Here is a 57,671-nt window from a genome sequence, read left to right on the forward strand (position 1 = left end):
GCAATAGCATCTGCATTAATTTGTTTAGCATAGTTGGCTACAGCAATTGCTTGAAAAACTCTTTCGGCAGAAACAGATAATGGATACGAATTATTTTTTAATACATTTCCAAATATCAAATATTTAATACAGTCATTATAATAATCTTGTACTACATTTTGAACAATATATTCTTTAACGCCTAATTGTTTAGCTCTAGTTTCGATGTTTTTAATTTCTTCATCGGTAAAACCACCAGTATTTACAGTAATGGCATAAACATCGTAACCTTTATCTGCCGACAAATATTTAGCACAATACGAAGTATCTAATCCACCACTATATGCTAATACTACTTTTTTATTGCTCATTTCGTTTTCTTTTTATTGATTTGTTTCTTTGGTTTAAGTCCGGTTTGTTTTGCAGCTACTTTTTTAGTTACGCTTTTTTTAATTTCGTAGTTTTTCTTTTTTACATCTTTAGGATTGTACAACATTGCAGTACACAAACAATTGCTTTTGTTGGTTTTAGTCAAAATATCATAATTGACACAACTTTTACAACCATTCCAAAAAGTATCGTCTTGTGTTAATTCAGAAAAAGTAACTGGTTTATATCCTAACTTACTATTCATTTTCATAACAGGCAAACTGGTTGTAATACCAAATATTTTAGCTTGTGGATATTTCTTAGTTGTATAATCAAAAGAAAACTGCTTGATTTTAAAAGCCAAACCTAATTTTCTGTAATCTTCTTTAACAATTAATCCAGAGTTGACGACATAGTCTTTGCCTTGCCAAGTTTCTATATAACAAAAACCAGCTAAGTCACCATCTTTCTTCCGAATAGCAATAATGGCTTTCTGCTCATCTATATTCTTTAACAAGTATGCTGCTTCTCGTTTGGCAATACCAGTACCACGCTTTTTAGCAGAGTCTTCATACAAAGCACACAACTCCTCTACATACTTGTGATGGTCGTTGTTGGCTATCAATATTTCGAAATCGTTAATAGTTTCCAAAGTTAATCTCTCTAATAACAAAAATAAGATTTTAGTTGAAATACTATATTATGCTATTCTTAAACTCAAATTATATCGTAAAAAAATAAGTTAATATTTTAATGTTGCTATATAATGATTTTGACTATCTAATTAATAAGATAGATTTTAACCATTAATAGAAATTTTACTTTTTCTCGTAGAACTCACAGATTTTCGCAGAAAGAATAAGAAGATTATATTATAAAAAATACACTTTAATATATAATAAAATATTTTGAAATAAATTCAGAATAGACCTAAATCAACCTATAAAGTTTTATTAACTTTTAAGCTTTTTAATTTATTGCTACCTTTGTTGCAAACATCGTATTATGTTAAATGTAATAGCTAGTCCTTTTTATTGGAACGCCAACCCAGAAATCTTTATGTTCACTGAAAATTTTGGACTTAGATGGTACAGTTTATTATATGGTTCTGCCTTTTTAATTGGTTATGCCATTTTAGCTTGGGAAATGAAAAAAAATAATAAACCTATAGATTATGCAGAAGAATTGCTAATGTATATGTTTATTGCTGTAATTATTGGTGCAAGATTAGGTCATGTGTTTTTCTATGATTGGGATTATTACAGTCAACATTTATCTGAAATACCAATGATTTGGAAAGGTGGTTTGGCTAGTCATGGTGCAGCTATTACGATACCAATTGCTTTGTGGTTGTTTAAAAGAAAGCATAGCGATGTTTCTTATTTGTGGATTTTAGATAGAGTAGCTATTCCGTTATCACTAGGTTCTGCATTTGTAAGAATAGGTAACTTCTTTAATCATGAGATTGTAGGTAAGCCAACTGGTGGAGATTTTGGCGTAGTGTTTATGCGTAATTTTGAAGAAAGTGTACATGTACCAAGATATCCAAGTCAGTTATTTGAAGCAATATTATATATTACTATTTTTATTGTAGTACTAACTATGTATAAAAGAAGTAAATATCAACCAAGAGAAGGTAGTATTATTAGTACTATGGTGATTATGATGTTTGTTGGACGATTTTTCTTAGAGTTCTTTAAAAGTGGTTCAACTTTATTTACTATTGGTAATTTAGAAATTATAAGAGGTCATGTATTAAGTATTCCATTTATTATTATTGGAATTGCTATTTGGTATATTTCCAAAAAAAAAGCGACTAATACTATCAACAATTAAAAAGAATAACCATGCAATTTGAAGCACTTATTAATATTATGCCATTAAAAGAGTTGTTAGATCCGCAAGGAAAAACGGTAGAACAAAGTTTACACAACATGAACTTTAAGATGGGAAAAGTTAGAATTGGCAAACGCATTTCATTAACTGTAGAAGCTAGTGATGTAGCAGATGCACAAAGCAAAGTTGATGAAGCATGTAAAAAGTTATTGCACAATCCTGTAATGGAATACTACGAGTTTGAGATTAATGCCTTAGCTTAAGTTTTTATTTTGCTTTTCATTGCCATGTTTAAAATGACCTGTTATTTTTGCTAGGAATAGTTGCAATGAATAATCATTATTTTCGTTGATTTTTGCATTTAATTTAAGATAATCTTTGCCTACAACAATTTTTATCATCTTATTATTAAAAAAGATTTGAGCTTTATTGTCTTTTAAAAGTTTATAAGTAAAAGGTTGTTCTTCTTTTAAGATATCTCTTTTATCTTCCATTTATTTACAATTTGTCTACACCAACATATACAATTAATGGAATTGGTATGGTTTTGTATAAAGCTTCTTTGTATGGTAGTTGCTTAAGCAAGTCTTCTTTTAAGTTTTCTGGTTGATAGTTTAAATTCAAATCGGTTACTTTTTCTATACCAATTTGTTTGATATAGTATCCTATACTTCGTAATTTTTCATCTAAGCAATCATAGATTTTACCATCTAGCATTTTTTGTGCAATTAAGCTATAGTCTAAAGCAACAAACTGACTGTTTTTACTCTTTTGTAATTTTTTATACTTAGCAAAATAATTTTGCCAACTGGTATCATTAGCAAAGTAATTTATTTGTTTTGTTAATACATCTTTATATACTAACGGATTGCCAACATTCATATTGTATAAATCTACTTTTATATGTTGTTCTGCTATATGATAAAAACTATCTAAATATTTTACTTCGTTACACAATGTATTTTTTGGAATACTATCTAAATTAAACGACATTATTTTTAGGTTGATAAAAGTATCGTTTTTGCCTTTATTGAAATAGTAAAAATAATCGGTATTGTCTATCGTTTGGAAAATATCAAAATTATAAGTGCCTTGTTTAATTTCTTGTGCATTTACTTTTGATACCAATAACAATATAAGTATATAAAATATTTTTTTCATAAATAAAAATTATGTTTTTTGTTTCTTCTTTTTAGCTGCTGGAAATAATATATTATTTAAAATCAATCGATAACCTGGTGAGTTTGGATGTAAATTTAAGTCAGTTGGTGGATCACCTACTCTATGTTGATAATCTTCTGGATCATGACCACCATAAAAAGTCCAAGTTCCATTACCAAAAGTTCCATGTATATATTTGGCTTCTTGTTTGCTTCTATTCTCTCCCATTATCAGTACATCTTTTTTGATAATATTATCATTAAAAGCAGTGGTTTGCCCCATAAAACCTTTAATTACTCTTTCGTGATTTTGTGTGAGCATAGCAGGCACTTGATCCCATTTTGCAGAAAAATCAAACAAACTAAAATAGTCTGAACTTTGGTCTCTTCCACTTGGATTTATATCTATGTTTGAATATTCATATTCCCAAGGATTATTACTCAATTTAAAGTTTTCAAACGCAAAACAGTTATCGTAATTTAATTTAGCTTGTGCATTTGGATCTGCACCATCTCCATCAAACATTTGAGCACAGATATCAACGCCAGCAGCAGATAAAGCAATGTCGTAAGAATCTGTAGCACTACACATAGCAAACATAAATCCTCCACCCATTACAAAGTCTCTAATTTTTTGAGCTACGGCTAATTTTTCTTGTGATACTTTCATAAATCCCAAGTTCTTAGCTCTTGTTTCGTACTCGTTCACCTGATTGATATACCAATCTGCATTTTTATAAGCACTCCAAAATTTTCCGTACTGACCTGTAAAGTCTTCATGATGTAAGTGTAGCCAATCGTACATTGGTAATTTGCCTTCTATAATTTCTTCATCGTAAATAACCTCGTAAGGAATTTCTGCATAAGTTAAAGCAAGTGTAACAGCATCGTCCCAAGGACTTTTTGTTTTTGGTGAGTAGACTGCTACTTTAGGTGGTTTTTCTAGTCGCACTGCATCCATATTGACTTCTGGTTCTGCTATTTCTGCCAAAATTGAAGACATCGTAGCATCTGGAATAACTTGATATTTGACATCTCTAATTAAACATTCTTTTTCAAACAAAGCATTATACGACATAGCAAAGCTACCACCTTTGTAATTGAGTAACCAATCTAAGCTTACGCCTTTTTCTAATACCCAATAAGCAATACCATATGCTTTTAAGTGATTGGTTTGCGTCTCATCCATTGGAATGAGTATAAACGAAGCATAACTTTTTAGTGTTATGGACAGAATTAATATGACAAAACCGAGTTTTTTCATTTGATGCTACTAAAATACTACAAAAAGAGTTCCAAAAATGGTTAAGAAGTGTTTTTTTTGTTTACCGTTTATAATATTTAAGTACATATAACTATTTATTTCATCGTCTAGCACATATAATATATTACTTTGATAAAAACTAAAAAAATATAATCTTTGCAACAAAAATATTAAGCATGAAAAGCATCTATGAACAACAAACTACCGATGATTTACTCAACAGAATTAATCAATTAAATAATACAAGTCAAGCTAGTTGGGGAAAAATGAATGCAGCACAAATGCTAGCACATTGTAATGCTACTTATAAAGTACTTAACGACAATTATCCAAAACCTAATGCCATTAAAAAATTATTTCTAAAATTATTTGTAAAAAATATTGTGGTAAGTGATAAACCATATAAGAAAAATTCGCCAACATCTCCAGACTTTATAATTAGCGATGAAAGAGAATTTGAAAAAGAAAAAACTAACTTAATTCAAAATATCATTACTACACAAAAATTAGGTACTAGTTATTTTGAAGGAAAAGCATCTCCAGGTTTTGGTGTACTTACTGCTAAAGAATGGAGTAATTTATTTTATAAACACTTAGACCATCACTTAGCACAGTTTGGCGTATAAGCACTTGATTTTTTAAATATTATCTTATATCTTTAAATAAACAAGCCATTTGTTTAAGAACAAGATATTAGAAAAAATAAAACAATTAGATCCAGCAAATGATCACTGGCAAATAGTTCGTTTGTCTGCAATGTATGAGTTTCCTTGGGATTTTAATCGTGCCTTAGAATTAGCATTATACAAAACTTATGCAGTTCCTAGCATTAGCAAAATTTTGTTTGGCACAAAGCAACTCAACAAGCATTCACAAAAAAGATATGACGACACAGACTTACTTATTAGTGAAATTATAGAAAATGGTTTACAGTCTGAAAGAGGAAAACAAGCACTACAAAGAATGAATTGGATTCATAGTCATTACAACATTACCAACGAAGATTATTTATTTGTTTTATCTACATTTATTTTTGATTCTGGAAGATGGATTGACAAATATGCTTATAGAAAGTTAACTAAAAATGAACGCATTGCTGGCTTTAAAGTGTGGAAAGAAATTGGAGAAGCCATGAACATAAAAAATATTCCAGAAACTATTGATGCTTTTGAAGCATTTAACAAACAATATGAAAAAGAGAAATTTGTTTATAGTGAAAACAATAAAAAAGTAGCACTCGCAACAGAAAACTTAATGCTCAGTTGGTTTTTACCAAAGTTTATGTTTGAGATAGCACGACCTTTTTTACATGCAGTAATGGACAAACAATTACTACAAGCATTTGGCTTAGACGAACCTAATTTTTTAATTCAGTTTTTAGTTCGTCAGACATTAAGAACAAGAAGTAAAATTGCGAGTATATTACCTAATCAAAAAGGCGTACATCGTACACAAGAAAAACACAGACATTATAAAAACACATATCAATTAAAAGATTTAGGACCAAACAAACTTAAAAGTCAATGTCCATATCATGCAGTAATACAGGCGATAAAAACCTAGTATTTAGCTCTGGTAATTCTGTCATTAATTGCTTTTCCTAAATCAATATTTGGAACAAAATCAGTTATAATAACATCTATCGCTGCTTGGTCTAATTGTCGCATATAAGTAAATAAATTACAAGCAGCTTCGGTTAAATCTGAATTAGTTGATAAATTTAAATTCAATTCTATATTTTTATAATCAATATTTCCAAAACTCAATACACCAATTTTTTTATGTTGATTTTTTTCTATCAACTCAGCAATATTGCCAACTAAAAAAGGTTTTTTAGGTGCATAGTGTTGTAGCAATTGTCCTGGTGCTTTTGGATTAGATGCATGATTAATATTCAGTGCTATTTTTCCTACTACTTTTTCTATCGCTTCTATACTAATTCCACCAAGTCGATGGATTACAATTTCATCATTATCATCAATGCCAACAATAGTCGATTCTATACCAATAGTACTTTGTCCACCATCTAAAATATAATCAATTTTACGACCTAATTGTTCATTAACATGTTCTGGTGTAGTAGGTGAAATGTAACCAAACGGATTAGCACTTGGTGCTGCTAAAGGAAAATCTAATTGTTCTAGCAAAGCAATAGTTGTAGGATGAGCAGGAATTCTTAGTCCAACAGTATCTAAGCCAGAAGTAACAATATTTGGAATAATTTCTTTTTTAGGCAATAAATAAGTAATTGGTCCTGGAGAAAAGTGTTCTATTAATGCTTGAATTTTTTCAGGAATATTTAAACTATATTTTTTTATCGTATCTAAAGAAGTAACATGAACAATTAAAGGATCAAAACTTGGTCGTTCTTTTATCGCAAAAATACTAGCAACAGCTTGTTCATCTAAAGCATTCGCAGCCAAGCCATAAACAGTTTCGGTAGGAATGGCAACAACTTTACCTTGTTCTAAAATTTGTTTGGCTAAAGCAATATCTTTTCCAATATCAGCCATTTATTGCAAAATAATTTTCTTGCTTCTCACCTGTTGTCCTTGTCTTACTTGTATTAAATAAGTACCTTTTGCTAAATCAGTTTTATCGTATGATTTGATATAGCTTCCATTGTAATTACCTAGATATTCTTCAAATATAATTTTTCCAGTTATATCAAACATATAAACAGTAATAGGTAGTGTTGTAGCACTTTGTATATTTAAAGTAAATAAACCACTACTTGGATTTGGACTTATACTAAATGTGTTTAGCAATAATTCGTCTACTTTATTTGTTTCTTCAATTGGCGTTTTCTCTTTTATATTTTTAATATAAGTAATGTTATTTATTTTTACATTTCTTCTAGCTTGGTCTTCTTTAATTCTAGTAATTGCATGCATTTTATCATCTAAATCTAAATAGCATTGTGGTAATTCGTCGCTATGATAATCTTCATCTACCAACCAAGTATCTATATTACAATTATTTTCTTGTTTTGAAATGGAAACAGGTGCATTATTATCATCTACTACTACTACCGTATTATCATCATGAAAAAACCAGTTCTCTTGATTGTTAATAATTTTTCTCTGAATATCATAAGTTTTAGTCATTGCTTTATAACCTAAATGCATACTCGTGTTATAAGTTACACCATCTCGTATGTAAGCAATTTTTACTTTGTCGCCCCAAGCATATTTTTTTAGTGTAGCAATTAATTCATCTTTAGAATTAATCGTAGCATTATTCAACTCAACAATAATATCATTTTCTTTTAAGTCAGAATGCTTAGCAGCACCATCATCAAAAATATTTTTTATTAAAGCACCTTGCAGGTTATTAGCATCATAATTAGTAACCATAACACCTAAATAACCTTGGTCTTTACCAAACGATACTATGGTACTTAATATAAAAAGCAGAACTATTGTAAATTTCAATTTCATATTTTTTCTTTATCTAGTACAAAAATAGTGCAAAAAAAATAAATCGCACTTTTTAATGGCACAGTCTTTGTATTATTGCAACATAAAAAAGAATAATAATGAAAAGTTTAGTTTTACTAGTAATGAGTTTTATGATGATTAGCGTTCATGCAGAAAGTGCTTGGGAAAAAAGCAAAGAAAAAGATGGTATTACTATTTGGACAAGAAAAAAAGAGGGTTCTAGCTTTAAAGAATATAAAGGCACCGTAGTATTAAATACAACTATGGATAAATTGTTGAATATATTTAAAGATATAAAATACCACGATCAAATTTTTTATAAGTGTAAAGCTGGTTCAGTGAAAATAGTAAAGAAAAACAGTGCCAACGATTTTTATACTTATATGGTAATTAGCACACCTATTGTTAAAGATAGAGATGTTGTAACGCATTACGAAGTAAAAAAACTAAGCAATGGTGGTTATATTATTGAATTAGAAGGAGCTCCAAATTTAGTTCCAGATAAAGGATTAGTGCGTGTGCCAGAAATGAAAGGATATTGGAAATTTGAGCCAACTACTAGTGGAAAAATTCTAGTTACACACCAAGCGTTTAGTCATCCTGGAGGAAGTGTTCCAGCAGGTTTAGCCAATTCTGCTTCTACAGATGCTCCTTTTAGTATGCTTGAAGAGTTGAGAGATTTGGTAAAGTAAATAATCTAAAAAACTAAAATAAAAAATTTAAAGGAACATGAATTAGTTTTCTCTAATCAATATGGCTTTTGTAATTGTTATTATATATGAATTTTATTAGCAATTTGATTGAATTTTCATTATATTTGTAATACTAAGGATGCTAAAATATTGCTATATAATATTAATTCTTGCATTAGGTTTCATTTATATTCCTACCAATTTAAGTTTGCTTAAATTAAAAGTCCAATTAACAGAAAATTGTTGTAGCAAACAAGACCATGCTATCAATAAAAAACAAGATTGTTGCCAAAAAGGAAAAGGCATTTGTATAAAAAACAACAAAGATTGCAAAGGCGACTGTGAAAATTCTTCATGTCATTGCACACCAAATACACCTAACTGCATACTATCTTCAGTATCAACAATTACAAAATATAAAGCAACATTAGTTGCACCTAAATATTTTTATCAAGATACTTATTACGGTCAAGGTTTTCTTTCTATCTGGAAACCACCTAAAATAGTATAACTGTTTCAAACGACAGCCAGAGGTCTGTCCACTACAAAAAATATTTCAGAAATAACATCTAACTTTAATAAAATGAAAAAAATGAAGAATTCATTAAATATATTAATGGTGATGATAGTATTATTATCATCAAATGCATGTAATGCACAAATTAAGCACACTAAATCAACAACAGTAAAAATATATGGCAATTGCGAAATGTGCGAAAAAACCATAGAAAAAGCAGGAAATGAAAAAAAAGTAGCTCAAGTTGACTGGAACAAAGACACTAAATTGGCTACCATTACTTTCGACTCAACCAAAACAAATACCAATGCAATACTTAAAAAAATTGCTTTAGCAGGTTACGATAGTGATGAATTTCTTGCACCAGAGGATGCTTATGCTAATCTACCAGAATGTTGTCAATATGAGCGAGTAAAAAAAGTAAAAAACAGTATGACTGCAACAACAATGAATCATGATATGCATGAGGAAGACATGATGAAAGAAGATATGAAAGAGGAAATGAAAAGTAATGCTACGAATACTGATGAAGAGAAGCAAACGAAAGAAGAAGTCAATCAACTGAACTCAGTTTTCAATAATTACTTTGAACTTAAAGATGCCTTTGTACAATCAGATGCAAGTATAGTTACCAATACAGCTAAAAAATTAAACGCAACGATTAAAGCAGTCAATATGAATAAATTATCTATGGATGAACATATGGCATGGATGAAAGTAGTAGATAAAATTACAACGACAACAGAACAGATAAGTAAATCAAATGACATTGAAAAACAGAGAACTTATTTCAATGATTTATCTGAAAATATCTACGCTTTAATTAAAGTTGCTGAAACAACAACACCTGTTTATTACCAACATTGTCCAATGTATAATGATGGTGCCAATTGGTTAAGTAAGGAAAATGCTATTAAAAATCCTTATTATGGAAACAAAATGCTTTCATGTGGTAAAACCATAGAAGTAATTGAATAAAAAATCATTAGGCGAATTTCCGTAGGAAATTCGCCTAACTATAAACATCATAAAATGACACATACTTATAAAATTACGGGCATGAGTTGCAATGGATGTCGCAGTCATGTAGAAGAGATATTGTCTAAAGTAAAAGGCGTTACAAAGGTTATAGTCAATTTAGAAAAAGCAGAAGCAACCATAACCATGGAACAACACATTCCAATACAAACATTCCAACAAGCTTTAAAAGACGATGGTGGAAAATATAACATTCACAACATTGGCGACGATTTACATCAGAATCACCAAAAAGCAAAACAAAAACCTACCAATGGAACAGGCGTTTTTTATTGTCCAATGCATTGCGAAGGTGATAAAACTTACGACCATCCAGGCGATTGTCCAGTTTGTGGAATGGACTTAGTAGAAGAACAAAATTTAGCAACAGCAAATACCATACAATGGACTTGTCCAATGCATCCAGAAGTAATTAAAGACCATGCTGGTTCATGTCCTATTTGTGGAATGGATTTAGTACCACTACAACCCAATCTTTCAGCAGAAGAAAAAACATATAAAAATTTACTACATAAGTTTTGGATAGCCACAGCTTTTACTATTCCAATCTTTATCATTGCCATGAGCGATATGTTGACCAACAATCCATTGTACAATATCATGGAACAAAAATATTGGAATTGGCTACAATTGGCACTATCTATTCCTGTGGTTTTTTATGCAGCATGGATGTTCTTTCAAAGAGCGTATCGAAGCATCATTACTTGGAAACTCAATATGTTTACACTCATCGGAATTGGTGCTGGCGTAGCTTGGATATTTAGTGTCATTGGCTTGCTTTTTCCAGAGGTATTTCCAAGTCAATTCAAAACAACATTTGGCAATGTACACTTGTATTTCGAAGCAACTACTGTTATTTTAACTTTGGTACTCTTAGGACAATTACTAGAAGCTCGTGCACACAGTAAAACAAATTCAGCAGTGAAAGAATTACTTAAGTTAGCACCAAACAAAGCCATTAAAGTAGTCAACGGTGAAGATATAGAAGTTAATCTAGATGATATTGCTGTCAACGATATTTTAAAAGTAAAACCTGGCGATAGAATTCCAGTAGACGGAATAATTGTTCAAGGAACTTGTAGTATTGATGAATCGATGATTACGGGTGAACCAATTCCTGTACACAAAAAGGTAAACGATAAAGTTAGTAGTGGTACAATTAACGGCAATCAATCTTTTTTAATGAAAGCTGAAAAAGTAGGTAGCGATACCTTATTGGCTCAAATTATTAAAATGGTGAATGATGCAAGTAGAAGTCGTGCTCCAATTCAAAAATTAGCCGATAAAGTATCTAGTTATTTTGTACCAATAGTCATTGTTATTGCAGTGATTACTTTTCTTGCTTGGGCATTTTTCGGACCATCACCAGCTTATGTATATGCTTTAGTTAATGCAATTGCAGTTTTAATCATTGCTTGTCCTTGTGCTTTAGGTTTAGCAACGCCAATGTCGGTAATGGTTGGTGTAGGCAAAGGTGCTCAAAACGGAGTGCTTATAAAAAATGCCGAAGCTTTGGAAAGAATGAATACAGTAAATACTTTAATTATAGATAAAACAGGAACGATAACCGAAGGGAAACCTACGGTAGAAAAAGTAGAGTCGTTTAGCAATAACTACACCACCAACGATATATTGCAATACATCATATCATTAAATACAGATAGCGAACATCCTTTGGCTGCTGCTACAGTTGCCTACGGAAAAGAACAAAATATAACACCATTCAAAACCGAAAATTTTAATGCCGTTACAGGTAAAGGCGTAGAAGCAAGTATCAATAAAGAAAGTATAGCACTCGGAAATGCTAAGATGATGGAATACGCTCAAGCAAACATCACTGCTGATATGGAAGCAACGATCAAAGCATTTCAACAACAAGGAAAAACAGTTTCTTATTTAAGTATTAAACATACAGTAGTAGGATATATTGTGTTTAGCGATAAAATCAAAGCAACAAGCATGGCTGCTATTGATGAATTGCAGAAAAAAGGAATAGCAGTGATTATGCTTACTGGCGATAATTTTAATACAGCTCAAGCAGTAGCCAACACACTGCACTTATCAGATTTTAAAGCTAATATGTTACCAGAAGACAAACTTAACGAAGTACAAGTGTTGCAACAAAAAGGCAAAGTGGTAGCAATGGCTGGCGATGGCATTAACGATGCACCTGCTTTAGCGAAAAGCGATGTAGGTATTGCTATGGGAACAGGAACAGATATTGCAATTGAAAGTGCTATGATTACTTTAGTAAAAGGCGATTTACAAGGTATTGTAAAAGCAAAGCATTTAAGCGATGCAGTAATGAATAATATAAAACAAAATTTATTTTTCGCACTAATTTATAATACACTTGGTATTCCAATTGCAGCAGGTGTGCTTTTTCCTTTTTTCGGCATTTTATTATCACCTATGATAGCTGCATTGGCAATGAGTTTTAGCTCTGTTTCTGTCATTACTAATTCACTACGATTACGAACTGTTCATTTATAAAGTATAGAAAATGAAAAATAAAAAATACCATTTAATATATATATCAACAATAGTATGTTGCTTTCTTTTTAGTCCAATGGTATTGGCACAAAAGGTAGTACATTACGATTTAACTGTTACCGATACGATAGTCAATTTTACTGGAAAAAATAAAAAAGCCATTGCTGTAAATGGTCAAATTCCAATGCCAACATTAATATTTTCAGAAGGCGATACTGCTGAAATAGTTGTACACAACCAACTCAAAGAAAGCACTTCTTTACATTGGCACGGACTCTTTGTTCCTAATAAAGACGATGGTGTGCCATACTTAACACAACTGCCAATTGCTCCTAATGATTCTTTTGTTTATCGTTTCCCAATCATTCAAAACGGAACGCATTGGTACCATAGTCATAGTGGTTTGCAAGAACAAATTGGCATGTATGGTTCACTCATTCTTAAAAAACGAACGGATGATGCTACTTTTAGAAAAGGAATAGACGACTTACCAGCTGTTCCTTTAATTTTGAGTGAATGGACAGACATCAAGCCAAAAAATGTACACAGAATGTTACACAATGCATCAGATTGGTTTGCGATAAAAAAAGGTTCTACACAAAGCTATTTTGAAGCCATTAAAGCTAAAAGTTTTAAAACCAAATTAACGAACGAGTGGAAGCGAATGTTGGCAATGGATGTAAGTGATGTTTATTACGACAAATTTTTAATCAACGGAACTTCAGAGCAACAGTTAACCAACTTTAAAGGTGGTGATAAAGTACGATTGCGAATTGCCAACGGTGGTGCTTCTTCTTATTTTTGGATAACTTATGCTGGTGGAAAAATTACAGTAGTAGCAAACGATGGCAATGATGTTGTTCCTGTAGAAGTGGACAGATTAATCATTGGTGTTTCTGAAACTTATGATATTGTAGTAACACTACCAAATGATAGTACAGCTTACGAGCTATTAGTTACACCAGAAGACAGAACAAAATCGGTGTCGTATTATATTGGTGATGGAATAAAACAATTGGTGAGTCCGTTGCCAAAATTAAAATACTTTGAAGGCATGCAAATGATGAACGACATGATGAAGTTAAACGGAAACATGAAAGATATGGGCATGAACATGAGTTTGCAACAAATGGATATGAATACAGTTATGTATCCAGAGATTACAAATAAAATGCTAGCAAAAGATATGCCTGATATGAATAGGAGCGAATCAAATCATAGCAATCATACAATGAACATGAGTAAGGATATAGTTACGCTAAATTATGCCATGTTACAATCGCCAGATAGTACTACACTACCAAACGATGCTCTAATAAAAGAATTGAATTTTGAGTTAACAGGAAACATGAATCGCTATGTTTGGAGTTTAGACAATAAAGTACTGTCCGAGTCAGATAAAATACTCATTAAAAAAGGTGAAGTTGTAAGAATTACATTGTATAATAATTCAATGATGCGTCATCCAATGCATTTACACGGTCATGATTTTAGAGTAATCAATGGCAAAGAAAGTTATGCACCACTAAAAAATGTATTAGACATTATGCCTATGGAAACAGACACCATAGAGTTTGAAGCCAATATGGAAGGTGATTGGTTTTTTCATTGTCATATTTTATATCACATGATGGCAGGTATGAATAGAGTCTTTAGTTATCAAGAAAATTATAATAATCCATACTTACCCAATAAAAATTGGGCGTATAAAAAACTACAAAAAGAAAGCAACAAATTTCATTTTATGATTCAGAATGATTTTGCTTCTAATGGAAATGATGGAATGATGATGCTACAAAATACGCGTTGGCGTTTAGCAACAGAATGGCGTTTAGGATATAGCAAAAAACATGGTTTTGAAACAGAAACACATATTGGAAGATATATTGGCAAAAATCAATGGTTCATGCCTTTTGTTGGATTTGACTGGAGATATAGAAAAAATGGAATGGACAATAGAGAAAAGAATTTATTTGGACAAACCAATAAAAAAGACAATAGAATTACTGCAAGTTTAGGTTTTGTATATACTTTGCCTTTGTTAATAGATTTTCAAGCAGAGGTTTACCACGATGGCATTGTACGACTGTCTTTAATGCGAGAAGATATTCCACTAACCAAACGATTGCGACTTGGATTTATGTTTAATACAGATATTGAATACATGGTAGATTTAAGTTATATCATTACCAGATATATGAGAGCAAGAGTTCATTACGATAGCGACATGGGTTTTGGTGGTGGATTAACCATCAACTACTAAGCAAAGAGAATTTACTTATAGCCTGAGTTTGGTTTAAGTAAATTAACAAAAATACAACAACTAAAATAATCCTCGTCCTTGCGAGCGGATGAAAGTAGCGAAGCAATCTAAAGTTTGAGATTGCCACAATTTTGTTCGTACCTCTCAGAATTTCGCAATAGACGGTCTTATTATCAATTACATTTTACTCATAGTAACTTTTTACAACCAACCGTCCATACTGAGTGAGGAACGAACGAAGTATCTCCTAAATCAAAAATACAACAACTAAAATAATCCTCGTCCTTGCGAGCGGATGAAAGTAGCGAAGCAATCTAAAGTTTGAGATTGCCACAATTTTGTTCGTACCTCTCAGAATTTCGCAATAGACGGTCTTATTATCAATTACATTTTACTCATAGTAACTTTTTACAACCAACCGTCCATACTGAGTGAGGAACAAACAAAGTATCTCCTAAATCAAAAATACAACAACTAAAATAATCCTCGTCCTTGCGAGCGGATGAAAGTAGCGAAGCAATCTAAAGTTTGAGATTGCCACAATTTTGTTCGTACCTCTCAGAATTTCGCAATAGACGGTCTTATTATCAATTACATTTTACTCATAGTAACTTTTTACAACCAACCGTCCATACTGAGTGAGGAACAAACAAAGTATCTCCTAAATCAAAAATACAACAACTAAAATAATCCTCGTCCTTGCGAGCGGATGAAAGTAGCGAAGCAATCTAAAGTTTGAGATTGCCACAATTTTGTTCGTACCTCTCAGAATTTCGCAATAGACGGTCTTATTATCAATTACATTTTACTCATAGTAACTTTTTACAACCAACCGTCCATACTGAGTGAGGAACAAACAAAGTATCTCCTAAATCAAAAATACAACAACTAAAATAATCCTCGTCCTTGCGAGCGGATGAAAGTAGCGAAGCAATCTAAAGTTTGAGATTGCCACAATTTTGTTCGTACCTCTCAGAATTTCGCAATAGACGGTCTTATTATCAATTACATTTTACTCATAGTAACTTTTTACAACCAACCGTCCATACTGAGTGAGGAACGAACGAAGTATCTCCTAAATCAAAAATACAACAACTAAAATAATCCTCGTCCTTGCGAGCGGATGAAAGTAGCGAAGCAATCTAAAGTTTGAGATTGCCACAATTTTGTTCGTACCTCTCAGAATTTCGCAATAGACGGTCTTATTATCAATTACATTTTACTCATAGTAACTTTTTACAACCAACCGTCCATACTGAGTGAGGAACAAACAAAGTATCTCCTAAATCAAAAATACAACAACTAAAATAATGTCTTGTCCTAAAATAGGTTTACACAATTAATAAGCAAAAAGAGTGTAAAAAAATGAAAAAAAGACAAATTATTTTAGGACAAAAATCACCAAGAGATTTTACTATAGAGGAACGGAAGTATATTATAGAAGAATATCTTAGAACAGGCTGTAAGAAGAGAGATATATGGGAAAAATATACAGGACATAAAGAGGAACATGGTTCGTTACTCAAATGGATGCGTCAATTAGGATATGATATGGTACCTAAATGGCGTAAATTACCAAACAAAGAAATATTTATGATAAAGAGCAATGAACCACTAGAAAACATTGAATTAAAACAACGAATTGAGCAATTAGAAAAAGCATTATTAAACTCAGAATTACGAGCCACAGCATTAGACACCATGATAGAAGTAGCTGAAAAAGAATTAAAAATTAGTATTAGAAAAAAGTCAAACACCAAACAATCCAAGAAATGAAAGCACGACATCAATATATAGGATTCGCAAAGCTATGCCGATTGTTTGGTATTACACGACAGGCATATTATCAGCACTTCAACCAAGCTGTTAACACAGCACTTCAACAGGAATTAATAATAAAAGAGGTATTAAAAATCCGTCAATATCATCCAAGAATAGGTACTAGAAAATTGTATATAATGTTAGAAGCATTTATGTTATCACACCAAATAAAAATGGGTAGAGATGCTTTGTTTAACTTGCTATCACAATATAATTTGTTGATACGAAAAAGACGCAGCAATATTAAAACAACTCAGTCGCACCATTGGCTAAAGAAGTATCCAAACTTAATAAAAGACTTAACTCCAACAAAACCTAATCAATTGTATGTCAGTGATATTACATATTGGAAGATAAATATAGGATATGTGTATATTAGCTTAATTACAGATGCTTACAGTCATAAAATAGTAGGTTATCATTTATCTGAAACACTTGATGCAGACAGTAGTTTAAAAGCATTAAAAATGGCACTTTTACCATTAGATACAAAGCTCAATAGCTCACTTATACATCACAGCGATAGAGGTGTACAATATTGCAGTCATAAATATGTAAATCTGCTACAGCAAAACAGCATAGATGTTAGCATGACAGAGAATGGTGATCCATTAGAAAATGCAATAGCAGAGAGAGTAAATGGTATCTTGAAAGAAGAATATTTAGACCATTATGATCTAAGAAATATAACAGAAGCCAAGATATTATTAGACCAAGTAATAAAACTATATAATGAAGATAGACCACATATGAGTATAGGAAATTTAGTACCGAGTTTAGTACATCAAAATCAAACAATTAAAATAGAAAAAAAATGGAAAAATTATTACCAAAGAAAACAAACTGTAAACCTATTTTAGGATTATATTTGAACTGTAAACCTATATCAGTATTTAACTAAATAACTGTAAACTTTTTTTAGGACGATACATAATCCTCGTCCTTGCGAGCGGATGAAAGTAGCGAAGCAATCTAAAGTTTGAGATTGCCACAATTTTGTTCGTACCTCTCAGAATTTCGCAATAGACGGTCTTATTATCAATTACATTTTACTCATAGTAACTTTTTACAACCAACCGTCCATACTGAGTGAGGAACAAACAAAGTATCTCCTAAATCAAAAATACAACAACTAAAATAATCCTCGTCCTTGCGAGCGGATGAAAGTAGCGAAGCAATCTAAAGTTTGAGATTGCCACAATTTTGTTCGTACCTCTCAGAATTTCGCAATAGACGGTCTTATTATCAATTACATTTTACTCATAGTAACTTTTTACAACCAACCGTCCATACTGAGTGAGGAACAAACAAAGTATCTCCTAAATCAAAAATACAACAACTAAAATAATCCTCGTCCTTGCGAGCGGATGAAAGTAGCGAAGCAATCTAAAGTTTGAGATTGCCACAATTTTGTTCGTACCTCTCAGAATTTCGCAATAGACGGTCTTATTATCAATTACATTTTACTCATAGTAACTTTTTACAACCAACCGTCCATACTGAGTGAGGAACAAACAAAGTATCTCCTAAATCAAAAATACAACAACTAAAATAATCCTCGTCCTTGCGAGCGAATGAAAGTAGCGAAGCAATCTATGTGTATCGTGCTAATAAAGCTGAAGTACTACATACTTCCTACTTATACTAATTATAGTTAAACTCAAATAATTTGTCATAAATTCTTTGTGATAATATATTGAATATCAAATATTTATTTTTTATTCTTATGACATTTTATATTAAGTTGACTATAGCATTTAAAACAGCTTTATTCTTTTACATTTTTTCGCTGACTTCTGCGTTAAACCCAAATTACGCATTAGAAATTTATTCCGAAAAAATTCTACTTTATATTTACATCAGTACTCATTTTTTTATACTCAATGTAGCTAAAACTACATTTCCGTGAAAAAAATTCCGTGCTTTGTAAATATTTTGTATAATTTTCTCTCATGACAAAGTCTAATGCGTAATTTGGGTTAGTATTGTTCGTATGCACTTTTTAATGCTTGTTTGATTTCATCGGCCAATGATTTTGGTTCAATAACTTTCATGTTATCACCGTAAGAAAGTAGTTCCATTAAAAAGTCGTGTGTTAAGCAAAGTTTAAGTTTAATTTTCATTTCTTCCTCGTTGTCCACTAAAACTTGTTGAGTTTCATGTAATGGAAGTGTTTTTATATACTTGCCTTGAAATGGGTTAAACGATAATATAATATCTTTTGGTTCTTCGTCATTTGAGTTTATAATACCAAAGCAATAACGGTAATTTTGTTCAATGTTATAATTGTCTGGATATTGATAGTGAAGATTGGTGATTTCAAGATTTGTTAAACGGTCAAGTGCAAAACTTTTTATTTTGTTGTCCTTGCTGTCTTTTGCTATAATATACCAACGGTTCTTAAATTCCTTTAAAGCATAAGGTTCTACCAACCGTTGGCCTATTTCTTCTTCCCAAAATTTCTGATAGGTGAATTTGATTTGAAGTATATTTTTAATGGCATGAAGCAAACCATATAAATTCTCTGTTCCTTGTGGTTTGCGTTTTTCCATATGAATAAAAGGTGCCAAGTCTTGTGCAAGATTTAAAGAATTGAACATATCAAATGCCTCCATCATTCTTTGGAAATTCATGTTTTCATTTTCATTTTGGCTGATGAAATAGCCCTTTTGAGATTTTGAATACTCAATGTCAATTCCAAAAACATTTCTGATTTCTTTTAAATCCCTTTGAAGTGTCCGTTTTGAGAAACCTATCTGTAAATTATCGTCTTGCATTTGCAGATAGTCAAACTGGTTTTCTATATAGCTCTGTAACTCTTCATAAGTCGAGTAAGGTTTTACTTTCAGCTTTTTGAGAATGAGCAAGTATCTTGATATGTATCCTCTTTTTGACATAATTTTATGTATTATTTTATTGGTCTCAAAAATAGTTAAAACTATGCACTTTAGTGCATTTCGCTTTAGCTTCTAAAAATGTTTACTTTTGTAGTATGGAATACCAAAGGGTCAATGGTCATAGCATATCACGGCTTACAGTACATATTGTTTGGGCTACAAAATATAGATATGCAGTATTGGAAGCAGATATAAAAGTAAGGTGTAGAAGTCTTTTGATGCAAATATGTGAAGCAGAAGATATTGTAATATTGAAAGGAGTAGTATCCAAAGATCATATTCATATGCATATAGAATATCGTCCATCACAATCAATAAGTAGCATGGTAAAATTATTGAAAGGACGCAGTTCACGAAAATTACAGATAGAGTTTCCAGAGTTAAAGAAGAGATATTGGGGTCGTCATTTTTGGGCAATAGGTTATGGTTGCTGGAGTACAGGTAATATAACAGATGAAATGGTAAATGAATATTTAGAACATCATAGGAATCCAAATACGAACTCAAATGATAATTTTATAATTGAATAGAGAAGTACTGTCCGAAATAGGACTTTCAGTCCGTAACAAAACTATGGACTTTTAGTCCATAGTGGTTTATTTTTTTTATTTTATTTTCTTTACTTGGTCTTTGTTGCCAAGCTAATATACAATATGAATTATCATTAGGAATTAGGATAAATGTTGCACCTTCTAATAATTTTTCTTCTTTAATTAATCTTTGCTTCCAATTAGGTAATTTTTCAAAACAATCTATTTTTTGTATATAGCTATTAATAATGTCAACAAAAGATTTGTTAACCAATAAATTGCATAACTCTTTTAAGTAGTTTCTTTTCCAATCTGTGCTATTTGAAAATTCTTTCAAATCATTATATGTTTTTAATAACCATCTTTTATGGCAATCAAAGTTCCAAGACCAACTACTGTTCCATACTTCATAATAATCATTTTTTCCAATCGTTAAGAATGCTCGTTTAAAATTATCAGGAAGTTCTTCATTCAAATTCTCAAAATTGTTTCTAATAACTTCATAAATATTATATAATTTATCTGCATCTAAATTATTGAGTTCTGTTTTTTCATTATCGTATCCGATACAAAACAAAGCAAAACTAATTCTACCTTTACAAAAATTAGTATCTTCTATTTGGTGAATAAGCTTTTTCAATTCTGGTTTATTAATAATTATTTTGGCTTTTCCAATTTCTTCTTTCACTTGCTCTTTAGCAAAACTAGATTGGATTTTAGTTGTAGAAAGATAATTATAAATAAATTTACAACCGTTTGATAATTCTTTAATCAAATTTATTGCTCCTATGAATGTTGCTGTACTATCAATAGTAGAATTTTCTGCTATATTTCTTACTACTCTCATCCAATTGTAAAATGAAGTATCGTCAATTGAGTTTGATAGTAAATACTGTATTTGAGCATAAAATAAAACTCTTTGTTTATATGTAGTTGTTTCATCAGTTTTTATATTTTCTTCGAATAATGATTTTTCATTATATATAAAATTCCATAGATTTAATTTTTTGGGTATAAGTTTATCATTATCATTTTTTGAAAATAAATCTAAAGTATTATACAAAAATTCAAACGCATCTTTTATTGCAAAATCCTCTGCCTGTACTGTGCTGTAATTATTAAATAGTTTTGCAATTCTTCGTTCTATTTGTTCTCTCTTTGCTGCCTTGTCCTTAATGCTTTTATTTTTACTTTTGATTTCATGTTCATTTATCACATTGTCTTTTTCATACTTATTGTCATATATTTCGATACTTTGAGCATAAAAAAGCATTGCTATATTTGTTATAAATTTTAAAATACTATTGTCAATTTTGTTGTTATCATCACGGTGAATCCAAAACAAATCTGTCCATTGTGTATCAATTTTATGTGAAAATGTTTCGGTCGTTTCTGCACTTTCTTCCCAACTCTCTTGGTTTATATGTTGCTCAAACTTTGCTTTGAAAATTTCAAAATCAGTAAGTGGTTTTCCTCTTGCGTTCATTTTGATATACAAATCATCGGAAAGTCCGAAGTTTTGCAGTTCTATGTAATGAAAACTAATATTGTTTAGCTTGCTCCAAACTTCTGTTTTATCTTGAAATGTTTGCTGAATGGAATCCAACATTGTGAGCATTGATTTTATTGTAGGGTCTTTTTTCCATGAAAGGAAAAACCAGGAACTATCAATGATAAGTTCAGAAATATTTTTCTCGTCATTATAAAGAATTCCTTTGTTGATTAAGTCAATGCAAAATTCTCTTGAGCTTGTTCTTGTTTCGTAGGTGAACTTTGTCAAAAGATTTTTTAATTCTTCATTTAACTTGTTTTCTTTGACTGCAATAAACCAATATAACAAAAACAAAGTAGTTAATCGTTGCTGTCCGTCAAGTGGTTGAAAAATTTTATCTTTTACACTTCCATAAACAAAATCTAATTCCTTTGGTGTGCCATTAACAGCTTCAAGTAGAAACTTTAAGAAGTTTTCTCTTAGTTCTTCTTCTCTCTCTCTACCCTGAGCATAATCTCGTTGTATAATTGGAATTTCAACCTTACTTAGTGGTTGCCATGCCAAATTACCACGATGCTTACAAATATTACGGTCATTGGAAATTAATTGCATAAATGTCAATTGTTTTGATGTTGGATTATTGCTCATTTTCTGATATTTCTGTTTGAGGTAAATATTTTTTCAAAGTTTTTTTAATATCATTCAAATAAGCATTTCTGTCTTTTTCTTCCCATTTGCTTAATTGCTTTGTACAATTTTCAAAATATTTTTGAAAGATTTTCTTTGTTGCAAGCGGAATAAACGCTCCATTTTTTTCAAGCTTAATTATTCTTTCTCTTTTTACAGGAAACAATCCATTGTTCAGTTTTGAGTTGTCATTCTTGGAAAGCAATGCCATATTTTCAATAGAATGAATATCAGATTCGCCAAACAGATTGCTAATTTTATCGACAAGTGAAGAAACTTTTTCCTTTTGTTTGTCATTATTGAAATTATTGATTTCATTTTTTATTTCTTCCGTAAGAATATCAGTATCTAATATTTTTAGCCATTCTTCAAAATCATCAATTTCTGTAATATCATCAGAGTTTTGTGCGTGAATATGCTCTAAACTCCAACCTCCATTTTTCTTGTTTTTGTACTTATTAAATGGAAATCGTAGAGAAGTGTCGTCACTATTTAGTGTTGTAATGATGTTGTGCAAAAGCAATACTTTTATTAGTTGTCCATTATCTTGACCATATTCTAATTCATCAACTTGCTTTTTGATTACTATCTTTTCAATTTCATGGTCTATCCACTTCCCAAATTCACTTTTTAGCTTATTTTCTTTGTTTTCAAGAATAGTCTTAATGTCAGTTCCAACAGCAATCAGATAACCAATTTTGTGATATAATTCTCTGTCATTGTACCATTCTTTGAGTGTTTGGAAATACTTTTTAATTTCCTGCCAATTGTTGGTTACTTCTTTTTCTGATTTGGTTTTAAATTTTTCATTAAAGAAGTAGAAAGTGGAATACTTATCATCACTTGGCGTGTCTGACATTAAATTGAAAATAAATTCTATTCTAGTTGCTAAGTTGTTTTCATTTTTATTGATAAAATACCAAAAAGAATCGTCTTGTAAGGCATATTCGATTCTGTCCCATTCTGAAGCAATTTCTCGTTGAATTAATCCAAGTTTTACTTTATCTGCATTCGGAAAATTTGAACTATTTAAGAACAAAGCCTTAATCAACTCTGCATTTGTCAACGGAATTTTACCGCTGTTGATTCTTGTGAAAATATCGATAGATTTAGAATCGGTCGTCTCGTACCAAATAATTTTAACTTTTTCTAAAAATGGCGTAATAAACTTTGAACTTATTGAGGTTTGCCCATCATTTGCTTTCTTTTGAAACCAAGTCTTAATAGTCGTGTAAGCATTGTAAATATGGAAATAATCAACATTTTTTTTAGAATCATATTCTGATTTGCTGTCTATTTTTGTCAAAAAATTTTCATTGTTTTTTCTTGTTTCATATTGTATTTCGAAGTTCTTTCTTTCACTTTCAACAAAGTGTTCTAAGTTTTTTAAGATAAGAAGTATTGTTGTTAATCGTTGCTGTCCGTCAATTACATCATACCAATCTCCAAATAATTTATTTTCAATTTCTGTATTTTCTACTCTCTTCATTACTACAACTGGTTGCAAGCAGTACCATTCATTATCCTTTTCATTTTGTTTATTTATAAATTCCCATATATCATTCAATAAATCGGTCACTTGTTGTTTTGTCCATCGGTAACCTCTTTGATATGATGGTATAAAGAAATTATATTTCAGTAAATCGTTGATTGTTTTTATTGGTATGCTATTATTTGACATTTTTATTATTTTTTAAATGTATTAAAAATAATGCTGTACAAGCCATTGCATCACTCAATGCTTCGTGGTGATTTAATGGAATTTTATATTCTTCGCATAACGAAGATAGTTTATTACCAAATATTCTGTAAGTATCATATCCTGTATATTTTGGCAGTTCGATGTTGTAATATTCCAATGTTTGATTGAGACAATGAAAATCAAAAGCAAAACCGTTATGAGCAACAACATTTTGACCTTTGATGAATGGCTCAATTTGATACCAAATTTTATCAAAAGTTGGTGTATTTGTTGTTTGTTTAGGATCAATTCCGTGAATATCAATGAAATTATTCCAGTAATAGTTATCTGGTGGTTGAACCAAAATTGATAACTGCTCTGTTATAATTTGATTTTCGACACGCACCAAACCAACTTGACAAATGCTCCAACGCTTGCCTTGTGCAGTTTCAAAATCTATGGCAGTAAATGATATCATTGATTGCTGTTTTTATATCCAATTTGTTTTCTTGAAAGCTGGTTACATAGTGTTTCTTCTTTACAAAATGCTATTAGTATTTTTAGATTTACTTTAGTTCCGTATACAATTTCGTTGATTTCATTTTTACGAACAATATTATCAATTTGTCCACCAGAGAAATCAAACTGTGTAGCTAATAACTCACAATCATTATCTGACAAATGTGGTATTTTAGATTTCCAAATTTGTGTTTTGGCAGCAATACTTGGCTTTTGAAATTCAATTTTAAATAAAAAACGCCTTTCAAATGCTGTATCCATATTGTTTGCTAAATTTGTTGTGGCAATTAAAATACCTTCAAAGTTTTCAATTTCTTCTAACAAAATATTTTGAATTCTATTTTCCGTATCACTTACATTTGATGAATTTGTTTCTTTGCGTTTAGCAATAATGGCATCAGCTTCGTTGAAAAATAAAATAGGTGTTATTTTTTTATTTTTTGTATATGATTTGTACTCTTTAAAAACTTGCTTGATAATTTTTTCACTTTCGCCAAACCACATTGAACGAGATGCACTAATATCTACTTTCATTATTTCTCGGCTTGTTGCTTTAGCAATTTGTAAAACACTTTCGGTTTTTCCAGTACCAGCTGTACCATAAAGTAATACTGTTATTCCTTTTGGTAATGCTTTTTCTACTAAACGCTTTTGTGTGTTTTTAAGATTTTCTTCTTTCAAAAGAGTCTTCAATAAATTTAATTGATTAGTTTCTTCATTACTATAAATTAGTTTGCGAAATGATATATTTTTAGGAAAAATTATATTTTCTTTTTCGTTATTGTCTAAATTTTTGCTAAATAATTTCATACCACATTCAGTAAGTAGATTTAATGCTTTTTCTGTAAGTTTCATTTTTACATTATCAAAGAAAGTGCTGTCTTCAAGTTCTAACCAATCTTCTTTAATTAGATTGTTTTCTTTAGACAGCAGTTTTTCTATTTGAATAAATCTTTCATTGAGTCTATCATAAATTTTTCTAAAAGCAGTTTCTACCCAAGGATCTCTATCTCCTTCGAGAAATTTCCATACAACATATAAAAACAAATATTTTTCTTCAATTGAAACTCCAAAATATTTTATTTTTTCAATAAGCAAGAGATTAGTATTCTCTTCTAAAATACTTTGAGTTTGCTCAAATAATTCTCTTGTTGAAATTTCTTTATTATCTCTTTGATTAGCTAATTCATTCACCATTTCTAATAAAGAAAAGATGTCTTCAAATTTTAGAACATCAACTAAAACATCAGGAATAGGTTCATTTTTAAGAATTTTATCTAAAATTATTTCGTTTACATAAAACTCTTCATCTACACCTTTAAGTTTTATATTTTTGTGCCTATTGTTTTTGGTGTTTTTGCGTAACAAACATCTTTCAAGTAATTCAATAAAATTATTACTATACTCCAAAAGTTTTATTGGATTGCATTCGAAATATTCATTCAAATCATCTAGGTTAACCTTACGACCTTTGTAGTTTAGCGTAAAAATAACAGCAATAAAAAGTGCTTGCGTTGTTGAAACATGAAAGTATTTAGCCAAAAATGAGAGTTCTTCTTCTAATATATCAAATAATAGATTATCTAATTTACTTTTTTCTGCCAAATTGTAGACCATGTCAATATTGTGTAAAACTTCATTTTTAAGTGTACTTTCCATATTAATGTTATTTTTAAAATTTAATACAAATTTATCTGAGGGAAACGCCAAAATATGTCGCTCTAAAAACTTCTTTGAATGGGTGAGAAAATTTGACACATTTGGTTTTGCGAAGGATCGACTCTGAGTGTTGGTTTACTTGTTGTTCGTATAATACTAAAGTGATATTAAAAATAGACCAAAATTACATATGACTCCATTCTGAATCTGCTTGCAGTAGGCAGGTCTATTTCAAAGTCTTTTAAAAACAGATTCCGAAATCTACCTGTTCGGCACCATGTCTGCCAACAGATAGAGACAGGCAATCTCAAACCATGAACTGCTATCCGCTTGCAAAGACGAGGATTATTTTAGTTGTTGAGTTTTTGATTTAGGAGATACTTCGTTTGTTCCTCACTTAGTATAGACGGTTAGTTGATGTGAAAATTAATTACAGCAACCGATAATTTAAACGGATTTACGCAGACTATTCGCTCTGTTTTTCCTCAATCACAAACTCAAATCTGTGTCGTCCATCAAATCAGAAATGCCTGTAAATATGTAGTTTGGAAAGACAGAAAACAGTTTACAGCAGACATGAAACTCATCTACACAGCACCAACAAAACAAGCAGCACAAGCAGCACTTAACGACTTTGCACTAAAATGGGAAGCCAAATACAGCTATGCCATTAAATCTTGGAAAGACAATTGGGACGAACTTACCGTGTTTTTTGAATTCCCCGTAGAAATCAGAAAAATCATCTATACCACCAATTTAATAGAAAATTTAAACGGAAAAATAAGAAAATACACCAAAAACAAAATGTCTTTCCCAACAGATGATGCTGTGCTAAAATCCGTTTATCTTGCCATAAGAGAAGCCACCAAAAAATGGTCTATGCCAATACAAAACTGGGGAATTATTCTTAACCAATTTATTATTATTTTTGACAACAGAATTAAAATTTAAAACAACTCAACCTTTTAACTTTACACACTTCTTGGGATACTGTCTAGTTATTCGTCATTAAGTCATTAGTTTTATCTCCGTCACGCTGAGTGAAGTGTAACGAAACGAAGCGGCTCCATTCCAAACTTGTTTCGGAATCTACTACTATAAATGCTTACCATCTATTTAGCAGATACCTTTACTTCAATACAATGTGTAGCTAACTACAAACCACCATGTAGCAACTACAACACTATGTGTAGATAACTACAGACCACCATGTAGCAACTACAACACCATATGTAGATAACTACAGACCACCTCGTAGCAACTACAACACTATATGTAGATAACTACAGACCAACATGTAGCGGCTACAATACTATGTGTAGCTAACTACAAACCAACATGTAGCGGCTACAACACTATGTGTAGATAACTACAAACCACCATGTAGCAACTACAACACCATATGTAGACAGCTACAAACCACCTCGTAGCAACTACAACACCATGTGTAGATAACTACAAACCACCATGCAGCAACTACAACACCATATGTAGATAACTACAGACCACCTCGTAGCAACTACAACACTATATGTAGATAACTACAGACCAACATGTAGCGGCTACAACACTATATGTAGATAACTACAAACCACCATGTAGCCACTACAACACTGTGTGTAGATAACTACAGACCACCATGTAGCAACTACAACACCATATATAGATAACTACAGACCACCTCGTAGCAACTACAATACTGTGTGTAGATAACTACAACCCACCAAATAGCTATAAAAAAAAACATAGCTAGTCCTTTAATTTTTTTAATAAAATATTTAAATAGTAAAAATAATTGGCTAACTTGCTATTGCAAAAACTTAGGGATATATGGAAATAGGAGAGTAAGTATGTGTAAATACTATAGATATACATAATATAAAAATAAGAAGAATTAGAGATGGAAGGTAAAGAAGTGAAAATTTGGACTGGAATTGATATTGAAGATAATTGGCTAAATACAGACACATCAAAATTTGATGACTTAGCCCCAAGTTGGTATAAAAAGAGAAAGGAGTTTATTGATGGTGATAGCGATTATGAAGAGTTTCTAAATCGGCTTAAACGACAACATGCTATTGAAACAGGGATAGTAGAAAAACTTTATGATTTATCTGAAGGGATTACTCAAACATTGATAAAAGAAGGATTTGTTGAATCATATATTAGTCATAATGATACAAACATAGCTCCTAAAAAGTTAATGCAGTATCTCTACGATCACTTTGAAGCTATGGATTTTGTTTTTGATTTGGTTAAATCTAATAGACAATTAACGGTTAGTTTCATAAAGGAATTACATCAATTGATAACTCAGAACCAAGATTATACGGAAGCTATTGATACACTAGGTAGGATAGTTCAAATTCCATTACTTAAGGGAAAATTTAAAGAGAATGAGAATAATCCCAAACGAAAAGATGGACAGATTTTCATTTACTGTCCAACTATTCATGTTGAAAGTGAAATGGATAAGCTAATTAAAATCTATAACGAACAAACCGAAAAAGAATTAAATCCAATTATTTTAGCAGCATGGGTGCATCATGCTTTTACTCAAATTCATCCATTTCAAGATGGCAATGGACGAATTGCTCGGCTATTAGCAAGTTTAATATTGATAAAGAATGGGTTGCTTCCTTTTACTGTTAAGAGGGAAGATAAATCAGCATATATTTCTGCTTTAGAACATGCTGATAAAAATGTTCCTCAAGAATTAGTTACATTTTTTTCAATTGAACAGAAAAAAAGTATAGAAAACGCTCTAAATTTTAAAACAGAAAAAACTGCAAATAGTCTAGCTGATTTAGCTAATTTACTAAATTCTAAAGTTGAAAAGGCTACTTCTGAACAAAGAAAAATAAGAGAGTACGAGTTAACAGAAAACAGAAATAAAGTATTTGAATATATATATGATATCTTGGGCGAAATTAAAGAAGAATTAAAAGAACTAATTCCAAGAGAAGTAGCTAGAACAGGTGTTACAAGTGTAAATCCTAATCAAGAAAGGCACTTTTGGCATACACATCAAATAACTGAATATGCAAATAATCATGATTATTATTTCAATCGAAATATGCCTCGAGGCTGGTTTGGAATTCATTTTAGTTTGCCTACCGAAAGTAGCTATAATCTTATTATAACAGTTCATCACTATGGATACGAAGACGATGTAATTGCTGTTGGAGCATTTATGGAATTTTCAGAAAATATTGATGAACATGAAGATAAAAAATTAATATCAATTAATATTTCACCATTTACAGTTTCATTGGAACGGATAGGAGAACGAACCAAAGATAATTTAAACTCATATATTCAGGATATACTAAAAGTTGGATTAACCGTCATCATAAATGAAATTAATTAACAAATAAAATATTATACAGAGACAATAATCATTACACAAAAAGATAAAAAAAACTAACATTTGTTAATTTAATCAATTATTTATGGTTGCAATTAGCATTCAAAATTAAAATTATTACCTAAGTTTTGTTTACAAAGAATCAACGACCTAGTAAGAATAAGTAAAGAAACATAAAAGAATCTTACTGTTTGAGTAAAGCCAGTTTTAAGATTTTTGGCTTTTTATGCTGTTCGATTATTAAGAACTTAAAAGAGTACTCAACATCTTAGCATAAGTTTTAAATACATTCTTGTAAAATCTCCAATAAAAAGCTTAATTTTGTGCAAATTATACTATGTTATTAGCAGTCAACAACGGTTTAATAGATTACTTGCCAATAGCCATGATGTTTTTTGTTGCTCTTGGTTTTGTGTTAACTACAATGGTGGCTACACATTTACTAGGACCTAAAAGAAAATCTAAAATAAAATTAGAAAGTTTTGAGTGTGGCATAGAATCGCAAGGCAATGCACGATTACCATTTTCTATCAAGTATTTTCTAGTAGCCATTCTTTTTGTTTTGTTTGATGTTGAAGTGATTTTTATGTATCCTTGGGCGGTAAACTTTAAAGCACTAGGTTTGTTAGGATTAGTAGAAATGTTTCTTTTTATAGCAATTTTTTTAGTGGGCTTCTTTTATATTATCAAAAAAGGAGCATTAAAATGGGAATAATTTATGAGTACTACAGCTGTTGATATAGATATTGTTCACCAACCAGAAGGAATTGAAGGGCAAGGTTTCTTTGCAACTTCACTAGATAAAGTAGTTGGTTTAGCACGAAAAAATTCTTTGTGGCCATTGCCTTTTGCAACTTCTTGTTGTGGTATTGAGTTCATGGCTACTATGGCTGCAACCTACGATTTATCTCGCTTTGGTTCTGAAAGATTATCGTTTTCTCCAAGACAAGCAGATTTATTGATGGTAATGGGAACCATTTCTAAAAAAATGGGACCAATCTTGCGTCAGGTGTACGAGCAGATGGCAGAACCTAAATGGGTGTTGTGCATGGGTGCTTGTGCTAGTACTGGTGGTATTTTCGATACTTATAGCGTTTTACAAGGTATAGATAGAATTATTCCTGTAGATGTGTATATTTCAGGATGTCCGCCAAGACCAGAACAAGTTTTAGATGGTATTTTGCAAATACAAGCACTAGCAGAATCAGAATCTACGAGAAGAAGAGATAGTAAAGAATACAAAGATATGTTGGCTAAATACGGAATTGAATAATTTATGGAAACACTATTAGCTACACTTCAAGAAGATTTAAAACAACAATTTGGCGATGCTATTTTGGCAATAGAGCAAGATTATGATTTTCCTGTAATTATTGTAGCGAAAAACCAGTTGAAAGCAGTATTGTCGTATTTAAAAGATGATGAAAAGCATCAATATCAATTTTTAACTACACTTTGTGGTATTCATTTTCCTGATAATGAGCAAGATAAAGAGTTTTGCATCATGTATCAATTACACAACTTAGTAGCTAATAAAAGAGTAAGAATTAAATCGTTTATGCCAGAGCACGATGTAGCTATTCCTACAGTAACCGATTTATGGCTCACTGCTAATTGGATGGAAAGACAAGAATACGATTTCTTTGGCTTTGATTTTGTAGGACATCCAAACTTAAAACGCATTTTAAACATGGATGAAATGAATTATTTTCCGATGCGAAAACAATATCCATTAGAAGATTTGCAAAGAGATGATAAGAACGACAAAATGTTTGGTAGGTAATATATTTTTATGACAACAGAACAACAAAGCATAACAGAAGAAAAACACTTTACTACACTTAACTTAGGACCAACACATCCTGCTACACATGGTATTTTTCAGAATGTGTTAACTATGGATGGTGAATATATTGTTGATGCTGTTCCAACCATTGGATATATCCATCGTGCTTTTGAAAAATTAGGAGAACGAAGACCTTTTAACCAAATTACAACTATTACCGATAGACTAAACTACTGTTCATCACCAATCAATAATATGGCTTGGCACATGACTGTAGAAAAGCTAATCAAAGCAGATATTCCCAAAAGAGCACAATATATGCGTGTGATTATCATGGAATTATCTAGAATAGCAGACCATATTATTTGCGATACAGTAATTGCTGTAGATACTGGAGCAATGACAGGTTTCTTGCATTTATTTCAACATAGAGAAAAAATTTACGATATTTTTGAACGCATTTGTGGTGCAAGATTAACGACGAATATTGGAAGAATTGGTGGTTTAGAAAGAGACTTTACAGATGAAGTATGGAATTTAATCCACACTTTCTTAAAAGAATTTCCTATTGGATTGAAAGAGTTTGAAAAATTGGTTAATCGCAATAGAATTTTTATGGATAGAACCATTGGTGTTGGTGCAATAGATGCAGATTTAGCACTAAGTTATGGTTTTACTGGTCCAAATTTAAGAGCAGCTGGTGTAGATTATGATGTTCGTGTAATGAATCCATATTCTTCTTACGAAGATTTTGATTTTGATATTCCTGTAGGTACACAAGGCGATACTTACGACAGATATATGGTGCGTATTGAAGAAATGTGGCAAAGTTTAAGAATTATAGAACAAGCCATTAACAAAATGCCAAAAGAAGGCAGTTTTCATGCAGATTTACCACACTTTTACTTGCCACCAAAAGTTGATGTATATAGCAAAATGGAAGCACTTATTTACCATTTTAAAATTGTAATGGGTGAAACTGAAGTACCAAAAGGAGAGGTGTATCATGCAGTAGAAGGTGGAAATGGTGAATTGGGTTTCTATATTATTTCTGACGGAGGAAGAACTCCATTTCGTTTTCATATACGCCGACCATGTTTTATCTACTATCAAGCCTATCCAGAAATGATAAAAGGTGGTTTATTGTCAGATGCTATTTTAACTATGAGTAGCATGAATGTTATAGCAGGAGAGTTGGACGCTTAGTTTTTGTATCAAGTCTTTCTTTATTTATTAGATTTTTGCAGCAATGTTATTAGAGGCAAGATATTTAGATGCTGAACAACTTCATCACAAAAAAGAACCTCTATTGCTTTAAATATGATGTAAAATAATAAGCTTGTTAATATTTGTTATTTCATTTAATAAAGCTACGCATACTCCTTATATTTACTTGTAAACCTATATATACTATGAAAATAATTACACTTATACTATTCTTTTTATTATTTAATTTTAGTTTTAGTCAAATGATTTTTAAAGTAAATAATTTTTCTAAGACATACTATGGTAAGGTATTTATTGAAGATACAACAGCTGTTTTTAGCAAAGGTTGGGTTGCTATATATAATGTAAATACAAATAAAAAACTAATTAAAGTAAATTCAGAAGAACTAACTTATGAATTACACAATGGTAAAATGCTTGCGAATATAATAGAACTACCATATGGAGAACAAAGTCAAATTATATATGAAGATTTTAATTTTGATGGAATAAAAGATTTTGCAATCATGGACGGACAAAATAGTTGTTATCATGGTCCTTCGTTTCAAATTTATTTAGCAACAAATAATGGATTTAAATACAATGAAGGTTTTACAAAACTAGCTCAAGAATACTGTGGTATGTTTAATGTTGATGCTAAAAATAAAACGATTAGTACTATGACAAAAAGTGGCTGCTGTTGGCATCAATTTTCAGAATTTAAAGTAGAAAATAATAATCCATACGCTATAAAAATAGTTGAAGAAGGTTTAGGTATGTCTGGAATAACTTGGGATTACATTGAAGAAAACTTAGTAAATGGTAAAATGGTAACATCAGAATATCAAATGCTTGATGTAGAAATTAATGAAGACAATTTATTACTTTCATTTGAATTTAGCAATCAAAAAAAGATGCAAATTTTTTATATAGAAAATTATTTGTACTATGTTTTTACAGATGTTGATGAAGCAATAGAATTACTCTACTATGAGAATTTTAAGTATTCTAAATCAGAGAACAGTTTAACTTTTATAAACTACAACACTCAGTATACTATTTACGATGAGAAAATAGTTATAAAAACATCCAACAAAAACTATGTAATGAAAGCAGCAAAAAACACAATTAAAGGCACACTCTTAAAATTAAAAAAAATAGATTTTGAAAACTTAAGTAAGTAATCAACATCATCTCACTTGTCCACTACCTTTTACCAACCATTTTTCTGTAGTTAGTTTTTCCAAGGCAAATGGTCCTCTGGCGTGTAACTTTTGTGTAGAAATACCAATTTCTGCACCTAATCCAAAAACACCACCATCTGTAAATCGTGTAGAAGCATTGGTATAAACAGCAGCTGCATCTACATCATTTAAAAATCGTTCGCAATAAGCTAAGTTTTCGCTTACAATGGCTTCGCTATGTTTAGAAGAATATTTTCTAATATGTGCTAATGCTTCATCAATATTGTTTACTGTTTTTATAGAACATTGCTGACTCAAATATTCCATGCCAAAGTTTTCTTCGGTTGCTTTCTGTAGATTTTTATATCCAGCAGCATTTAAAATTTCAAAAGATAAATCATCTGCGTATATGATTACGCCAAATTCATTTAATCCTTCAATAAGTTTAGGTAAAAAATCTTTAGCTATGGTTTTGTCTACAACAATAGTATCTAGTGCATTACAAACCGAAGGTCGTTGTGTTTTAGCATTAACTACAATTTTTGCAGCATTGTCTAAGTTGGCACTTGCTTCAACATAAGTATGACACACACCAGCACCAGTTTCTATTGTAGGCACTTTAGCATTGTCTCGAACAAAATCAATGAGTTGTTGCGAACCTCTTGGAATAATAATATCTACAAACTGCGTAGCTTCTAATAACACTTTAACATGTTTTCTGTCGATAGGCAAAAGTTGTACTATATTTTTATTGAGTTGATTTTTTACTAGACACTGATGAATAATTTCCACTAGAATTTCATTGGTTTTTTCTGCATCACTTCCACCACGCAACACCACGGCATTACCAGAATACAAACACAACGCAGCTACATCAATCGTAACATTTGGTCGTGCTTCATAAATTACACCAACAACACCTAATGGAACTGTTGTTTTTTGAATATGTAAACCATTGTCCAATGTTTTATCATATAATATTTTTCCACTTGGGTCTTCTAGCTTTAAAATATCGTGTAAGCTATCAGCCAAAGCTTTAATTCTATCTTGATTGAGTAATAATCTATCTTTTTTCGGATTATCATCAGCCATTCTATCTAAATCTTGTTGATTGTATTGTATGATTAGATTCGTATTATCTACAAGTGCTTGAGCTAAGTCTTGCAACAACTTTTCTTTTTGAGTAGCTGTTAAATTCTTTGCATCAATGGCAGCCAATTTCGCATCTTCTAATAGTTGATTGATGTTTTCCATAGAATAAAAGTACAATTTTATTTTAGTAGATGAATTACTAGCAATCAACAGTTAGATTTATTAACCGTTTTTTAATTTGATTTGCAAAATAAAAAATAAGATATTATAAGTAATTATTTTTTTAAAATACAATTAATAGTATGACCTCTGTGCGAATCATATTCCTCAGTTATTAACCATTGTTTTTTGCATTTAGGACATTCATATAATCTGTTTGATTTTTTATATCCTAGAAATTCTTCTTTATATAATTCTTCTATCATTACTAAATCATCAGGATTGCACGATAAGTTTTTATATGGTTCTATATAACCATTATAATTACAAGGAATAATAAAACCGTACTTTTTAGCTTCATCAACTTTAAAACTTACAAAAAATGTTTTATCACTTCCATCTTTAAATTTGATATTGTCGCCACTACCTAAAGGCAAGTAAACAATTGTATTTTTATAAACACACTTTTTTACATAAGTATTCTCGTTTTTATATATAGTAATATATAAACCTTTTGGATAAGTATCTTCAAATTGTATAACTATTTCATAATCTGCTTCGTTAATCATATTAAATAACTTCTAAAGCTAATTCTGGTGGTCTTGCAATGATTGCTTTATCGCCATTAATTACAATTGGTCGTTCTATTAATATAGGATGTGCTACCATAGCTTGTATTAATTGCTCGTCGCTTGGTGTAGTATTATCAAACAGTTCTTTAAAAATACTTTCTTTGGTTCGCATCATATCTATTGGTTGAAGTTGTAACTTTTTAAGCAGTGTTTTAATTTCTTTTTCTGTTAATGGATTTTTCAAGTACTCAATCACTTCAAACGGAATACTTTTTTCTTCTAAAATTTGTAGTGCGGTTCTACTTTTACCACATCTGTTGTTGTGCAATATTTGTATCATAATTATAATTTTAAATGCCTGTATAGTTTTGTGGTGTTATCTGTTTTAATTCTGATTTAATCGCATCACTAACTTCTAAATCATCTATAAATTGATGTATTATTTGTTGATTGATTTTTTCATTGGTTCTAGTTAATGCTTTCAGTGCTTCATAAGGTTGTGGAAATGCTTCTCTACGCAAAACTGTTTGAATAGCTTCTGCTACCACCATCCAATTGTCTTCTAAATCTTGCTTGATTTTTTGTTCGTTAACCAATAGTTTATTTAAACCTTTTAATATAGATTTTATAGCTATAACTGTATGAGCCATTGGAACGCCAATATTTCTCAAAACAGTAGAATCAGTTAAATCTCTTTGTAAACGAGAAATAGGTAATTTTTCTGCTAAATGACTAAAAATACTATTCGCAATACCTAAGTTGCCTTCTGCATTTTCAAAATCAATTGGGTTAACTTTATGTGGCATTGCACTACTTCCAATTTCTCCTGCTACAATTTTCTGTTTAAAATAATCCATCGAAATGTAAGTCCAAATATCTCTACAAAAATCAATTAATATAGTATTAAAACGCATATATTTTTGAAACAATTCTGCTAAATCGTCGTAATGAGCAATTTGTGTAGTCGTTTGTAATCTATACATTCCAAAACTTTGATTAATAAAGTCATCTGCAAATTTTTTCCAATCAATATTCGGATATGCTACAACATGTGCATTAAAATTTCCTGTAGCACCACCAAACTTTGCAAAATATTGTTGCTGTTCAAGTTGTTCAAACTGTTTCAACAATCTATCATGAAAAACTAAAAACTCTTTACCTAATCTTGTAGGCGAAGCTGGCTGACCATGAGTTCTTGCTAGTAAAGGAATATCTTTATATTTATCTGATATATCTTTTATTTCATGTAATAAACCTAACATCAATTCTACAAAATAGTATTGATAAAAATCTTTTAGCGATAAAGGAATTGCTGTATTATTAATATCTTGAGAAGTTAAACCAAAGTGTATAAATTCACTTTTTCCTTTTAAATCATCGTCAGTAATGTTTTCTTTAATAAAGTATTCTACAGCTTTTACATCATGATTTGTTGTTTTCTCAATTGTTTTTACGCGTTCAGCATTTTCAATACTAAAATTATTATATACATTTCTTAATGATGTTATTTGTGCATCTGTAAGCTGTCCAATTTGTGGAATTGTTTTAGATAGTGCAATAAAATATTCTACTTCTACTATCACTCGATACTTAATTAAAGCATATTCAGAAAAATATTGTTGTAGTGCTACAACTTTATCAGCATATCTTCCGTCAATAGGAGAAATGGCTTGTAATGAAGTCATAAAATAATAGATTTGTTGCAAAGGTACGCATTTTTTAAGCTAATTTTTACGCTTAGATTTGGTACATCAAGTTAAAAATCTTTCTTTTGTGTAAAATTTTAAAATAATATTCCGAATATGTCTAAGAATCTACTAATCGTTGAGTCGCCTGCAAAAGCAAAAACTATTGAAAAAATTCTAGGTAGCGATTTTACTGTAAAGTCTTGTTATGGTCATATAAGAGATTTACCTAAGAAAGAATTTGGTATTGATGTTTCTAATAACTACCAACCAGAATATGTTGTAGCAGACGATAAAAAAGAGGTAGTAAAAGAATTAAAAAAACTATCTAAAAATGCAGAAGTTTGGTTAGCAACGGATGAGGATCGTGAAGGAGAAGCTATTTCTTGGCATTTGTGCGAAGTATTAGATTTAAATCCTGAAACTACTAAACGAATTGTATTTAATGAAATTACACCACCAGCTATTAAAAATGCAGTAGCACATCCAAGAACATTATATCACAATTTATTTTATGCTCAACAAGCAAGAAGAGTTTTAGATAGAATGGTAGGTTTTGAATTATCTCCTTTATTGTGGAAGAAAACAGGAAAAAGAACTTTATCTGCTGGTAGAGTACAATCGGTTGCTGTAAGATTAGTAGTAGAAAGAGAAAGAGAAATCAATCAATTTGAAACACAGTCGTACTATAAAGTAGTAGCTTATTTTATAAGTGATAAAAAAGTATTTAAAGCAGAATTATCTAAAAATCTATCTAGCGAAAAAGAAGCCAACGATTTCTTAGAAGCTTGTAAAACTGCTAGTTTTAAAATTTCAGACATACAAGTAAAACCAGCAACTAAAAGTCCATCTGCACCATTTACAACATCTACACTACAACAAGAAGCCAGCAGAAAACTAGGATTTTCTGTAAGTAAAACCATGATGGTTGCACAACGATTGTACGAAAGTGGACAAATTACTTATATGAGAACAGACTCTACGAGTTTGTCTGCCATGGCTTTAGATAGTATTGAATCTTATATTAAAAATTCATATGGAAATAGCTATTCTGACAAAAGACAGTATGCTACAAAAAATGCTTCTGCACAAGAAGCTCACGAAGCCATTCGTCCAACTTATATAGAAAATGTAAATGCTAGTGGTTCTAGAGACGAAGAAAAATTATATCAACTTATTTGGAAAAGAACCATTGCATCGCAAATGAGTAAAGCTCAACTAGAAAGAACTGTTGCTACTATAGATTTAAGTAATCGACAAGAAAATTTTGTAGCAAAAGGCGAAATGCTAAAATTCGATGGTTTCTTAAAAGTATATATAGAATCTACCGATGATGAAGACGAAGAGCAAGAAGATGAAGGCATGTTGCCACAACTAAGTGTTGGACAAACATTAGCGTATAAAAATATTGAAGCTAGACAAAGATTTACTCAAGCACCAGCACGATTTACAGAAGCGAGTTTAATTAAAAAACTAGAAGAATTAGGCATCGGTCGTCCATCAACATATGCACCAACCATTACTACTATTTTAAAACGAGAGTATATTGTAAAAGGCATTAAAGAAGGTGATCCAAGAAATTACAATCAGTTAAATTTAGACAACAAAGGCAATTTAAAAACCGAAACACTAGTAGAAAATACAGGTTCGCAGAAAGGTAAATTAGTTCCAACAGATATGGGTTTACTAGTAACCGATTATTTGTTAGACAATTTTCCTAAGGTAATGGATTATAGTTTTACTGCTGATATTGAAAAAGATTTCGACTTAATTGCTGATGGCGATAAAAATTGGGTAGCAGTAATGGATGTGTTCTACAAACCTTTCCATAAAGAAATTGAAGTTTCGGCAGATAAAAAAGAATTCTTAAATGCAGAAAGAGAGTTAGGTACTGATCCAAAATCTGGAAGAAGAGTATCTGCTAGAATTGGTAGATACGGACCAATGGTACAAATTGGCAATACTGATGATGAAGAAAAACCAAGATATGCTAAAATTCCTGCTCACCTTACCATAGAAACTATTACTATGGAAGATGCTTTAATTTTATTTCAATTACCACGAACTTTAGGTGAGTTTGAAGGCATGCAAGTAAAAGCCAATACTGGTAGATTTGGTCCATATGTTCAGTTTGGCTCTACATTTGTTTCTTTAAAGAAAGAAGATGATCCATACACCGTTACACTAGATAGAGCAATTGAATTGTATCATGAGAAATTAGAATCTATTGCTAAGAGAACCATTCACGACTTTGGCGATATTCAAGTACTAAACGGAAGATGGGGTGCTTTTATTAAAAAAGGAAAAGAAAACTATAAAATTCCTAAAGGCACAGATGCTTATAAAATGACAATGGAAGAAGTAATGAATATCATTGAAAACTCTGCTGTTGCACCAAAAGCTAAAGCAAAAAAAGCAACTACCAAGAAAGCAAGTACTAAAAAAGCTACTACAAAGAAAAAGAAATAGTAAATTAGTTATTTGTCATTAGGTTGTTTTGATATAAGTATAGTGACCTCCAATAAATTTAACGAGAACAAATAAAAAAGCGTTAAAAAAATCTTGTTGTTTGAGCGTAGCGAGTTTCAAGATTTTTAGATTTTTTATGTAGTTTGAGTGTTAAGAATTTATTGCAGTCTTGATTTTTTGCTACTTTTGTATCAAGACAAAAGTAGAATGAATTAAATAATTTTTCTTCCTCGCAGAGTCTCTAGGTATAGGTATTAAAAGCATAGCAGGACTCTGCGTAGCGTGGTAATTCTTTTGTGGTGTAAGAAGTTTTCTTCTGACATTTCTTCCTCGCAGAGTCTCTAAGCGTAGGTATTAAAAGCATATCAGGACTCTGCGTAGTATGATAATTCTTTTGTGGTGTAAGAAGTTTTCTTCTGACATTTCTTCCTCGCAGAGTCTCTAGGTATAGGTATTAAAAGCATAGCAGGACTCTGCGTAGCGTGGTAATTCTTTTGTGGTGTAAGAAGTTTTCTTCTGACATTTCTTCCTCGCAGAGTCTCTAAGCGTAGGTATTAAAAGCATATCAGGACTCTGCGTAGTATGATAATTCTTTTGTGGTGTAAGAAGTTTTCTTCTGACATTTCTTCCTCGCAGAGTCTCTAGGTATAGGTATTAAAAGCATAGCAGGACTCTGCGTAGCGTGGTAATTCTTTTGTGGTGTAAGAAGTTTTCTTCTGACATTTCTTCCTCGCAGAGTCTCTAGGTATAGGTATTAAAAGCATAGCAGGACTCTGCGTAGTATGATAATTCTTTTGTGGTGTAAGAAGTTTTCTTCTGACATTTTTCCTCGCAGAGTCTCTAAGTGTAGGTATTAAAAGCATATCAGGACTCTGCGTAGTATGATAATTCTTTTGTGGTGTAAGAAGTTTTCTTCTGACATTTTTCCTCGCAGAGTCTCTAAGTATAGGTATTAAAAGCATAGCAGGACTCTGCGTAGCGTGGTAATTACTAAGAACTATTCTATTGAAATACTTATTATTGAAGTGATCTAAGCTTTTAGTAAATAAAAAAAGCAATTCAAAAAATGTAATTTAAGGTTAACAATCAACAAATTACAAAAATATGAATTGCTCATTGATTAAGTTAACAAAAAATGAATTAGAAAATTGTATTTTCCCTTTATTCCAAAAAATAAAAGAGGATTTTCATCTCAGTTTGATATGACTGATATCTTTAAATGAGTTCATTGGAAAAATAATAATTTAATTAAAAATATAGTATTCATTCAATATACTAGAAGCTTGTTTCAGTATTCAGCTTATTATTTGTTTCATAATACAAGTCAAAAGAGGATAGATGCAAAAGTGTTATTCTAAACCAAATAACAACACACTTCTACTACAGAAATTGGCAATTTCCATATTAAATATTATATTTAATCAAGAATTTGTATTCATGAAGCAAACCATTTTAGCAATCTTTCTTTGCTTAGTAGTGTTGATTAGTAAATCTCAACATTTATTGCCTTTAAATGCTACCAATGCAAAACAAATAAGTAATAATTATCAGCAATATTACGAAGATGACAACTATGCTTACATCGTTCAAGAATTAAACAATACAGCAGACTTACACCTAAAAAATGTGATGGCTTATTTGTCAAATAATTTATATTTAATCAGATATAATAAACAAGAATGGAATAGTAAAAAACAACAAATTAATCAACCAATATATTGTATAAATCCACAAGCAAAACTCATTACAGCTATAGATGATAATGCACTAACAGAAAAAGTAATCATTCAGTTAGATTCATATTTTACAGATGATGAAATTCAAAGTTTCCTACAAAAAAATCAAATCAATGCTACAAAAATTGACTACAATAAAAATTTTGTAGAAGCAACTTTACCAATTCAAAAAATAAATCAACTTACACTTTTACCGTCGGTACTATTTATTTCTAAAAAGTATGATAAAAAAAATACGCTTTATTCTGACTCTTACTATATGAATCGACTAAACAAAGCACAACTAGATGCACCAAATGGTTATGATGCACAAGCACAAGATATTAGCGTAGGCATTTGGGATGAAGGTTGTATTGGTCCACATCAAGATTTGCCAAATTATAGAGTATTTAATATAGATAAAGAATATTATTACTCACCTTATTTTTCTCATCCAACTTATGTAGCAGGTGCAGTCGGAATGCAACCTAATTTATCAAGTAAACAGTACAGTGCAGCAGCTAAAGCTAAATTATACAGCTACGATTACTATAATGATATTATTCAAGAAATTATAAGTGGAATTCAAAATTATGACTTATCAGTAACCAATCACTCGTACAATTTTGCTACTACAACTTGCGATTATTCTGGCTTGTACATTCCAGAGGCACAGTATATCGACGAGCTTGCAAATCAATATCCAAAGGTAACACATGTAGTGGCTGTTGGTAATTCTGCGTCTACTTGTTCTGATTTTGATAGTTATCATTCGGTTGATATTGGCTATCAATCTGCAAAAAATACAATTGTAGTTGGCTGGTTGTTTGCAGATGAAACTTGGGTTGGTAATAGTGGTCGTGGACCAACTACCGATGGTCGACTTAAACCAGAGTTAGTTACTAAAGGTTTTGGCTATACAGCAACTAATCCAAGTGGTGGATTTACGGCTACCTATGGTTCTTCATTTGCAGCACCACAAGTTGCAGGAATGGCAGCTGCTTTACAAGGAAAATATAAAGAAATTTATAATGATATTCCAAATGCTGCATTGGTGAAATCAATTCTATGTAATACAGCAGAAGACTTAGGAAATCCTGCTCCAGATTATAGCTATGGTTTTGGACGACCAGACATGGGAAGAGCTTTAGAAACATTAACTAAAAATTGGTACATTGAAGATATCATTTCTTCTAATCAATCTAAAATATATAATTTAAATATTACTGAAGAACAACAATTAAAATTAACACTGTGTTGGACAGACCTTGCTGCTTTTCCTTTAGCAGATAAAATTTTAGTCAACGATTTAGATGTAGTGCTAGTAACACCAAGTTTAGATACTATTCTTCCTTGGACTTTAGATCCAAATAATTATACAGCAAATGCAGTCAGAAAAAAAGACCAACTCAATAATATAGAACAAATTACACATAATAATTTAGCTGCTGGCAACTATCAAATTATAATAAAAGCCAATTCATTACAAAGTGCTACACAACAGTTTGCTGTTAGCTATTATAAAGATGATGCACAATTAGATATTGTTCATCCAGATGGTGGCGAAGTGCTAAATGCAAGTGCTACTTATCCTATAAAATGGAATAATAAACAAAGTACTACAGGAAATATTGCTTATTCTATTGATGGTGGTACTTCGTGGAATACCATTGCTACAGATGTAGATATGAGTGTAGGTTCGTATTCATGGACTACACCTAGCGTTACCAATAATATTGATAGTTGTTTGATAATGATAGAGTACAACGGAATCCAAGATACTTCCAATGCTTATTTTACTATAGCAAAAGCAGTAGCTAGTTCAAATATTATTATTAATACTTGCAATCAAAATGCTAATATTTCATGGACAGCTACAACTAACACAGATAAATATTATTTATATTTATTGGAAGACGGTCAATTTAGATTTTTAGATTCTACTAATACTAATAATTATAATTTATTTCCAATTATAGAAGGTAAAGGTTATGGCATTGCTATATCTACAAAATATAATGACATAGAAAGCAATAAATCAGATACTAAAACATTTTCTTGGACAAGCAATTCATGTACCAATACAAATGATATTGGCGTAGTAGATATTTTACAACCAAAAATAGGAAGACAGTTCACGCAAACACAATTAACTAGCAATGAACAATTAGCTTTCGTAGTAAAAAATTTAGGCGTAAATACAGTCAATGGATTTTTTATTAATTATAAAATTAATAATGGGTTATTAAAAACACTAGCAGTCAATCATGCCGTAATTGCTAATGCATTAGATACTGTTTATTTTTCTATTAATGAAGATTTAAGTGCAATTGGAAACTATACTGTTGTAGCGTATACCGTTTTACCTTTAGATACTTTTAGATTTAATGATACATTACACTATACAATTAAACATCTAGCGAACTTACCAATTACATTACCTTGGACAGAAAACTACGAGTTCAATTCAACTGTAATTACTGCTAATACATTTGGTATTGATAATATGCAATACAGCGATTTTTATACAGCTAAAGCAGGACGACTAAGAACAGATTTAAATAATGTTTATGCAAAAGATGGTGTGCATTGTCTAAATTTTGATAATTATTTAGATACAGACACTGCAACTGTAGACTATATAATTACTTTAAACTTGTCTAATTATATAGATTCTATTTTGTATTTAGATTTCGATTATACACATCATAATGAACAAGTAGGTAACGACTTTATTTTTGCTCGTGGTAGCGATGCAGATACTTGGATAAATATCTACGATTTATTTACAAACAAACCTAATGTAGGAGAATATAAATCAGAAAAGTATATTAATTTATATGAATTATTAAAAGTGCAAAACAATCAAGATTTTTCTTCATCATTCCAAATAAAAATTCAATTACAACTTACTAATAGAACTTCTAATGTATACAATAACGGAGGTTATGCATTTGACAATCTAAAAATTTATAATGCAGGAAATGATGCAACAGTAAACTATATACAACAACACAAAGCATATTGTAGTAGCGATTTAAACTTTCAACCAATAACAATAAATGTAAAAAACAATACAACTACTACTTATAATAATGTAATAGTTAAATATAGTATTAATGGAACAAATACAATTACAGAAACCATTTTACAATTACTGCCATTTGAAAATAAACTCTATAGCTTTACTACGCTTCCAAATATTACAACTCAAGGAAGCTATGCAATAAAAGCTTGGGTAGAAAATACAGGCGATGTATTCAAACAAAACGACTCATCATCAATACTAGATATTGTAGTACTACCATCGGTAAATCAATTTCCTTACTACAATTCGTTCGAGCAAGAAGCAACAATGTTAGCTACTGGCGAAAATTCATCTTGGCAATGGACACAACCATATAAGTATTATACTAGAAAAGCTGCCGAAGGAAATAATGCATGGACAAATACTCAGTATAAAACATATAATTATAATGAAAAAAGTTATTTGTATGCAGGTTGTTATAATTTTAGTGCATTCACACAAAATCCAAATCTATCTATAAATCATATTCAAGATATAGAATTCTTAAGCGATTCTGTTTTTGCAGAATATTCTTCAGATGGAGTTACTTGGCAACGATTAGGATGTAAAGATTGTGGTTATAATTGGTACAATAATTTAATTAACAACTACTGGCAATCAACAACAATTCCTTGGCAAGTTGCTACTACAAAAATTCCAATTGATGATTTTGTAGATAAAAGCAATGTGCGTATTCGTTTTAAACTAAATTCAGATGCTGCTGGCGTTGGCGAAGGTTTAGCAATAGATGATTTACATATATATGAACAAAATACAAGTATTGCTACAGCCGACTCTGTTTATCTTCACGCAAATTCTACAGGAAGTGGTTGGGTATATTTTTATAACAACGGATTAATTGTTGCTAAGCTAAATGACAATGGCACTGCATACGGAAACATCACACTAGCATATAATGTAAAGACTACTAATATAGATGCTTACGAAGGAAAAGTTTTAGTGCCAAGAAATTGGTATATACATTCAGATATAGCAATTCAAAATAATATACTAATATATTTTTATTTATTGAATGATGAATGTTTAGCTTATATGCTAGAAGATGATTCTGCTTTTTGTATGAATGATATTGCTATGTTACACTACAACGGATTTAATGAAAATCTTTCATTAAAAGATAATTTTATTCGCGGCAATTTTCAAACACTATCACCAAGTCAAGTGCAGTTTCAACCATATCAAAGAGGTTACCAAATTGCGTGTACTATAAATAGTTGGGGCGAGTATTATTTAATAGGAGAGAAGCTCAACGAAGATAAAATACCAACAATAGTTTTTAGTGATTTAAATGCTATTCAAGTTAATGATGATGCTTTGGTTAATTGGCAAACAGCACAAGAATTAAATGCAGTCAACTTTATTGTACAATATTCTTTTGATGGAATTAACTTTATAAATTTAGATACTGTTCCAGCAACAGGAAATTCGACTTCACAAATCAATTATAATTATATAGATATTGTAAATGCAATTAACGGAACGGTATTATATTATAGAATTATTGCTACAGATGTTAACGATAAACAGTTCTTTTCACTAGTAGATTCTATTCATTTTGCAGTTCCGACTTCAATTAAAGAGCAAACAACTACTATAAAAGCATACTTTGCCAATCAACAATTAGTAATAGATAATCAGTTGCTACTAGGAAACTACCAAGTACAATTAATAGATATTGTAGGCAAGTCGTATATTAATGAGCAAGTCAATTTTAATCATGCAAGTATTAATATTCCAATAAATCAGTACAAAAGCATGGCAGTTGGTACTTATATATTATTAGTCAACAACAACAAACAACGATATTTCGTCAAACTATTTAAATATTAGTAGTAAATATATTTTTAATAAGCAATAAGAACAAGAAAAGTAAAGACCAAAGCAAAAATGGATTTAAATGCTTCTTGTCCTGAATTTATTTCAGGATCTGGTTCATATTGCCTGTTTATCAACAGGTAAATATCAAGACAAAATGAACAAAAAGTAACTAGTTCTTGTTTTAAAATATCAGAATAAATTTCTAATGCATAATTCAAATGTGTAATTTTACACTACAATGAGAAAAGTAGAATTAGTCACTACGCTAGAAGGCTCACACAGTTTATTTATCGCCGATTTAGACGAACAGTATCATTCAAAATATGGAGCTATTCAAGAATCACAACATGTTTTTATAAACGCTGGATTAAAATATCAAGCAGAACAATTCAACGAGATAAATATATTAGAAGTTGGTTTTGGTACAGGATTAAATGCTTTGCTTACCCTACAATATGCTATAGAAAATCAGCTTAAAATAAATTATTATACCATAGAGCCATTTCCATTAGCAGAAGAAATCACTACACAACTCAACTATCCAAATTATTTAGAAGAATTTAAAACAGCAAAAAACTATTTTCAAGAGTTACACACAGTTTCTTGGAATGAAAATCATAGCATACATCAAAACTTTAATTTTACAAAATATCAAACTACACTTCAAGCCATTCAGCTAGCACAACAATTCCACTTATGTTATTACGATGCCTTTGCACCATCAGCACAACCAGAGTTGTGGACAACGGCCATTTTTCAAAAAATATATGATAACTTATTACCTAACGCAGTATTGGTAACTTATTGTGCAAAAGGTCAAGTAAAAAGAAATTTTAAAAGTATTGGCTTTCAATTAGAAGCACTTTCTGGACCAAAAGGGAAGCGAGAAATGGTTAGAGCAAAAAAAAATGAAAAAAAGTAAAAAAAATATTACCTAAAATTTGGTAGATTAAAAAATCTTTATATACCTTTGTTGTAAACAAATATTGTTGGGAACAACTAAACAAATATTAACCCTACCAAAGCAATACTCTTCTAAGTATAATAGAAACTTATTAATGTATGCTAACCTAATTACTACTGCTAGTATGGTAGATAAATTAGCCAATTGCATTTTAAAAAATTTCGATTTAACACATATTCAGTTTAATATTTTAAAAATATTATTTGGAGCTGCAAATAACAATGAACAAGTAACACCAGGAGATATTTCTAAGCGATTAATGTTTGCGAGTTCTGATTTAACTAGATTATTAGATAGATTAGAAAAAAAGGATTTGATTACTAGAGAAGTAGATCCAACCAACAGACGAAAAATAAATATTAATATTACAGAAAAAGGAGAGTTGCTTGTATTAGAATATATGCCAATCATGCACCAAGCAACTAATAATTTCTTTGAAGCTTATATTAGTGAAAACGACAGAGAAATTATGATTAAAGCATTAGAGGTAATACAAAAAAATGTATCACTAACAAATGTAAAATGTTTAGAAACAATGATGTAAAAATATACTACTACTACTAACTATTATTGAATGGAGAGTTGAACCAGTCGCTACAAAAGTATCGGCTGGTTCTTTATTTTACAGCACTGCCATTTAAAATCAATATGATATTACATACAGACCAAAATTATAAACGAATTTATTCTCAATTTATTTCATAAATTTAAAAATACAGCTTCCAAAATCTAGCATATTAGTAGATGGGCAAGTTTGGAATAGTTTATTTTATAAATCATATTGGTATAAATTGGAATTTTAATAAGAATACTATAAATTTACACTCAAACTATTGTTATGAACTCAGATAAAACAATTAAAATAGCAATGATTCTTTTACTTGTAGCCATTGCTATCAGTAGCAGACTATTACAAGTAATTCCAAATTTTGCTCCAATTGGTGCAATTGCTTTACTATTTGGAGCTTATTTACAATCTTCAAAAAAAGCCATATTGCTAACCTTTTTAACCATGTTCATAGCAGATGTTAGTCTAGCGTTCTTAAATGGTTATCCAGTATTTTACAACTCAATGATTTTTGTTTATCTAGCATTCTTTATTATTGTATTACTAGGAAGTGTACTAAAAAATCGACAAAAAAATATATTAAATATAAGTGTAACAGCAGTTTCAAGTTCACTTATCTTTTTTATAGTAAGTAACTTTGGCGTATGGCTAATGTCTGGAATGTATGCAAAGAATAGTCAAGGACTAATCGACTGTTTTATAATGGGAATTCCGTTTTATAAATATACATTCATCAGTGATATTGCATTTGCAATTAGCTTTTTTATGTTGTGGAAACTAGCATTTTCATTAAATGAAAGCAAAACAGCTAAGTCAATAGCTCAATAATTAAATTAAAAAGCTACTAATAAATTTAAAGCATTAAATTCTTAACTAATTGTTATATCAATAGAGCATTATTTTTTTATTGAAGTATTGATTAGATTATTCCTATTTTTGAAATCTAAAACAGAAGAATTTGACATTAATCAAATCCATATCAGGCATTAGAGGAACCATTGGAGGAAAACCTAATGAAGCATTTACACCTATTGATATTGCTAAATTTTCTTTGGCTTTTGGTGAAATCATACTTAAAAAAAATGGCAAAAAAGTAGTAATAGGTAGAGATGCCAGAATTTCTGGAGAAATGGTATACCATATTGTTGTAGGTAATTTACTAGGTTTGGGTTTAGATGTTGTAGATGTTGGATTGGCAACTACGCCAACGGTAGAAATGGCTGTAATGGAAGAAAATGCAGATGGTGGAATTATCATTACGGCTAGTCATAATCCAAAACAATGGAATGCACTTAAATTACTCAATAAATATGGCGAGTTTATTTCTGCTAAAGTCGGAGAAGAAGTAGTCAAAAAATCAGAGAAAGCTAAGTTTACATTTCCAGAAGTAGATAAACTAGGAAAATTAGAACAAAAAGACTATTTAGATTTTCATATAGATAAAATCATCAACTTACCATTTGTAGATATCGAAGCAATTAAAGCAAAGAAATTTAAAGTAGTAGTTGATGCTGTGAATAGTGTAGGCGGAATTGCAGTACCAAAACTATTAAATGCATTAGGCGTTGATACCATTACAGAGTTGTATTGCGAACCAAACGGTAAGTTTCCACACAATCCAGAACCATTGCCAGAACATTTAGGAAATTTGTGTACAGAAGTTACACTACAAAAAGCAGACATAGGCATTGCTGTAGATCCAGATGTAGACAGACTAGTTTTTGTTGATGAAAGAGGCAATCCTTTTGGCGAAGAATATACATTAGTTGCTTGTGCAGACTATATCTTATCGGTTAAAAAAGGCAATACCGTTTCTAATTTGTCTTCTACCAAAGCATTGAAAGATGTTACAGAAAAACATGGTGGCGAATACTTTACTGCTGCTGTTGGCGAAGTAAATGTAGTAGAAAAAATGAAAGCAGTAGAAGCAGTTATTGGTGGCGAAGGTAATGGTGGTGTAATTTTACCAGATTTACATTACGGAAGAGATGCTTTAGTAGGAATAGCTATATTTTTAACACATTTAGCTAAATCAAATAAAAGTACTTATAATTTAAGAGCAACTTATCCAAATTATACAATTTCTAAAAATAAAATTAGCTTAGAAGAAGGCATGGATGTAGATGCGATTATAGAAAAGATAAAAGAAAAATACAGTCAAGCTAAAATAAATACCGAAGATGGTTTAAGGATTGACTTTGACGAAGATTGGGTACATTTAAGAAAATCAAATACAGAACCAATTATAAGAATCTATGCAGAAAGCAACACCGAACAAACAGCCAATGCCATAGCACAAAAAATGAAAAGCGACATCATGGAAATAGTAAAAGAATTGTAGTTAACACTGCAAATTCTTTATTAGTACTTACATTCCAATCAGAGCTATTCGAATAAAATTAAAAAAAATATACATTCCACTCAGAGTTATTCGAAGAAAACTCTGAGTATGTTAAATACATTTAAACTTTCGTGTTGTCAGAAGTTTCCTTCTGACATTTAATAAACTTCACCATTTTTATGCATTCTACACTCTGCTTCCTGTCAACACAAAACAATTCTCACAAAAAATAATCTTACCATTTCCATATATTTTAATAAATTTTAATGTTTCTTTCCATCTAACATAATACTATACCATTTATTTTTTATTTTTACTTTAGAATAATAATTAAAATGGAAGTTGATAAAATCAAAATAGAAGCTCAACACTTAGAAAAACTAAAAGCCAATTTACAAAAAACAGATACAGAAAGGTTTTTAATGACTACACAACTAATGAAAATTGGTATTATGCTTAAAAATGCCAAAGTAGAACACAAACTATATATTAAGAAATAGAATATGGATATTGTTTGCTTATTCTGAACTCAGTCTTAATTATAATTGAAAGTAGAAGGCAATATAAAAAAATATTATCAAACACTCAATGAATAACAAGATAACATATTTAACATCATTTGAAGATATTAATCAATATATACTTACAGATTTTTTTGTTGGTTGGTCAAATAAACCAAAAATGGAAACGCTACAGCAAATTTTAGTAGCATCAAAATATAAAGTAATAGCTATAGATACAACTAAAAATAAAATAGTTGGTTTTATTTATGCTACAACAGATAATTATTTATCAGCATATATTCCACTATTAGAAGTATTGCCAGAATATCAGAAAAAAGGAATTGGCACAAAACTACTAGAAATATTATTAGAACAACTTGCTGAGTTTTATATGATAGATTTAAGCTGTGATTCGAGTTTGATTGAATATTATAAAACAAAAGGATTTCAACAAAGCAATGCTATGATTATAAGAAATTATAATAAAATAAATTAAGAAACTACAAACTGAAAATGAATATTAACAAACCTGAGATTTTAAATAATATTGGCTACACTGAACTTGTTTACAACAGAATAAACAAAAAGCTAAAAAGTAGCTATACAAGAATTCAGATTGAAGCGTTGATTTTTCAAACAATACAAGACACGCCAGAAAAGTATTTTCAGAAAATTGGAAAGAATTATTATATCTCAAACATTGAAAAAAATATCAAAATAACAGTAAACTCAAATACATTTAGTATTATTACTGTTGACACAATTACTCAAAACTAATTAAATATAAATTTTAACTGGCGAAAGAAGCGTAGGAAGAAAAAATGCGGCGGCTAAGCGTGGATATTAGCGTGGAGCGATCATTTTTTCTTGATTTTTTGTAACTTTTGTATCAAGACAAAAGTTAAGCTGTTCTCTACTACATTCCACTCAGAGTTATTCGAAGAAAACTCTGAGTATATTAAATATAATTTAAACTTATACTATTTCCATTTATTAACTTGTTCTATGTTTTCATCTAATTGATTAGATAAGGATTTTAGTCTTGATTGTAATAAAAATTTTCTTCCTTCTAAAGTTCTAGTAAAAACTAATTCGCATCTACCAACATGAGTTTCCCATTGTTCTTTAAAATATTCGGCTAATTTTTTGTTTTTGGCTAATATTTCTGGAACTGCATGATAGTCTCTTTGTTTTAGTAATAACATAAATTTGCTCTTTCTAATAATAATATATCTAGGATTATCTATTTTATTGATGATTTCTTGTAGTAATAAAATAAAACTCGATTTTTCAAAGGTAGTACCACCTTCTAAATGGCAATAAACTGTTCCATCATCATCTAATGAAGTGATGACTTGTATAGTACTTCTGTCAGATTTTATAATCTCTGCTTCAATTAATGAATTAAGTAGTGCAATACTAATTTGTTCCAAGTCTTTAGCAATATCTCTGTACTGAACATATATTCTAAAAGTCTTAAAGGTAAGTCTACCAAATAATATGATACCAATTGTACCTATAATTGATAGATAAACATATAAATCTTTGAGTGTATTTATATTTCTAATTACATGTCTAAATGCAGATAAACTTTCTAGTCCGAACCCTAGTAGTGCAGAACTTAAAGTAGCAACTAGATTGGCTATGGTTTTGTTGAAATATAATTTTTTAGAAGTTTTAAAGTTGCTATCTTTTATATAAGGTATTTTTATTTCTTCAACTAAATTAATACCAGTTTTTAATGATTCCTTCCATCTATGTTTTAACTCATCTCTATTGCAAGATAAAGTAAACATTCTTTTATTTATATTTTCTATATCTTCTTTTTGATGAATGTCTTTTGGTAAATTTAGTCTTCCAATACCATTTTCAATACTAAAATCATCGTCGAGAGAAACACCTACAAAAGTTTTAAATCTTCTTTTTAGTAAATCAATATCATCGCCACCATTTTTAGCTGTGCTATCAACACAAACCAAATGCCAAATGTTTCCAGTCTTATTATCATTGTTTTTTTGAGTCCGAATTGCTCTTCCTCGCATTTGATTGGACAGTACAAACGAACCAACAAAACTTGCTAAAATTAAAGCATTAATAGCTGGTGCGTCCCAACCTTCTCCAAGCAAAGCTTTTGTGCCAATTAATACTTCAATTTCACCTTCTTGAAATATTTGCGTTATTATATGAACAATATTGTGTTTAATTTGCTCTGTTTGATTTATAACGATGTAGTTATTGTCATAAGCAATTGGATATGAATTAATATTTTCAATACCGTATTGAATTGTTTTTGTTTTAAAAGCACTAAATGCACTCTTAGGAATAATGATGATTGAACCAGTTAATACTCCAATTTTTTTATGATTATAATTTTCTCTTCTTAATGATTCAAATATTGGTATAACACCTATTTTATTTATTTCTAAATTATTTTCAGAAGAATTAATTAGATATTCTTTTCTTATAAAATCAGAAAGTACAACCAGCCGTAACTCATTACCTAATTGCTGATATTCAAAATCAACAATATTTTTTATACCTTCTAATTTGCTAATACTTGATTTTAAATAACTAGAAATTCGTCTATTATGTAGAAAATTAATTTGTTTTTTTTCTAATGCACCATATCGTTTTAATTTTTTTTCAATGCTCTCTTGATGTGCTTCAAAGTCTATAAAAGTTGCTTTTTCTTTAAATAAATAAAAATCTAAAACAATTTGTAGCCACTCAAAATCTAACTTTGGTATTTCAAAATTTTCATCTCCAACAACTTCAAGATGTATTTCAGGAATTTTGATATTGTTTTCATGTAAGTATATTAAACAAGCAGAGTAATAGGAGATATTACTATAAATCCAATCTAAATTTTCAATGGGTTGTTGCCAAATTACATGACGCTCAATAGCACTTACTATTGTACTATCATGCTTTAAATCATGAAATAACTTTTCAATATTATGTCTATATTCTAATATTCCATGACTTTCTTTTACAGAAGGCATCGTAAAATAAATATAATCTTGATGAGGACATAAGTCACCAGATTCAACTAATTCTGGTACAGAAATTTCAGTATCTACCGCTCCATTTAAATCAATATAGCGTTGCCATTCAATAGCAGAAACATCATATGGTGGTGTAGCAGTTAAACCAACAATTATTGGTTCTAGTTTATATTTTACTTTTGATAATGTATTCCACCATTCATTCTTTAAATGATGAGCTTCATCAACTACTATTGTACCAATATTTTGTTGTTTTAGTAGATTTACAATATTGTCTAAATTTTTATGAGTAGATTTTTTATTTTTTATTTCTTCGTCTTCGTCAATATCATCTTCCTCATCTTCATTAATATTTAAATTATTACAAGCAGCATGTAGTCCTTGATAAGTGGCTACTGTTAAAAATTTTGGATTACGAATATCTCTAGATATCCAATCTGGTGTTACAATTGTTTGTAGAAATAATTCACAAAATCTTTGAATCCATTGGTTTTTTATAGAAATAGTTGGTGCTAGAATTAAAGTTGGTCGGTTTAATCTTAAGGCAACTTCTAGTCCTAAAACAGTTTTTCCAGAACCTGGTGGTGCAATAACATGTAAGTGTTTATCTGTTAAATGTTCATCTAGTTCGTCAAGGACTCGTTGTTGGTAATTTCTCCAATTATATTTAAATTTTATATTTTTAGGAAATTCTAACAATGTAGTTTGTAGTGTTTAAAATAAAATATAAGGAGTAAATATAGTGTTAATCTACAAAAGGCAATACTTTTGGTCCTTGTGTGTTGACTTTGCTTACAAATACCTCTGACTTAATATTGAGCTTATCCATTTCTGCTTTCATAGCATTGCCTACTTTGTTAGCTGTTTCTATACCTTTGCATAGTGCAAATACACTTGGTCCACTACCACTAATACTTCCACCTAATGCTCCAGCATTGATAGCTGCATTTTTCATCTCGTAGAATCCTGGTATAAGTTTACTTCTATATGGTTCTGCAATATAATCAACTAAACTTCTGCCAATTAAATCGTAATCGCCTCGTAGTAAACCAATCATTAAACCACCAACATTAGCACTTTGTCGTAAGGAATGTGCTAAAGAAATTTCTTTAGGTAATATTTCTCTAGCTTCTTTAGTCAATACAATTACCTTTGGATTGATAACGGCACAGTACAATTCCTCTGGGACTGGAATTTGTATAATATCTAATGGTTCGTAGCTTCTTACTAAGATAAATCCACCAAATAAACTTGCTGCTACATTATCTGCAATGGCTGCATCGCAAGCTGCTTTTTCTGCATTGAGTAAAAAAGGCAACATTTCTTGTTTGCTTAGCTTTTCATTACACAACATATTGATGGCATAAACTCCAGCAACAGCACTAGCAGCACTACTGCCTAAACCACTTCCACTTGGCATCATTTTTTTGAGCCAAATTTTACAGCCAAAATCAGCATGAATAAAATTCAAATAATCTTGTATAGCAACAGTAGCCGAATTTTTGGTAGCATCTCTTGGTAAAACACCATCATCGCCAACAATATCTTCTATAACTACTTTTTGTTCTGGTATAATTTCCATGATGAGCTCATCACCTGGTTTGTCGATAGCGAAACCCAATACATCAAAACCACAAGCAACATTAGCGACAGTTGCAGGTGCAAATACTTTTATTCTATCTCCAATCTTCATCAGCCAGCAAAATAATTTCCTAATGCAATAATTTCGGCAAACACACCAGCAGCAGTAACTTCTGCACCAGCACCTGGTCCTTTAATTACCAAAGGATTGCTCTTATATCTTTCGGTAGTAAATACAATCATATTATCGCTACCACTTAAATTATAAAACGGATGATTGGCATCGACTGGTTTTAAAGCAATGTTTACTTTTCCGTTTTCTATAACAGCCATATAACGCAATACTTTATTTTGTTTAGCTGCATTCTCTTTCATCTTTTCGTAGTCTTTATCAACACTTGACAATTTTGACATAAATGCTTTTACATCTACTTTTCTAAGGTTTTCTGGTACTAAGTTCTCTACTTTAATATCTTCTAGTTCCATTTTAACGCCACATTCTCTCGATAAAATCAATGCTTTTCTTGCAACATCTAATCCACTTAAATCATCTCTTGGATCTGGTTCTGTATAACCATTTTCTTTAGCTTGAGTAACGATTTCAGAAAAAGAAATATCACCTTTAAAAGAATTAAATATATAAGATAAAGTACCAGATAAGACTGCTTCTATTTTTAAAATTTTATCGCCAGATTGTAGTAATGCATGTAATGTATTGATGATTGGTAAACCAGCACCAACATTGGTTTCATACATAAATCTAGCATTCGATTGTTTTGCAATGGCATGCAGATTTACATATTTATCGTAACTTAAAGTATTTGCAATTTTATTTGGCGTAACAACAGATACACTCTTTTTTAATAATCGTTCGTAGTATTCAACAACTGCTTTGCTTGCAGAACAATCAACTAAAATAGAGTTAGCGAAGTTTAAGTCTAAAATGCGTTTACAAAACTTATTGAGATTGGCAACTTCGCCTTCATTTTCTAATGTGGTAGAAAAATTGTTTAAATCAATACCATTGCTATTGATATACATTTTTTTAGAATTTGATATTCCAATAACATTAATTTCAATATCATTTTCTTTATATAATGACTCTTTTTGTTTGTTGATTTGGTTCAATAGTGTATTGCCAATTAAACCAGTTGGTCCAACAACAAATAAATTCACAGAGTTTTTATCTTGTTGGAAAAAGATTTCGTGTAGTGCATTCAATGCTTTAGCTTCGTTGAATTTATCTATTACAGCAGTAATATTTAATTCTGATGAACCTTGAGCAATTGCTTTTACATTAATACCATTTTTTCCTAATGCTTGGAACATCTTTCCAGAAATTCCTGGTACATTCGACATATTTTCGCCAATAACAGCAATGATAGACTGTTCTGTTTCTATAACTAAAGGCAATATATGTCTGTTTTGAATTTCGTATCTAAACTCTTCTTGAACTGCTTTTTGAGATGCTTTTACATCTTTAGGAACTACGCCAAAACAAATAGAATGCTCAGAAGAACCTTGCGTTAAGAAAATAATATTGACATTTTCTCTAGATAAAGCAGCAAATAGGCGAGAAGCAATACCAACAACGCCAACCATACCTGTACCTTCCATTCTCAACATGGCAATATCAGAAATAGATGAAATACCCTTTATAGCATTGGTAGATTTGCCAGATTTTTTAGAAATAAAAGTTCCTGGATGTGTTGGATTGAAAGTATTTTTAATTTCAATTGGAATGCCTTTTACATAAGCTGGTTGAATAGTTGGTGGATAAATCACTTTTGCACCAAAATGCGATAATTCCATGGCTTCTTTATAACTCAAAGAAGGAATAGTCATAGCTTGTTCTACTCTTCTTGGATCGGCAGTTAATACTCCATTTACATCTGTCCAGATTTCAATAGCATTTACCTTTAGTGCTGCACCAAAAATAGCAGCCGTATAATCAGAACCACCTCTTCCAAGTGTAGTAATATTGCCATTGGCATCGCTACCAATAAAACCAGTTACTACAGCAATGCCATCCAATCCTTCAAAAAAGTCAATGATATTTTTATTGGTTCTATCGAAATCTACTTTAGCAGACAAATATTCACTATCTGTCATAACTAATTGCGTAGCATTTACATAAATGCCTTTTAATCTAGCTTCTTTTAAAGCACCAGCAATAATAAAACAAGACAATCTTTCGCCAAAACTTACTAATCTTGCAAGTGTTTTATCAG

The 57,671-nt window shown here is 30.5% G+C and carries 46 protein-coding genes and 1 pseudogene (2 of these 47 running past the window's edge); 28 read left to right on the forward strand and 19 right to left on the reverse strand.

What is annotated here, in order from left to right; all coding sequences use genetic code 11:
- Together argG and H6553_04810 are read right to left on the reverse strand one after the other, a co-directional pair.
- A protein-coding gene (gene argG, locus H6553_04805) for an argininosuccinate synthase (protein ID MCB9033135.1) crosses the window boundary here: on the reverse strand, positions 1-350 show its 5' end (the start). The gene continues 853 nt to the left of window position 1, outside the view; only the first 350 of its 1,203 coding nucleotides appear in the window; its start codon is at positions 348-350; the stop codon falls past the left edge of the window.
- Positions 347-991 (reverse strand): GNAT family N-acetyltransferase, encoded by a 645-nt coding sequence (locus H6553_04810; GenBank protein MCB9033136.1) that lies wholly within the window; start codon positions 989-991, stop codon positions 347-349. Before H6553_04810 ends, argG begins: the two co-directional genes overlap by 4 nt.
- A 362-nt stretch (positions 992-1,353) precedes the next feature.
- On the opposite strand from H6553_04810, the gene lgt reads away from it, so the two are divergent.
- Together lgt and purS are read left to right on the forward strand one after the other, a co-directional pair.
- Complete coding sequence (gene lgt, locus H6553_04815) at positions 1,354-2,184, forward strand: prolipoprotein diacylglyceryl transferase (GenBank protein MCB9033137.1); 831 nt, start codon at positions 1,354-1,356, stop codon at positions 2,182-2,184.
- Positions 2,185-2,195: 11 nt separating this feature from the next.
- Positions 2,196-2,447, forward strand: a complete 252-nt coding sequence (gene purS, locus H6553_04820) for a phosphoribosylformylglycinamidine synthase subunit PurS (protein ID MCB9033138.1) — start codon at positions 2,196-2,198, stop codon at positions 2,445-2,447.
- Here purS and H6553_04825 read toward each other — a convergent pair.
- The 3 genes from H6553_04825 to H6553_04835 are packed head-to-tail and all read right to left on the reverse strand — an operon-like array spanning position 2,439 to position 4,608.
- Positions 2,439-2,678 carry a hypothetical protein gene (locus tag H6553_04825; GenBank protein ID MCB9033139.1) on the reverse strand — a complete coding sequence of 80 codons (240 nt, stop codon included), beginning with the start codon at positions 2,676-2,678 and terminating at the stop codon, positions 2,439-2,441. The two genes, purS and H6553_04825, sit on opposite strands and share 9 nt — an antisense overlap.
- Before the next feature lie 4 nt (positions 2,679-2,682).
- Positions 2,683-3,345, reverse strand: a complete 663-nt coding sequence (locus H6553_04830; GenBank protein ID MCB9033140.1) for a hypothetical protein — start codon at positions 3,343-3,345, stop codon at positions 2,683-2,685.
- Between the two features lie 9 nt (positions 3,346-3,354).
- Entirely contained in the window at positions 3,355-4,608 is a 1,254-nt protein-coding gene (locus H6553_04835; GenBank protein ID MCB9033141.1) for an asparagine synthetase B, read from the reverse strand.
- Between the two features lie 176 nt (positions 4,609-4,784).
- Between H6553_04835 and H6553_04840 the strand changes: the two genes are divergently transcribed.
- Both H6553_04840 and H6553_04845 read left to right on the forward strand, forming a co-directional pair.
- Positions 4,785-5,234 carry a DUF1569 domain-containing protein gene (locus H6553_04840; protein MCB9033142.1) on the forward strand — a complete coding sequence of 150 codons (450 nt, stop codon included), beginning with the start codon at positions 4,785-4,787 and terminating at the stop codon, positions 5,232-5,234.
- Between the two features lie 49 nt (positions 5,235-5,283).
- A complete protein-coding gene (locus H6553_04845) occupies positions 5,284-6,171 on the forward strand; it encodes a DUF2236 domain-containing protein (protein MCB9033143.1) in 888 nt (295 codons plus the stop codon).
- On the opposite strand, the gene H6553_04850 is transcribed toward H6553_04845, so the two are convergent.
- Positions 6,168-7,121 carry a threonylcarbamoyl-AMP synthase gene (locus H6553_04850; protein MCB9033144.1) on the reverse strand — a complete coding sequence of 318 codons (954 nt, stop codon included), beginning with the start codon at positions 7,119-7,121 and terminating at the stop codon, positions 6,168-6,170. The two genes, H6553_04845 and H6553_04850, sit on opposite strands and share 4 nt — an antisense overlap.
- On the reverse strand, positions 7,122-8,048 hold the full coding sequence (locus tag H6553_04855) for a PDZ domain-containing protein (protein MCB9033145.1): 927 nt from the start codon (positions 8,046-8,048) through the stop codon (positions 7,122-7,124).
- Positions 8,049-8,146: 98 nt separating this feature from the next.
- On the opposite strand from H6553_04855, the gene H6553_04860 reads away from it, so the two are divergent.
- From H6553_04860 to H6553_04890, 7 genes are all read left to right on the forward strand, one after another.
- Positions 8,147-8,740 carry a hypothetical protein gene (locus tag H6553_04860; GenBank protein ID MCB9033146.1) on the forward strand — a complete coding sequence of 198 codons (594 nt, stop codon included), beginning with the start codon at positions 8,147-8,149 and terminating at the stop codon, positions 8,738-8,740.
- A gap of 139 nt (positions 8,741-8,879) precedes the next feature.
- Positions 8,880-9,251 carry a hypothetical protein gene (locus H6553_04865; protein ID MCB9033147.1) on the forward strand — a complete coding sequence of 124 codons (372 nt, stop codon included), beginning with the start codon at positions 8,880-8,882 and terminating at the stop codon, positions 9,249-9,251.
- A gap of 105 nt (positions 9,252-9,356) precedes the next feature.
- Complete coding sequence (locus tag H6553_04870; GenBank protein MCB9033148.1) at positions 9,357-10,235, forward strand: DUF3347 domain-containing protein; 879 nt, start codon at positions 9,357-9,359, stop codon at positions 10,233-10,235.
- Positions 10,236-10,289: 54 nt separating this feature from the next.
- Positions 10,290-12,788: a copper-translocating P-type ATPase gene (locus H6553_04875; GenBank protein MCB9033149.1), complete on the forward strand. Its 2,499-nt coding sequence runs from the start codon at positions 10,290-10,292 to the stop codon at positions 12,786-12,788.
- Between the two features lie 10 nt (positions 12,789-12,798).
- Complete coding sequence (locus H6553_04880) at positions 12,799-15,051, forward strand: multicopper oxidase domain-containing protein (GenBank protein MCB9033150.1); 2,253 nt, start codon at positions 12,799-12,801, stop codon at positions 15,049-15,051.
- A gap of 1,365 nt (positions 15,052-16,416) precedes the next feature.
- A complete protein-coding gene (locus H6553_04885; protein MCB9033151.1) occupies positions 16,417-16,827 on the forward strand; it encodes a hypothetical protein in 411 nt (136 codons plus the stop codon).
- Positions 16,824-17,732, forward strand: coding sequence for an IS3 family transposase (locus tag H6553_04890; protein MCB9033152.1), 909 nt, complete (start codon positions 16,824-16,826; stop codon positions 17,730-17,732). Before H6553_04885 ends, H6553_04890 begins: the two co-directional genes overlap by 4 nt.
- 1,119 nt (positions 17,733-18,851) lie before the next feature.
- Here H6553_04890 and H6553_04895 read toward each other — a convergent pair.
- Positions 18,852-19,769 (reverse strand): WYL domain-containing protein, encoded by a 918-nt coding sequence (locus H6553_04895; GenBank protein ID MCB9033153.1) that lies wholly within the window; start codon positions 19,767-19,769, stop codon positions 18,852-18,854.
- A gap of 95 nt (positions 19,770-19,864) precedes the next feature.
- Between H6553_04895 and tnpA the strand changes: the two genes are divergently transcribed.
- Positions 19,865-20,299, forward strand: coding sequence for an IS200/IS605 family transposase (gene tnpA, locus H6553_04900; GenBank protein ID MCB9033154.1), 435 nt, complete (start codon positions 19,865-19,867; stop codon positions 20,297-20,299).
- Positions 20,300-20,324: 25 nt separating this feature from the next.
- Here tnpA and H6553_04905 read toward each other — a convergent pair whose 3' ends face one another.
- The 4 genes from H6553_04905 to H6553_04920 are packed head-to-tail and all read right to left on the reverse strand — an operon-like array spanning position 20,325 to position 26,337.
- Positions 20,325-22,439, reverse strand: a complete 2,115-nt coding sequence (locus H6553_04905; protein ID MCB9033155.1) for a DUF262 domain-containing protein — start codon at positions 22,437-22,439, stop codon at positions 20,325-20,327.
- Positions 22,429-24,159, reverse strand: a complete 1,731-nt coding sequence (locus tag H6553_04910) for a DUF262 domain-containing protein (protein MCB9033156.1) — start codon at positions 24,157-24,159, stop codon at positions 22,429-22,431. The genes H6553_04905 and H6553_04910 overlap by 11 nt, the downstream gene beginning before the upstream one ends.
- Positions 24,149-24,637, reverse strand: a complete 489-nt coding sequence (locus H6553_04915; protein ID MCB9033157.1) for a 3'-5' exoribonuclease — start codon at positions 24,635-24,637, stop codon at positions 24,149-24,151. Before H6553_04915 ends, H6553_04910 begins: the two co-directional genes overlap by 11 nt.
- Positions 24,634-26,337 carry an AAA family ATPase gene (locus tag H6553_04920; GenBank protein MCB9033158.1) on the reverse strand — a complete coding sequence of 568 codons (1,704 nt, stop codon included), beginning with the start codon at positions 26,335-26,337 and terminating at the stop codon, positions 24,634-24,636. The genes H6553_04915 and H6553_04920 overlap by 4 nt, the downstream gene beginning before the upstream one ends.
- A gap of 426 nt (positions 26,338-26,763) precedes the next feature.
- Here H6553_04920 and H6553_04925 point away from each other — a divergent pair.
- The 7 genes and pseudogenes from H6553_04925 (at position 26,764) to H6553_04955 (ending at position 33,880) form a co-directional block, all read left to right on the forward strand.
- Positions 26,764-27,288, forward strand: a pseudogene (locus H6553_04925) (transposase).
- A gap of 949 nt (positions 27,289-28,237) precedes the next feature.
- Positions 28,238-29,707 carry a Fic family protein gene (locus tag H6553_04930; GenBank protein MCB9033159.1) on the forward strand — a complete coding sequence of 490 codons (1,470 nt, stop codon included), beginning with the start codon at positions 28,238-28,240 and terminating at the stop codon, positions 29,705-29,707.
- A gap of 334 nt (positions 29,708-30,041) precedes the next feature.
- Entirely contained in the window at positions 30,042-30,419 is a 378-nt protein-coding gene (locus H6553_04935; GenBank protein ID MCB9033160.1) for an NADH-quinone oxidoreductase subunit A, read from the forward strand.
- Between the two features lie 3 nt (positions 30,420-30,422).
- On the forward strand, positions 30,423-30,977 hold the full coding sequence (locus H6553_04940) for an NADH-quinone oxidoreductase subunit B (protein MCB9033161.1): 555 nt from the start codon (positions 30,423-30,425) through the stop codon (positions 30,975-30,977).
- A gap of 3 nt (positions 30,978-30,980) precedes the next feature.
- Positions 30,981-31,487, forward strand: coding sequence for an NADH-quinone oxidoreductase subunit C (locus H6553_04945; GenBank protein ID MCB9033162.1), 507 nt, complete (start codon positions 30,981-30,983; stop codon positions 31,485-31,487).
- A 9-nt stretch (positions 31,488-31,496) separates the two neighbouring features.
- Entirely contained in the window at positions 31,497-32,696 is a 1,200-nt protein-coding gene (gene nuoD, locus H6553_04950; protein ID MCB9033163.1) for an NADH dehydrogenase (quinone) subunit D, read from the forward strand.
- Positions 32,697-32,902: 206 nt separating this feature from the next.
- Positions 32,903-33,880: a hypothetical protein gene (locus H6553_04955; GenBank protein ID MCB9033164.1), complete on the forward strand. Its 978-nt coding sequence runs from the start codon at positions 32,903-32,905 to the stop codon at positions 33,878-33,880.
- Between the two features lie 6 nt (positions 33,881-33,886).
- Here H6553_04955 and H6553_04960 read toward each other — a convergent pair whose 3' ends face one another.
- The 4 genes from H6553_04960 to purB all read right to left on the reverse strand — a co-directional run bounded on the left by H6553_04960 (position 33,887) and on the right by purB (position 37,388).
- A complete protein-coding gene (locus H6553_04960; GenBank protein ID MCB9033165.1) occupies positions 33,887-35,134 on the reverse strand; it encodes a glutamate-5-semialdehyde dehydrogenase in 1,248 nt (415 codons plus the stop codon).
- Positions 35,135-35,247: 113 nt separating this feature from the next.
- Positions 35,248-35,700, reverse strand: coding sequence for a hypothetical protein (locus H6553_04965; protein ID MCB9033166.1), 453 nt, complete (start codon positions 35,698-35,700; stop codon positions 35,248-35,250).
- Position 35,701: 1 nt separating this feature from the next.
- Positions 35,702-36,043 carry an arsenate reductase (glutaredoxin) gene (gene arsC / locus H6553_04970; GenBank protein MCB9033167.1) on the reverse strand — a complete coding sequence of 114 codons (342 nt, stop codon included), beginning with the start codon at positions 36,041-36,043 and terminating at the stop codon, positions 35,702-35,704.
- A 10-nt stretch (positions 36,044-36,053) separates the two neighbouring features.
- A complete protein-coding gene (gene purB / locus H6553_04975) occupies positions 36,054-37,388 on the reverse strand; it encodes an adenylosuccinate lyase (protein MCB9033168.1) in 1,335 nt (444 codons plus the stop codon).
- A gap of 117 nt (positions 37,389-37,505) precedes the next feature.
- On the opposite strand from purB, the gene topA reads away from it, so the two are divergent.
- From topA to H6553_05020, 9 genes are all read left to right on the forward strand, one after another.
- Positions 37,506-39,857: a type I DNA topoisomerase gene (gene topA, locus H6553_04980; protein ID MCB9033169.1), complete on the forward strand. Its 2,352-nt coding sequence runs from the start codon at positions 37,506-37,508 to the stop codon at positions 39,855-39,857.
- 1,437 nt (positions 39,858-41,294) lie between these two features.
- On the forward strand, positions 41,295-46,490 hold the full coding sequence (locus H6553_04985; protein ID MCB9033170.1) for a S8 family serine peptidase: 5,196 nt from the start codon (positions 41,295-41,297) through the stop codon (positions 46,488-46,490).
- Positions 46,491-46,716: 226 nt separating this feature from the next.
- On the forward strand, positions 46,717-47,400 hold the full coding sequence (gene mnmD, locus H6553_04990) for a tRNA (5-methylaminomethyl-2-thiouridine)(34)-methyltransferase MnmD (GenBank protein MCB9033171.1): 684 nt from the start codon (positions 46,717-46,719) through the stop codon (positions 47,398-47,400).
- A 67-nt stretch (positions 47,401-47,467) separates the two neighbouring features.
- Positions 47,468-47,986: a MarR family transcriptional regulator gene (locus tag H6553_04995; protein MCB9033172.1), complete on the forward strand. Its 519-nt coding sequence runs from the start codon at positions 47,468-47,470 to the stop codon at positions 47,984-47,986.
- A gap of 294 nt (positions 47,987-48,280) precedes the next feature.
- Entirely contained in the window at positions 48,281-48,838 is a 558-nt protein-coding gene (locus tag H6553_05000; protein ID MCB9033173.1) for a hypothetical protein, read from the forward strand.
- Between the two features lie 130 nt (positions 48,839-48,968).
- Positions 48,969-50,351, forward strand: coding sequence for a phosphoglucosamine mutase (glmM, locus tag H6553_05005; GenBank protein MCB9033174.1), 1,383 nt, complete (start codon positions 48,969-48,971; stop codon positions 50,349-50,351).
- Between the two features lie 335 nt (positions 50,352-50,686).
- On the forward strand, positions 50,687-50,851 hold the full coding sequence (locus H6553_05010) for a hypothetical protein (GenBank protein MCB9033175.1): 165 nt from the start codon (positions 50,687-50,689) through the stop codon (positions 50,849-50,851).
- 88 nt (positions 50,852-50,939) lie between these two features.
- Positions 50,940-51,350 (forward strand): GNAT family N-acetyltransferase, encoded by a 411-nt coding sequence (locus H6553_05015; GenBank protein ID MCB9033176.1) that lies wholly within the window; start codon positions 50,940-50,942, stop codon positions 51,348-51,350.
- A 17-nt stretch (positions 51,351-51,367) separates the two neighbouring features.
- Positions 51,368-51,631 (forward strand): DUF3781 domain-containing protein, encoded by a 264-nt coding sequence (locus H6553_05020; GenBank protein MCB9033177.1) that lies wholly within the window; start codon positions 51,368-51,370, stop codon positions 51,629-51,631.
- A gap of 203 nt (positions 51,632-51,834) precedes the next feature.
- On the opposite strand, the gene H6553_05025 is transcribed toward H6553_05020, so the two are convergent.
- The 3 genes in view from H6553_05025 to thrA are tightly spaced (at most 46 nt apart) and all read right to left on the reverse strand, a layout consistent with a single transcriptional unit that may run on beyond the window.
- Entirely contained in the window at positions 51,835-54,558 is a 2,724-nt protein-coding gene (locus H6553_05025; protein MCB9033178.1) for a DEAD/DEAH box helicase family protein, read from the reverse strand.
- Positions 54,559-54,604: 46 nt separating this feature from the next.
- Positions 54,605-55,552, reverse strand: a complete 948-nt coding sequence (locus H6553_05030) for a homoserine kinase (protein MCB9033179.1) — start codon at positions 55,550-55,552, stop codon at positions 54,605-54,607.
- Positions 55,552-57,671, reverse strand: the 3' portion of a protein-coding gene (gene thrA, locus H6553_05035; GenBank protein ID MCB9033180.1) for a bifunctional aspartate kinase/homoserine dehydrogenase I. It continues 343 nt past the right edge of the window; 2,120 of the gene's 2,463 nt are visible here — the last part of the coding sequence; its start codon lies beyond the right edge, outside the window; its stop codon occupies positions 55,552-55,554. Before thrA ends, H6553_05030 begins: the two co-directional genes overlap by 1 nt.

It is taken from the genome of Chitinophagales bacterium (assembly GCA_020636535.1).
Taxonomy (GTDB): domain Bacteria; phylum Bacteroidota; class Bacteroidia; order Chitinophagales; family JADIYW01; genus JADJSS01.

Coding starts and splice junctions, on each gene's coding strand:
- H6553_04875 (MCB9033149.1), top strand. CDS start 10,290: ATGACACATACTTATAAAATTACGGGCATGAGTTGCAATGGATGTCGC.
- purB (MCB9033168.1), bottom strand. CDS start 37,388: ATGACTTCATTACAAGCCATTTCTCCTATTGACGGAAGATATGCTGAT.
- H6553_04890 (MCB9033152.1), top strand. CDS start 16,824: ATGAAAGCACGACATCAATATATAGGATTCGCAAAGCTATGCCGATTG.
- H6553_04910 (MCB9033156.1), bottom strand. CDS start 24,159: ATGTCAAATAATAGCATACCAATAAAAACAATCAACGATTTACTGAAA.
- purS (MCB9033138.1), top strand. CDS start 2,196: ATGCAATTTGAAGCACTTATTAATATTATGCCATTAAAAGAGTTGTTA.
- H6553_04960 (MCB9033165.1), bottom strand. CDS start 35,134: ATGGAAAACATCAATCAACTATTAGAAGATGCGAAATTGGCTGCCATT.
- H6553_04915 (MCB9033157.1), bottom strand. CDS start 24,637: ATGATATCATTTACTGCCATAGATTTTGAAACTGCACAAGGCAAGCGT.
- H6553_05000 (MCB9033173.1), top strand. CDS start 48,281: ATGAACTCAGATAAAACAATTAAAATAGCAATGATTCTTTTACTTGTA.
- H6553_04930 (MCB9033159.1), top strand. CDS start 28,238: ATGGAAGGTAAAGAAGTGAAAATTTGGACTGGAATTGATATTGAAGAT.
- H6553_04920 (MCB9033158.1), bottom strand. CDS start 26,337: ATGGAAAGTACACTTAAAAATGAAGTTTTACACAATATTGACATGGTC.
- H6553_04865 (MCB9033147.1), top strand. CDS start 8,880: ATGCTAAAATATTGCTATATAATATTAATTCTTGCATTAGGTTTCATT.
- H6553_04830 (MCB9033140.1), bottom strand. CDS start 3,345: ATGAAAAAAATATTTTATATACTTATATTGTTATTGGTATCAAAAGTA.
- H6553_04985 (MCB9033170.1), top strand. CDS start 41,295: ATGAAGCAAACCATTTTAGCAATCTTTCTTTGCTTAGTAGTGTTGATT.
- H6553_04965 (MCB9033166.1), bottom strand. CDS start 35,700: ATGATTAACGAAGCAGATTATGAAATAGTTATACAATTTGAAGATACT.
- H6553_04905 (MCB9033155.1), bottom strand. CDS start 22,439: ATGAGCAATAATCCAACATCAAAACAATTGACATTTATGCAATTAATT.
- lgt (MCB9033137.1), top strand. CDS start 1,354: ATGTTAAATGTAATAGCTAGTCCTTTTTATTGGAACGCCAACCCAGAA.
- H6553_04840 (MCB9033142.1), top strand. CDS start 4,785: ATGAAAAGCATCTATGAACAACAAACTACCGATGATTTACTCAACAGA.
- H6553_04885 (MCB9033151.1), top strand. CDS start 16,417: ATGAAAAAAAGACAAATTATTTTAGGACAAAAATCACCAAGAGATTTT.
- H6553_04935 (MCB9033160.1), top strand. CDS start 30,042: ATGTTATTAGCAGTCAACAACGGTTTAATAGATTACTTGCCAATAGCC.
- H6553_05010 (MCB9033175.1), top strand. CDS start 50,687: ATGGAAGTTGATAAAATCAAAATAGAAGCTCAACACTTAGAAAAACTA.
- topA (MCB9033169.1), top strand. CDS start 37,506: ATGTCTAAGAATCTACTAATCGTTGAGTCGCCTGCAAAAGCAAAAACT.
- H6553_04880 (MCB9033150.1), top strand. CDS start 12,799: ATGAAAAATAAAAAATACCATTTAATATATATATCAACAATAGTATGT.
- H6553_04855 (MCB9033145.1), bottom strand. CDS start 8,048: ATGAAATTGAAATTTACAATAGTTCTGCTTTTTATATTAAGTACCATA.
- H6553_05030 (MCB9033179.1), bottom strand. CDS start 55,552: ATGAAGATTGGAGATAGAATAAAAGTATTTGCACCTGCAACTGTCGCT.
- H6553_04955 (MCB9033164.1), top strand. CDS start 32,903: ATGAAAATAATTACACTTATACTATTCTTTTTATTATTTAATTTTAGT.
- H6553_04895 (MCB9033153.1), bottom strand. CDS start 19,769: ATGTCAAAAAGAGGATACATATCAAGATACTTGCTCATTCTCAAAAAG.
- H6553_04825 (MCB9033139.1), bottom strand. CDS start 2,678: ATGGAAGATAAAAGAGATATCTTAAAAGAAGAACAACCTTTTACTTAT.
- tnpA (MCB9033154.1), top strand. CDS start 19,865: ATGGAATACCAAAGGGTCAATGGTCATAGCATATCACGGCTTACAGTA.
- arsC (MCB9033167.1), bottom strand. CDS start 36,043: ATGATACAAATATTGCACAACAACAGATGTGGTAAAAGTAGAACCGCA.
- H6553_04835 (MCB9033141.1), bottom strand. CDS start 4,608: ATGAAAAAACTCGGTTTTGTCATATTAATTCTGTCCATAACACTAAAA.
- H6553_04850 (MCB9033144.1), bottom strand. CDS start 7,121: ATGGCTGATATTGGAAAAGATATTGCTTTAGCCAAACAAATTTTAGAA.
- mnmD (MCB9033171.1), top strand. CDS start 46,717: ATGAGAAAAGTAGAATTAGTCACTACGCTAGAAGGCTCACACAGTTTA.
- H6553_04940 (MCB9033161.1), top strand. CDS start 30,423: ATGAGTACTACAGCTGTTGATATAGATATTGTTCACCAACCAGAAGGA.
- H6553_04870 (MCB9033148.1), top strand. CDS start 9,357: ATGGTGATGATAGTATTATTATCATCAAATGCATGTAATGCACAAATT.
- H6553_04860 (MCB9033146.1), top strand. CDS start 8,147: ATGAAAAGTTTAGTTTTACTAGTAATGAGTTTTATGATGATTAGCGTT.
- H6553_05020 (MCB9033177.1), top strand. CDS start 51,368: ATGAATATTAACAAACCTGAGATTTTAAATAATATTGGCTACACTGAA.
- H6553_04945 (MCB9033162.1), top strand. CDS start 30,981: ATGGAAACACTATTAGCTACACTTCAAGAAGATTTAAAACAACAATTT.
- H6553_05015 (MCB9033176.1), top strand. CDS start 50,940: ATGAATAACAAGATAACATATTTAACATCATTTGAAGATATTAATCAA.
- nuoD (MCB9033163.1), top strand. CDS start 31,497: ATGACAACAGAACAACAAAGCATAACAGAAGAAAAACACTTTACTACA.